This is a genomic window from Colwellia asteriadis (genome assembly GCF_039523295.1).
GTDB lineage: Bacteria > Pseudomonadota > Gammaproteobacteria > Enterobacterales > Alteromonadaceae > Colwellia > Colwellia asteriadis.
Window position 1 is genome coordinate 57,672 of record NZ_BAAAFA010000006.1, and the last position, 57,671, is coordinate 115,342.

Annotated in this window: 55 protein-coding genes, 1 pseudogene and 1 riboswitch (2 of these 57 cut by a window edge); of the genes and pseudogenes, 40 read left to right on the top strand and 16 right to left on the bottom strand. The window is 38.4% G+C overall.

What is annotated here, in order from left to right; genetic code table 11:
- Positions 1-99, bottom strand: partial view of an FAD-dependent oxidoreductase gene (locus ABD005_RS09635; protein ID WP_343817237.1) — the 5' portion only. 1,377 nt of this gene lie to the left of the window's left edge; 99 of the gene's 1,476 nt are visible here — the first part of the coding sequence; its start codon is at positions 97-99; its stop codon lies off the left edge, out of view.
- 208 nt (positions 100-307) lie between these two features.
- Positions 308-1,078 (bottom strand): PEP-CTERM sorting domain-containing protein, encoded by a 771-nt coding sequence (locus ABD005_RS09640; protein ID WP_215978937.1) that lies wholly within the window; start codon positions 1,076-1,078, stop codon positions 308-310.
- Positions 1,079-1,475: 397 nt separating this feature from the next.
- Here ABD005_RS09640 and prsT point away from each other — a divergent pair, with 397 nt between their 5' ends.
- The 10 genes from prsT to ABD005_RS09690 all read left to right on the top strand — a co-directional run bounded on the left by prsT (position 1,476) and on the right by ABD005_RS09690 (position 13,744).
- Positions 1,476-4,253 carry an XrtA/PEP-CTERM system TPR-repeat protein PrsT gene (gene prsT, locus ABD005_RS09645; protein WP_343817381.1) on the top strand — a complete coding sequence of 926 codons (2,778 nt, stop codon included), beginning with the start codon at positions 1,476-1,478 and terminating at the stop codon, positions 4,251-4,253.
- Between the two features lie 158 nt (positions 4,254-4,411).
- A complete protein-coding gene (locus ABD005_RS09650) occupies positions 4,412-4,990 on the top strand; it encodes a peroxiredoxin family protein (protein WP_343817238.1) in 579 nt (192 codons plus the stop codon).
- Positions 4,991-5,202: 212 nt separating this feature from the next.
- Positions 5,203-5,709 carry a metal-dependent hydrolase gene (locus ABD005_RS09655; RefSeq protein WP_343817239.1) on the top strand — a complete coding sequence of 169 codons (507 nt, stop codon included), beginning with the start codon at positions 5,203-5,205 and terminating at the stop codon, positions 5,707-5,709.
- Between the two features lie 28 nt (positions 5,710-5,737).
- On the top strand, positions 5,738-6,376 hold the full coding sequence (locus ABD005_RS09660; RefSeq protein ID WP_343817241.1) for a glutathione S-transferase family protein: 639 nt from the start codon (positions 5,738-5,740) through the stop codon (positions 6,374-6,376).
- A gap of 45 nt (positions 6,377-6,421) precedes the next feature.
- Positions 6,422-6,985, top strand: a complete 564-nt coding sequence (locus ABD005_RS09665; RefSeq protein WP_343817242.1) for a dihydrofolate reductase family protein — start codon at positions 6,422-6,424, stop codon at positions 6,983-6,985.
- A 1-nt stretch (position 6,986) separates the two neighbouring features.
- Positions 6,987-7,307: a hypothetical protein gene (locus ABD005_RS09670; RefSeq protein ID WP_343817243.1), complete on the top strand. Its 321-nt coding sequence runs from the start codon at positions 6,987-6,989 to the stop codon at positions 7,305-7,307.
- A 777-nt stretch (positions 7,308-8,084) separates the two neighbouring features.
- A complete protein-coding gene (locus ABD005_RS09675; RefSeq protein ID WP_215978617.1) occupies positions 8,085-8,867 on the top strand; it encodes an ABC transporter ATP-binding protein in 783 nt (260 codons plus the stop codon).
- Positions 8,868-8,883: 16 nt separating this feature from the next.
- Entirely contained in the window at positions 8,884-10,884 is a 2,001-nt protein-coding gene (locus ABD005_RS09680; RefSeq protein WP_343817244.1) for a TonB-dependent receptor, read from the top strand.
- Between the two features lie 12 nt (positions 10,885-10,896).
- Positions 10,897-12,339, top strand: a complete 1,443-nt coding sequence (locus tag ABD005_RS09685) for an ABC transporter permease (protein WP_343817245.1) — start codon at positions 10,897-10,899, stop codon at positions 12,337-12,339.
- Complete coding sequence (locus ABD005_RS09690; protein ID WP_343817246.1) at positions 12,332-13,744, top strand: DUF3526 domain-containing protein; 1,413 nt, start codon at positions 12,332-12,334, stop codon at positions 13,742-13,744. Before ABD005_RS09685 ends, ABD005_RS09690 begins: the two co-directional genes overlap by 8 nt.
- Before the next feature lie 34 nt (positions 13,745-13,778).
- Here the strand turns inward: ABD005_RS09690 and ABD005_RS09695 are convergent, their stop codons facing one another.
- The 6 genes from ABD005_RS09695 to ABD005_RS09720 form a co-directional block, all read right to left on the bottom strand.
- Complete coding sequence (locus ABD005_RS09695) at positions 13,779-14,492, bottom strand: lipoate--protein ligase family protein (RefSeq protein WP_343817247.1); 714 nt, start codon at positions 14,490-14,492, stop codon at positions 13,779-13,781.
- Positions 14,493-14,601: 109 nt separating this feature from the next.
- On the bottom strand, positions 14,602-16,203 hold the full coding sequence (locus tag ABD005_RS09700) for a PepSY-associated TM helix domain-containing protein (protein ID WP_343817248.1): 1,602 nt from the start codon (positions 16,201-16,203) through the stop codon (positions 14,602-14,604).
- 754 nt (positions 16,204-16,957) lie between these two features.
- Positions 16,958-19,411 (bottom strand): TonB-dependent siderophore receptor, encoded by a 2,454-nt coding sequence (locus tag ABD005_RS09705; protein ID WP_343817249.1) that lies wholly within the window; start codon positions 19,409-19,411, stop codon positions 16,958-16,960.
- A 170-nt stretch (positions 19,412-19,581) separates the two neighbouring features.
- Positions 19,582-20,577 carry a FecR domain-containing protein gene (locus tag ABD005_RS09710; protein ID WP_343817250.1) on the bottom strand — a complete coding sequence of 332 codons (996 nt, stop codon included), beginning with the start codon at positions 20,575-20,577 and terminating at the stop codon, positions 19,582-19,584.
- Between the two features lies 1 nt (position 20,578).
- Positions 20,579-21,157: a sigma-70 family RNA polymerase sigma factor gene (locus ABD005_RS09715; protein ID WP_343817251.1), complete on the bottom strand. Its 579-nt coding sequence runs from the start codon at positions 21,155-21,157 to the stop codon at positions 20,579-20,581.
- Between the two features lie 149 nt (positions 21,158-21,306).
- Positions 21,307-21,801, bottom strand: a complete 495-nt coding sequence (locus ABD005_RS09720) for an aldolase/citrate lyase/malate synthase family protein (RefSeq protein ID WP_343817252.1) — start codon at positions 21,799-21,801, stop codon at positions 21,307-21,309.
- A gap of 156 nt (positions 21,802-21,957) precedes the next feature.
- Here ABD005_RS09720 and ABD005_RS09725 point away from each other — a divergent pair, with 156 nt between their 5' ends.
- Positions 21,958-23,448 carry a DUF3612 domain-containing protein gene (locus tag ABD005_RS09725; RefSeq protein WP_215978624.1) on the top strand — a complete coding sequence of 497 codons (1,491 nt, stop codon included), beginning with the start codon at positions 21,958-21,960 and terminating at the stop codon, positions 23,446-23,448.
- Between the two features lie 275 nt (positions 23,449-23,723).
- On the top strand, positions 23,724-24,578 hold the full coding sequence (locus ABD005_RS09730) for a delta-class carbonic anhydrase (protein ID WP_215978625.1): 855 nt from the start codon (positions 23,724-23,726) through the stop codon (positions 24,576-24,578).
- A gap of 59 nt (positions 24,579-24,637) precedes the next feature.
- Here the strand turns inward: ABD005_RS09730 and ABD005_RS09735 are convergent, their stop codons facing one another.
- The 6 genes from ABD005_RS09735 to thiC form a co-directional block, all read right to left on the bottom strand.
- A complete protein-coding gene (locus tag ABD005_RS09735) occupies positions 24,638-24,844 on the bottom strand; it encodes a hypothetical protein (RefSeq protein ID WP_343817253.1) in 207 nt (68 codons plus the stop codon).
- 44 nt (positions 24,845-24,888) lie between these two features.
- Positions 24,889-26,502, bottom strand: a complete 1,614-nt coding sequence (thiE, locus tag ABD005_RS09740) for a thiamine phosphate synthase (RefSeq protein WP_343817254.1) — start codon at positions 26,500-26,502, stop codon at positions 24,889-24,891.
- 153 nt (positions 26,503-26,655) lie between these two features.
- The gene (locus tag ABD005_RS09745) at positions 26,656-27,453 is read right to left on the bottom strand and encodes a thiazole synthase (RefSeq protein ID WP_425544896.1); all 798 of its coding nucleotides are present in this window, start codon (positions 27,451-27,453) and stop codon (positions 26,656-26,658) included.
- Between the two features lie 5 nt (positions 27,454-27,458).
- Complete coding sequence (gene thiS / locus ABD005_RS09750) at positions 27,459-27,671, bottom strand: sulfur carrier protein ThiS (RefSeq protein ID WP_343817256.1); 213 nt, start codon at positions 27,669-27,671, stop codon at positions 27,459-27,461.
- Positions 27,655-28,857: an FAD-dependent oxidoreductase gene (locus tag ABD005_RS09755; protein ID WP_343817257.1), complete on the bottom strand. Its 1,203-nt coding sequence runs from the start codon at positions 28,855-28,857 to the stop codon at positions 27,655-27,657. The genes thiS and ABD005_RS09755 overlap by 17 nt, the downstream gene beginning before the upstream one ends.
- 97 nt (positions 28,858-28,954) lie before the next feature.
- On the bottom strand, positions 28,955-30,946 hold the full coding sequence (gene thiC, locus ABD005_RS09760; RefSeq protein WP_215978631.1) for a phosphomethylpyrimidine synthase ThiC: 1,992 nt from the start codon (positions 30,944-30,946) through the stop codon (positions 28,955-28,957).
- Between the two features lie 135 nt (positions 30,947-31,081).
- A riboswitch (TPP riboswitch) is annotated at positions 31,082-31,179 on the bottom strand.
- 249 nt (positions 31,180-31,428) lie between these two features.
- On the opposite strand from thiC, the gene ABD005_RS09765 reads away from it, so the two are divergent.
- The 27 genes and pseudogenes from ABD005_RS09765 (at position 31,429) to ABD005_RS09895 (ending at position 54,262) form a co-directional block, all read left to right on the top strand.
- Positions 31,429-32,673, top strand: coding sequence for a GGDEF domain-containing protein (locus tag ABD005_RS09765; RefSeq protein WP_343817258.1), 1,245 nt, complete (start codon positions 31,429-31,431; stop codon positions 32,671-32,673).
- A gap of 93 nt (positions 32,674-32,766) precedes the next feature.
- Entirely contained in the window at positions 32,767-33,348 is a 582-nt protein-coding gene (locus tag ABD005_RS09770; protein WP_215978633.1) for a HutD/Ves family protein, read from the top strand.
- Between the two features lie 134 nt (positions 33,349-33,482).
- A pseudogene (locus ABD005_RS09775) lies at positions 33,483-33,692 on the top strand (hypothetical protein).
- 88 nt (positions 33,693-33,780) lie between these two features.
- Positions 33,781-34,551: a beta-ketoacyl synthase chain length factor gene (locus ABD005_RS09780; RefSeq protein WP_343817259.1), complete on the top strand. Its 771-nt coding sequence runs from the start codon at positions 33,781-33,783 to the stop codon at positions 34,549-34,551.
- Between the two features lies 1 nt (position 34,552).
- The gene (locus ABD005_RS09785; protein WP_215978635.1) at positions 34,553-35,329 is read left to right on the top strand and encodes a lysophospholipid acyltransferase family protein; all 777 of its coding nucleotides are present in this window, start codon (positions 34,553-34,555) and stop codon (positions 35,327-35,329) included.
- A complete protein-coding gene (locus tag ABD005_RS09790; RefSeq protein WP_215978636.1) occupies positions 35,310-35,564 on the top strand; it encodes a phosphopantetheine-binding protein in 255 nt (84 codons plus the stop codon). The genes ABD005_RS09785 and ABD005_RS09790 overlap by 20 nt, the downstream gene beginning before the upstream one ends.
- A gap of 13 nt (positions 35,565-35,577) precedes the next feature.
- Positions 35,578-35,823: an acyl carrier protein gene (locus tag ABD005_RS09795; RefSeq protein WP_215978637.1), complete on the top strand. Its 246-nt coding sequence runs from the start codon at positions 35,578-35,580 to the stop codon at positions 35,821-35,823.
- Positions 35,824-35,831: 8 nt separating this feature from the next.
- On the top strand, positions 35,832-36,398 hold the full coding sequence (locus ABD005_RS09800; RefSeq protein ID WP_343817260.1) for a COG4648 family protein: 567 nt from the start codon (positions 35,832-35,834) through the stop codon (positions 36,396-36,398).
- A complete protein-coding gene (locus tag ABD005_RS09805; RefSeq protein WP_343817261.1) occupies positions 36,391-37,791 on the top strand; it encodes an AMP-binding protein in 1,401 nt (466 codons plus the stop codon). Before ABD005_RS09800 ends, ABD005_RS09805 begins: the two co-directional genes overlap by 8 nt.
- Positions 37,784-38,143 (top strand): ApeI family dehydratase, encoded by a 360-nt coding sequence (locus ABD005_RS09810; RefSeq protein WP_252738747.1) that lies wholly within the window; start codon positions 37,784-37,786, stop codon positions 38,141-38,143. The genes ABD005_RS09805 and ABD005_RS09810 overlap by 8 nt, the downstream gene beginning before the upstream one ends.
- Complete coding sequence (locus ABD005_RS09815; RefSeq protein ID WP_343817262.1) at positions 38,143-38,886, top strand: glycosyltransferase family 2 protein; 744 nt, start codon at positions 38,143-38,145, stop codon at positions 38,884-38,886. Before ABD005_RS09810 ends, ABD005_RS09815 begins: the two co-directional genes overlap by 1 nt.
- Positions 38,883-39,848 (top strand): lysophospholipid acyltransferase family protein, encoded by a 966-nt coding sequence (locus ABD005_RS09820; RefSeq protein WP_343817263.1) that lies wholly within the window; start codon positions 38,883-38,885, stop codon positions 39,846-39,848. The genes ABD005_RS09815 and ABD005_RS09820 overlap by 4 nt, the downstream gene beginning before the upstream one ends.
- Positions 39,845-41,386 (top strand): HAL/PAL/TAL family ammonia-lyase, encoded by a 1,542-nt coding sequence (locus ABD005_RS09825; RefSeq protein WP_343817264.1) that lies wholly within the window; start codon positions 39,845-39,847, stop codon positions 41,384-41,386. The genes ABD005_RS09820 and ABD005_RS09825 overlap by 4 nt, the downstream gene beginning before the upstream one ends.
- Before the next feature lie 5 nt (positions 41,387-41,391).
- The gene (locus ABD005_RS09830) at positions 41,392-41,817 is read left to right on the top strand and encodes an acyl-CoA thioesterase (protein WP_343817265.1); all 426 of its coding nucleotides are present in this window, start codon (positions 41,392-41,394) and stop codon (positions 41,815-41,817) included.
- Complete coding sequence (locus ABD005_RS09835) at positions 41,817-42,461, top strand: outer membrane lipoprotein carrier protein LolA (RefSeq protein ID WP_343817266.1); 645 nt, start codon at positions 41,817-41,819, stop codon at positions 42,459-42,461. The genes ABD005_RS09830 and ABD005_RS09835 overlap by 1 nt, the downstream gene beginning before the upstream one ends.
- Positions 42,462-42,490: 29 nt before the next feature.
- The gene (locus ABD005_RS09840) at positions 42,491-44,773 is read left to right on the top strand and encodes an MMPL family transporter (protein WP_343817267.1); all 2,283 of its coding nucleotides are present in this window, start codon (positions 42,491-42,493) and stop codon (positions 44,771-44,773) included.
- Entirely contained in the window at positions 44,766-46,001 is a 1,236-nt protein-coding gene (locus ABD005_RS09845; RefSeq protein WP_343817268.1) for an NAD(P)/FAD-dependent oxidoreductase, read from the top strand. Before ABD005_RS09840 ends, ABD005_RS09845 begins: the two co-directional genes overlap by 8 nt.
- Positions 45,992-46,570, top strand: a complete 579-nt coding sequence (locus tag ABD005_RS09850; RefSeq protein ID WP_343817269.1) for a DUF3261 domain-containing protein — start codon at positions 45,992-45,994, stop codon at positions 46,568-46,570. Before ABD005_RS09845 ends, ABD005_RS09850 begins: the two co-directional genes overlap by 10 nt.
- Before the next feature lie 2 nt (positions 46,571-46,572).
- Positions 46,573-47,763 (top strand): beta-ketoacyl-ACP synthase, encoded by a 1,191-nt coding sequence (locus ABD005_RS09855; protein WP_343817270.1) that lies wholly within the window; start codon positions 46,573-46,575, stop codon positions 47,761-47,763.
- Positions 47,756-48,211 (top strand): hotdog family protein, encoded by a 456-nt coding sequence (locus ABD005_RS09860; RefSeq protein WP_343817271.1) that lies wholly within the window; start codon positions 47,756-47,758, stop codon positions 48,209-48,211. The genes ABD005_RS09855 and ABD005_RS09860 overlap by 8 nt, the downstream gene beginning before the upstream one ends.
- Positions 48,208-48,933, top strand: coding sequence for a 3-oxoacyl-ACP reductase FabG (gene fabG / locus ABD005_RS09865; RefSeq protein ID WP_343817272.1), 726 nt, complete (start codon positions 48,208-48,210; stop codon positions 48,931-48,933). The genes ABD005_RS09860 and fabG overlap by 4 nt, the downstream gene beginning before the upstream one ends.
- Positions 48,933-50,162 carry a beta-ketoacyl-ACP synthase gene (locus ABD005_RS09870; protein ID WP_343817273.1) on the top strand — a complete coding sequence of 410 codons (1,230 nt, stop codon included), beginning with the start codon at positions 48,933-48,935 and terminating at the stop codon, positions 50,160-50,162. The genes fabG and ABD005_RS09870 overlap by 1 nt, the downstream gene beginning before the upstream one ends.
- The gene (locus ABD005_RS09875) at positions 50,155-50,970 is read left to right on the top strand and encodes a MipA/OmpV family protein (protein WP_343817274.1); all 816 of its coding nucleotides are present in this window, start codon (positions 50,155-50,157) and stop codon (positions 50,968-50,970) included. The genes ABD005_RS09870 and ABD005_RS09875 overlap by 8 nt, the downstream gene beginning before the upstream one ends.
- 84 nt (positions 50,971-51,054) lie before the next feature.
- A complete protein-coding gene (locus ABD005_RS09880; RefSeq protein ID WP_343817275.1) occupies positions 51,055-51,615 on the top strand; it encodes a diguanylate cyclase in 561 nt (186 codons plus the stop codon).
- On the top strand, positions 51,616-52,725 hold the full coding sequence (locus ABD005_RS09885) for a 3-oxoacyl-[acyl-carrier-protein] synthase III C-terminal domain-containing protein (protein WP_215978653.1): 1,110 nt from the start codon (positions 51,616-51,618) through the stop codon (positions 52,723-52,725).
- 6 nt (positions 52,726-52,731) lie between these two features.
- Positions 52,732-53,415: an iron-containing redox enzyme family protein gene (locus tag ABD005_RS09890; protein WP_343817276.1), complete on the top strand. Its 684-nt coding sequence runs from the start codon at positions 52,732-52,734 to the stop codon at positions 53,413-53,415.
- Entirely contained in the window at positions 53,408-54,262 is an 855-nt protein-coding gene (locus ABD005_RS09895) for a DUF6999 family protein (RefSeq protein ID WP_343817277.1), read from the top strand. The genes ABD005_RS09890 and ABD005_RS09895 overlap by 8 nt, the downstream gene beginning before the upstream one ends.
- 259 nt (positions 54,263-54,521) lie before the next feature.
- Here ABD005_RS09895 and ABD005_RS09900 read toward each other — a convergent pair whose 3' ends face one another.
- Both ABD005_RS09900 and prs read right to left on the bottom strand, forming a co-directional pair.
- Positions 54,522-56,132 carry a nicotinate phosphoribosyltransferase gene (locus tag ABD005_RS09900; RefSeq protein WP_343817278.1) on the bottom strand — a complete coding sequence of 537 codons (1,611 nt, stop codon included), beginning with the start codon at positions 56,130-56,132 and terminating at the stop codon, positions 54,522-54,524.
- Positions 56,133-56,142: 10 nt separating this feature from the next.
- Positions 56,143-56,997, bottom strand: coding sequence for a ribose-phosphate diphosphokinase (gene prs / locus ABD005_RS09905; RefSeq protein ID WP_343817279.1), 855 nt, complete (start codon positions 56,995-56,997; stop codon positions 56,143-56,145).
- Positions 56,998-57,329: 332 nt separating this feature from the next.
- On the opposite strand from prs, the gene ABD005_RS09910 reads away from it, so the two are divergent.
- Positions 57,330-57,671, top strand: the start of a protein-coding gene (locus ABD005_RS09910) for an NUDIX hydrolase (RefSeq protein WP_343817280.1). 366 nt of this gene lie beyond the right edge of the window; only the first 342 of its 708 coding nucleotides appear in the window; the start codon lies at positions 57,330-57,332; the stop codon falls past the right edge of the window.

Consider the following 57,671-nt stretch of genomic DNA (forward strand, 5'->3'; position numbering starts at 1 on the left):
ACGTAAAGCAATAGTTGAGCCTGCAACTCCAGCACCAATAATGGCAACTTTGGCATTATTTAAAGACGAACACTCAGTATGGTTAGTAACTTGATTCATGAAACTCGAGGTAAAATATAATTATGCTTGGCTATTCTACTTGGCATATGGAGAATTTTATAGCCTTACGGTATTAAAAATAATTCTCATTGTGTAAATAATTAAGTAAATACCACAAAATAAAAAACGACCCTCAGGTCGCTTTTTATAATGCCGTTAACAATTTATTGCTTAGTAATGGTGACAATTAAGTCGTAACTTTTAGGCTCTAGGCTGAGAATGCTTTCACTTTCTTTCGCTTAGTATTTGCGATAACACCTAAAGCAATCAACATTAATAAAAATGTAGTAGGCTCAGGAACACTGGTAACCTTAGCTACATCAACAACACCTTGCACAACATCATTGGCACATGACATAGTCCAACTAAATGCTACTTGCGATGCATTTTTAAAGGCATCAATACCACTTACGTTAAAGCTAAAACTAATAACATCAAAGTTGTTATATGAGCTACCCGCATTTTGTCTATCAACAGTCCAAGCAGCTTGTTCACCATAAGAAGAAACACTACCACCCATCACTTGCCCATTTTGTACTGAGCCAGAATTGTTGTGATATTGTTTAGATGAAATAGTCGAAGATATTTGATTTAATCTACCGGTATTATCCCAATGATTTTTTCTCCAATAATCATTACGGTTTCTATCTGCATCAGACAACATAAAAGCATAATTATAAGGCGTATTAGCACCATCAGTACTCATTAGAAGATCACCTAAAACAATCTTACCATTGCGGCGACCGGTGCCCTTTTCATTATTGTAATCAACAAAGTTAGTATAAATATCAACGGTAACTTGACCGTCTGTATCCCATTGGATATCCATTTTATCAACTTCATATATCCAACCACCATGTGCATCCCCTTGAGAGTCAGCAATAGTAGTATTAACAAGTAAATCAGAAGCTAATGCATTTGTAGTCACAAATAAACTTGCCACTAAAAAAAGACTCAATGCTTGTTTAATTAAAGCCATAATTATTCCTAAGTTTGTCCCAGCATGAAATTATAGCCGTTATATTACATAACGACATACAAAACATAGCAAATTTTAAGCCACATAAAAGAAAGCTTTAAATTACAATATATTACAAGGGTGCTATATTAACACATTTAACAACATTGAACATTTGTAAAAAATATTGACGCACCAAGGTGAATATTTACACATGAAACATGCATTAAATATTTACACCTAAAAGTCTTTACTAGCTTGATTTAAATATTATATTTGAGAAAACATTTAGTATTTTCGTAAAAATGATATGGTGTATTTAGCAAAGCATTATAAATTGCACACCTCCATAATTATGATTACAAGTATTGTTAAAAATAGGTCAAGCATGAGCTCAAAAAATCACATAATTACATCTATGTTCTGTTTATTATTTATGTCTTCTTCTGCATTAGCTAATAACAATATCGATAAAAATTATGAAAGCGCACTGATCGCCTTTCATAACGAAGAGCTGCCAACCACTATTATTTTATTAAAAAATATTTTACAAGAACAGCCTGAGCATATGCCATCTCGGGTTTTAATGGCGCAAGTACTTATCGAACAAGGCAATGGGGCAGCCGCAATAGTTGAATTGAACCGCGCAAGAGCAGGTAATGTTGATAGTGACCGTTTAATTACCTTGTACGGACAAGCTTATTTATTACAAGGGAAATACGACGACGCACTAGATGCCTCTCAATTAGGCACGCGTAGCGCTAAAATAGAAAGTGAGCTGCAACTAATTAGAGGACAAGCCTACATTGGAAAAAAACAGTATAGCTCAGCAGATAGAGCATTTAGTGAAGCTTTAAAGTTAACCCCTAAAAACCAATTTGCTTTATTAGGTAGAGCCCAAATAGCCTTACAAGAAGCAAATGTAGATCAAGCACTTGGTTATATTGACTTATCATTAGATAGCGCCAAGCCTTTCATTAATGGTTGGGTACTAAAATCAAAAATATTACATCGCTTAGGGGACTCATCAGCCGCATTGTCCGCAATAGAACAAGCCTTAAAAATTGATAATAACCACTTCTCCGCTCACTTAACTAAAGCAATGTTGCATATTGAACGTCAAGAGTACTCACAAGCCGAACCACACATTAATTTAATTTTAGAAAAGATACCTAATGAACCTAGGGCAGGTTACTTAAAGGCAATTTTAAATGCCAGCTTACCTAGTGATGAAAGTGCTACCAATGAATCTGCTGAGAAAAAACTTACCGAAGTTATTGCCACTTTAGCTGCCGTGCCACCAGAAGTGATGAAAAACACTCCTGATTATTACTTTTTAGCTGGGCTGACAAATTTTAATTTTGGCAATATGAAAGACGCTCATCGTTACTTAAGCGCCTACCTTAATTACGTTAAATACGATATTGACACAGTTCGTATGCTTGCCACTATTGAAATACAAGCAGGCGAGCTTAATTCAGCCCGCTACTTACTGAGCGAAACCAATACTGCTTACCCAAACAATCCTGATATTCTCACCTTGCTTGGTTTAACTTATTTGCAACTTGAAGATAGTAGTAAAGCGCTATTCTATTTTGAAAAGGTTGTTGATAGCTATCCCAACTCTCCTATAGGTGTCAGTAATTTAGCCCGTAGTAAAATGCAATCAGGTGATTATCAGTCAGCCATTGAAGTACTATCTGCTATTAAAGATAACAAAATTAATGGCGTACAAATCAAACTACTGTTGATTGACTCTTACCAAAATACACAAAAATATGACGCTGCCATAGCTATAGCGCAAGAGCTCATAAGTGAGTTCCCTAACGATAGCTTTTTTCAACAGCGCTTAGGGGTACTCTACGGTTTAAATGAGCAACTACCGCAAGCAAAGAGTGCTTTTGAGAAGTCATTAGCTTTAGATGAAAATAATATTATTAGCATTGTACACTTAGCGCGTATGGATAATATTGCAGGAAACTACGATATAGCTTTAGCGTTTTTACAAAACAAGCTCATACAATTTGAGCAAAACACTTTATTAATGACTGAAATAGCCGACAGCTATTTATTAAAAAAAGACTTAGAAACTGCACTTAACTGGATACAAAAGTCATACGCTCAAGACCCTAATGACTTTTATGTTGTGGCCAAGTTAAGCCGTATTTTAGCTAAACAGAATAAAACTAATGAAGCAATAGAGGTGTTAGGTGAATTTATTGATAATAACCCTAAAGAGCCACAAGCTTTGGTAACACTTGCCGCATTATTCCAACAACAAAACAAACATCAACAAGCAGTATTAGTGCTAAGAGATTATGTTGAAAAATCTCAATATAAAGCCAAAGCGCTCATTACACTTGCTAAAGCTCAACTGCAAAATAAAGATAATGTTGGCGCTATTCAATCCTACAAAAAGTCACTTGTTGAAGATAGTAATTACTTACCTGCTTATTTGGGGCTGGTCAATTTAACCATAAAAAATAAAGATGAACAGTTCACGCTAAACCTTATTAATTCCATTGAGCAACTCACTCAAAGCAAAAGTTTAGCCGCAGTGCTCAAAGGCGATTTATACCTTGCCTTAGCCGATAGTGACAAAGCCATTAATTTCTACAAGCAGGCATTGAAATATTCAGATCAAAGACAAGCTATGCTGGGCTTATATCGTAGCTACAAGCAAAAAAACCAACTAAATAAAGCCATTCCAGAGCTAAAAAAGTGGTTAAAAAAATACCCTAACGACATGTTAGCGGCAATTTCACTGGCTGATAGCTACAAAGGCAATAAGCAATTACAAAAATCGGCTGATTACTATCAAATATTGTTAACGCAATACGGGCCCTTACCTATTTTATTAAACAATGCTGCCAGCGTTGAATTTAACTTAGGTAATACTGACAAAGCGAAAAAATACGCTGAACAAGCTTACAGCTACTTACCTGACAACCTTGCAATTTTAGATACTTTAGCGTGGATTAAGAGTCGTATGGGTGAGCATGAGCAAGCAATTGCTTTATTTCGCTTAGGGCTAACCAAAGATTTTGACAATGCTGAAATAAAATACCATCTTGCGGTAACACTTTATGCACAATCACGAAAGACTGAAGCAAAAAATTACCTAATTGAAGCGGTAGAAAGCACTCAAACATTCCCTGAAAAAGCCGCAGCAATTGCTTTATTAAAAACATGGTAACTGTAATTTTTTACTCTTTTAAAATAATTTGAGATTAAAATATCGTTCATCAGGTCTTATTTGCTAAGCCAATTAGAATGGCTAGGTTGTTACGATAATACCGTAGCAACCGCCAATAAACACAACACCTAATACTATATAGAGCAAGAGCACACGATATGAAATTTTTTATACGTCAATTAAAAAACCTCGCATTAACTGGCTTATATTTAAGCCTAACTTTAGCTAGCGCTACTGTTTTTGCTAACCCAAATAGCCTTCCTGTTGGACCAGAGGTAGGTACACCAGCCCCAGAAATAACAGTAAAAAACAACCAAGGTAAAGAAAAAACTATCAGCCAGTTAAGTGGTGAAAAAGGGCTAATTATTTTATTCTTCCGCTCTGCTGATTGGTGTCCATTTTGTAAAAAGCATTTAATTGAATTAAACCAAGAAGCACAAAAATTTATCGATTTAGGTTATGGTTTGGCCGGTATTTCATATGACAGCAGTAGCATTCTAACAACCTTTGCTACCGCTCAAAATATTAGCTACCCGTTATTATCAGACCAACAAGCACAAACTATGCTGAGCTACGGCATTGTAAATACAAAATATAAAAAAGGTGATGATAACTACGGTATTCCTTACCCAGGAGTAGTGGTTATTGATGCCGACGGAAAGATTACTCATAAGCACTTTTTTGAAGGCTATAAAAAACGTGTTCAATTTACTCAGCTGTACCAAACGTTAAAGTAAATTAAAGTGGCTTAGCCTGATCGCTAGTAAGCAAAAAGCAGTCTTTTAAAGGCTGCTTTTTTCGTTATGCTTAGCAAAAAAATAAAACTCAATAAATACTTAATAAATACTTAATAAGACAAGCTAAACTAAGCTTATAATTTCATTAATAAAGCGTTGTACAAAACTAAAGTTTAGGCAGTTCAACCACAGTTATTTTACTAAGGAAAGTTATGCCATTTACCCCCTTTCATATGGGAACAGGAATACTGATTAAAGCATTGTTACAAGGAAGCTTTAGTTTAATGGTATTTGGCTGGTCGCAAATAGTGATGGATATACAACCGCTATGGGTGTTACTCCATGGTCACGGACATTTACATGGTTTTTCGCATACTTTTATTGGTGCAATATTACTCGCTATAGTCGCGGGCTTAACGGGTAAATACCTTTCTGAGTTTGGACTCAAATTACTCGGTATTTCCAAAGCAGCACAACCCATTAAAATATCTTGGCTCGTAGCATTGATTAGTGCCTTTTTAGGTTGTTTTAGTCATGTGATATTAGACTCCATAATGCATTCTGACGTTCAGCCTTTTTACCCCCTAACTTTATATAACCCTATGCTCAACTTTATATCAGTAAGCAGTTTGCACAAACTATGTTTGTATAGCGGTTTAATTGGCGCGGCAATATTTTATTTAGTACAGTGGCGTAACCGTAAAACAATCAATAAGTAAACTAGCAAACAACACAAACGGAGCCCTTGTGTACCAATTATATTATTACCCTTTAAATGCCAGCATGGCTCCTCATCTTATACTTGAGGAATTAAAAGCAGACTTTACGTTAGTCACTGTTGACAGGAAGAATAACGCTCAAAAATCTGCTGATTATTTGGCTTTGAATCCAGCAGGTAGAATTCCAACATTAGTTGCTGGTGATTTAACTATTTTTGAAAGCCCTGCTATTTGTATTCATTTAGCGGAATCTCACCCTACCGCCAACTTAATACCCGCAATTGGCGATAAAAATAGAGCATTGTTTTTTCAATGGATGATGTATTTAACAAATACCGTTCAAGCAGAGCTTATGGTGTACTTTTATCCTGAAAAACATACAACGAATATTGAAAATATTACACACATTATTGCTGCCCAAGAACGTAGAGTTACTGATATGTTTGCACTACTTGATAGCGAGCTTCAACATAAAGACTTTCTTGTGGGTGACTCTATTAGTGCCTGCGACTACTTTTTATTTATGCTGGCGGTTTGGGCTGACGAATTAAAAAAACCACCCTTAGCGTTTAAACATTTATCTCAATACCTACGTAAACTCGCTAAGCGTGATGCGGTGATTAAAGTTTGCAAAAAAGAATGCTTAAGCCTCACCGATTATCAGTGATATTTGTATCCGATTTAACATCAAAATAAAGAGAAATAATCAACAATGAAATGCTCCGTTTATATCGCAACCAGTGCCGATGGTTATATAGCAACACCCGATGGCGATGTAGATTGGCTACACAGCGCAGGTAATTCGGCGGCAGATATGAGTAACAACCCTGATATGGGATTCACGAAATTTATTACTTCAATTGACTGTATGATTATGGGGCGTAAATGTATGGAAGCCATTTCTGGCTTCAACTTAACGGCTGAGCAATGGCCTTACGGTAACATTAAAATTTATGTACTCAGTAACACCATAAAAGAGCCGCCAGCCAATTTACAAGACAAAGTTGAAATGTACTCGGGTGATATTACTCAGCTAATCAGCCAGCTTGAAGCTAGCGGCTATAAACACGCTTATATTGATGGCGGCGCAACTATTACTGCTTTTATTAATCTTGGATTAATTAATGAAATGACGATTACCAAAGCACCGATTATTTTAGGTAAAGGCATTCCGCTCTTTGGTGAAATTAATAATAGTATTAAGCTTACTAACGCCGAAGTTACTGGCTTTGCTAATGATTTCATTCAGGTAAAATACACTGTGGCTTACTTATAATATGATTGATGGATTTGGTAATCATCAAGATATGGTCAACTCAGTCTGTGACGGTTTCACCAACAGTATTAATGATATTATCGACAAAAATGCTGAGCTACTTTGTAACCAAGATGGCTATGAGATACTCACCAGCGTTTTTAATCAAAGATTTCGCAAACACGATATCGAAAATGCCAATATCAAACAAATAATTTCAATAGCTAATGAGCTCAGTGAATTATTAGAAAATAATATAAACATTGAGCAAGTATGCCATTTTATTAATTCGGCTCTTCAACAATCTTTTGGCGAATTTAAGGCTATAAAATTCACCCGTTAATTTTTTTAGTGACGTTTTTTAGCCAGTTAACAAGGAATAAAAATACGGCGCAATGCTAGTTAACCTGAGCTCGGCTTAGTAAATGTTTCTCTAGCAACTACGTTTCCTAGCTTCTTCGTTAAATTTACTTGCAATAGGTCAGCTATTGATGCGAAATTTTCATTGCTTATCATATGAAAAGAAGAAAAACTATCAAGCTAGCGATTCATAAAATAATTTTTGCTGATATTTCAATTTGTTAAAAATTTCTTTAACTAAGTTCAGATTAGTTAAGTAGGCTCGTGCTTCTCGTACATTATTCAGGGTATTTTTAGAGGTAAGTTCGCGTACAAAAGTATCTTGTGCAATATCTGCAGAGTTATGTTCACACAATGTTTTTTTACGTAGCCAAGTATAATTTTGGCGATACATGTTACTCAGTTTATGTTGCAACGTGCTGTTATCTATAAGCACAACATATCTCTATAAGACAAAAACTACGACATAATAATAGTTATCATTTGCATTATCAAGTATGACTATAGTTTACTATAGTAAAAATAATCTAGTAAGGCAGATAATCGATAAACAACCCTAACATCCCCTATGTACTATCCAATCAGCGCCCTTCAAAAGGGTTATATTAAAACGCACTAATAACAACTTAAAATTTAAAATCCCTTAAAATACAATAAACAGTTGTAACAAATGTTATTTTACAACAAAATATAAATAGTGATAATGTAACAATATTAGCTTATCCCTTAAAATAAAATAACCCACCTCTTCGGAGCTCGCATGATTGAAATAAAAAACCTTACTAAGCGTTTTGGTAGCCACCAAGCGCTTGACTCACTCAGCTTTAATGTGCCCGCCGGCCAAGTAATGTGTTTACTTGGCGCTAATGGCGCAGGTAAAAGTACGACACTTAATTTATTATTAAACTTTATAGAACCTGACAGTGGCGAAATGACTATTGACGGTGATAGCGTAGTGATTTCTCCAGAGAAAACTAAACAGAAGTTGGTGTACTTGCCTGAGCAAGTCAATTTATATGAAGAGTTTAACGCCTTAGAAAACCTAGTGTATTTGGCAAAGCTAAGTGGTCATGTAACAAGTAACGCAGAAATAGAGCAAGCACTTACCGACACTGGTCTACAAAAATCTGCATGGCTTCAGCCATTAAGCAGTTATTCAAAAGGTATGCGTCAAAAGGTAGGCATTGCTTTCGCTTTATTACGAGGCGCTAAAGTACTCTTGCTTGATGAGCCAACCTCAGGATTAGATCCCAGCGCAACGTTAGAGTTTATTCGTATTATTGAAAAATTAGCTCAACGTGGTGCTGCTATTTTAATGGTCACTCACGATTTATATTGTGCACATTGTTTAGCTCATCAAATCGGTATTATGAAACAAGGGCAATTAAAAGCCTTATTAAACAATAACAATCTTTCTCTAGAAGCGCTTGAAAAAGAATATCACCAGCACATTAGTGACAATAATGAGTTAACTAAAACCACTATTTCTGACACCACTTCTAACACTACTCCTTCATCTAAACCAGCTACACAAAACGCATAATTAGGACGTTATTATTATGTTTAAATTTCCCTTAAACCCAGTGCGATTAGCATTGGCGTGTACTTTTACTTTTTCTACGCACAGCTATGCCGAACCAGTGCAAGAGCAAGATTCAACCTTATATATAGGCGAAGTAATCGAAGTTGTTTCACAACACAATAAAACTAAAGAAGCTCAACTTGTAGGCTCGGTTGATATTATTACGCGTGATCAGCTGCAAAATGAGCACGTTAATGTAACGTTCGATTTATTAAAAAAAATTCCAGGGGTTTATTTCTCTCGCTTTAACCAAGGCATTATATCTACAGACATTGCCATGCGTGGTTTTAACGCCGAAGGTTCGATGCCACATACTAAACTGCTGATTGATGGCATTCCAAGTAACCTTCATGTCGGCTTAAATGAAATGGATGCACTCTTTCCAATGGAAGTTGAGTGGATGGAAGTTGTGAAAGGTAATCATGATGCACGTTATGGTTTACATAACTTAGCAGGTAACATTAACTTACACAGCCGTCGTGACGACGCAAAAGAAGTAGAGCTACTAGTGGGTAGCTTTAATACCCTAGAAGCTCAAGGTTATTTTGGCGATGTGCAAGACAACTTTTCTCAGCACTATTTTGTTGGTGCCCGAAAAACAGACGGTTATCGTGATCATGCGGATTTAGAGAAGCACACTTTTGCTGGTAAATGGTTTTACCAACCGTCAGACAATACCGACATTGATTTAGTCGCTCGTTATTTTGACTATGAAGCTGATGCACCCGGTTATTTAACTGAGCAAGCAGCGCAAGACGACCCTACTCAATCAGCGGATTATGCCCGTGATGATTCAGGGGATAAGCAAACACGCCATATAAGTGCTCATATTGATCACGACGTAAATAACCATTTATATCTCAATCTAAAAACCTACTGGCAACAATTTGATCGTCATCGTTATGTCCGCTACTCACAGCAATCTTTACAACAAGAACGATTAGAAAAAGATCAACAAATCGGCGCCATTGCTACGTTAGGATACAACATTAGCAAGCAATGGTTATTAACCGCCGGGTTAGATTATCAAGGACAGGACAACACCAACCAACGTTTCGTTACTGAAAAAAAACAACGCATTAAGCAAAGCCGTTACTGGGATTTTACCTACAACAATTATGGTGGTTTTACCCAGTTGCAATATAAAGGCGAACAATTGCTGATTAGTGGTGGTTTACGCGCCGATGGTTTTTCTGGCGAACTAACCAACCAGTTAAATGGTGAAAAAAAGGATATTAATGATAGCGGAATTACCGTACAACCTAAGCTTAACGTACTGTATGAAGTTATTCCTAACCTTAATTTATTTGCTAACTACGGCGTAAGTTTTCAGGCACCTACAGGCAGTAAAGCCTATGTCAGTGATACAAATAACGATTATAACCTATCAAAAAACTACGGTTACGAGGCTGGGGTAAAATGGCAACCTTTTGACTGGTTAGATACTCGCGTCTCGCTATGGCAACAAGATGCCAAAGACGAGTTAACCCAAAAAACAGACGGCTCAGGCGACTTTGAAAACTTAGGTGAAACTAAACGTGATGGTTGGGACCTCGGCTTTAGTGCTTACCTTGATGACACCTGGTCAGCTTTTGGCTCGTACACTCGTCAAGAAGCAAAGCTAGTAGAGCCTGGCGAAAACCAACAAGCAAGCCAAGGCAATTGGCTCAGAGGTGTACCTGAATATACCGCTACTTTGGGCGTAATTTACCAGCCTATTGAAGTTGCTAAAGTGTCGCTATTTGGTCACTTTCAAGGTGATTATTACGTCAGCAACGTTGTGCAAGATAAGCGCTACGGCCAATACACAATTATCGACTTAGCGTTTGATTATGACTTAGGCTGGGGTAATGCCGGAGTACGAATGAATAATGTTTTTGATACTTACCATGAATACGTTTATTTGGTGGGTAGTGAAACCATTCACTCTCCTAGTGATGGACGTGCCATTAACTTAAGTTTGTCCTACCGCTTTTAGAAGGAATTAACCATGTTTAATAACACCAGCTTCAGTGTCTGTAAGCACGAACTGAAGCTCAAATTAAAAAATCAAAGTATTTGGCTGCTGTTTGCCTTAATGCAAATACTGTTAGCTATTTCACTATGGACCAGTTGGCAGCAATACCAACATAGTCAAAATATACAGAGCACTTCACAAGCATTAGTTGAAGAACAGTGGAATGCGCAGCCCGATAGACACCCGCATCGTGTTGCCCATTTTGGTCATTTTGCTTTTAGACCACCAAGCGTTTTAAGCTATTTTGACGTGGGCGTAAATAACTGGGTTGGTCATAGTGTATTTTTAGAAGCGCATAAACAAAACAGCGCTAACTTTGCCAATGATAGCCACGGCAGTACTTTATTACGTTTTTCAGAACTGAGTATTGCCAATATTTTATTACTGATATGGCCATTACTGTTAATTGTTATGGCATTTGCCAGTATTAGTGGAGAGCGACAAAGTGGCACCTTAAAACAATTAATGTCGATGGGAGTTAAGTTTAGAGTATTACTCGTGGGCAAGGGTTTAGCTTATTGGCTATTGTCATTATCATTTTTACTGCCTATTTTTTTAATCACTATCATTGTCGCACTAAATACCGATTTAGCTTTTACTAGCGAAATAATGACTCGTCTTGGCTTGTTATTTATCAGTTATGCTTTGTATTGCTTTTTTTGGGTAGTCGTCATTTTATTGTGTTCAAGCCTAACGCAGTCACCTAAAGTTAGCTTAAGCGTTTTAATTACTTTATGGTTTACGCTAACAGTATTAACGCCACGTGCATTAGCTGAAATTGCACAGCACCTATATCCGCAAAAAAACAGTAACGATATGGCGCTAGCGGTAAAACTTGATGTGCGCAAGGTAGGCGATAGCCACAAGCCTGACGATCCACATTTTAATGCCTTTAAAGCCAAAATATTAGCTGAATACGGTGTTACAACGGTGGCTGAATTACCGGTTAATTATCGCGGCTTAGTCATGCAAGAAGGTGAGCGTATTACCGCTGAAATATACCAACGCCACAATGAAAAACAATTACAACAGTTTGCCGCACAACAACGCTTTATTAGTCACTTTTATTGGTTAAACCCCTATTTAGCGGTACGTGACTTATCCATGGCATTAAGCGCTTCAGACCAGAGACATTTTTCTGATTTTGAGCAGCAAGCCGAACAACATCGCTACAACCGAATACAAAAGCTTAATGATTTACATATTAATGAAATTGAGCTTCATAATGATCGCGGCCAACGTGTTAGTGCTAATTTTTGGCAACAATTCCCTGAGTTTCATTATCAGCAACCACCGCTAGCATGGTCATTACAGCACATGTTACTTGCTGCTATCGCACCGTTACTGTCATTGGTTATTTTATTGTTATTACTTACACGCAAAAAGCTACAAAGGAGAGCAATTGTTCATGCTTAACATTAATAAATTGAGTGCGAGTATTCTCGCCTTTGAGCTCAAACGTTTGTTTCACGGCGCTGCGACTAAAGTTAGTCTATTGGTATTTATTATCAGTGGCTTATTGGCTATTTACCTCGGTGCTAATAGTTACAAAGCTTTACGTATCGACCAAGTAAAGTCCGCCATTGTCTTTAAAAAAGAGCGTGAGCATATTCAACAACGTGAGCAATTGCCTGAAATGGGGTCACTTGCCTATTACGCACACTCACCAACAGCTTGGCAATTGTCACCTTGGACGGCATTATTTGTTGGACAAAGCCAAAATAACCTCGTTGCCATGAAAGTTAATGCGTTAGCACTACAAGGGCAAATTTATAATAAAGAATTAATTAACCCTAGTAAGCATCGTACTGGTGGCTTCGATTTAGGCTTTATTCTTGCGTATATGTTACCCATTTTAATTGGCGTACTTAGCGTAAATTTACTCAGCGAAGAGCGCCAATCTGGTCGTTGGCGATTACTTAGCGCCTTTGCTAACCACAGCGCTAAAAAGTTAATTTGGCGTGCATTATTACAGCGCTTTGTGCTGGTTAGCTTAATTATTTCATTGCTCTTTATTAGCAGTGCTGTATTACTAAGCCTGCCTTTTGATGGCATGTTCTTTACCTTCTTGGCGTTAAGTTTAACTTACACCGCTTTTTGGTTTTTTGTCGCTGCTTTAATCATGAGCCTTAATAAAAGTTCGCTTTATAACAGCCTAGCGTTTATTGCCAGTTGGTTAGTCATTGCGGTCTTAATCCCGGGCTTTATTCATTTAGGGCTAAGCAGTCAGTTCACTAATGCTGAACCGCTAAAAGCAAGTACTACCCAGCGATTAGTGTTGAACGATGGTTGGGATCAAGATAAGCAAGCCGCACTCGAGAAATTTGTGCAAGACTACCCGCAATATCGAGAAAAAATAGCTTATGAAGCCGATTTTCACTGGAAGTGGTATTACGCCATGCAACAATTGAGTGATTTATCGGTCGCTGAAAACTGGAATACCTATATTGCAGAGCAACAGCAAAAGCAAAGCTGGCTAACTCGGCTAAGTGTATTATCCCCTAGTTTATTATTTCAAATGCAATTGAATAAATTAGCCGGTAGCGATACTCAAGCACACAGCGCTTATATTGATTCAGTACGCCAATATCATCAGCAAATAAGGGAGTTTATTTATCCTTATTTGTTTAATGACACGCCAGTAACAAGCGAGGATATTGATACGTTTCCGTTATTTGCAGAACAAATATCAATAGAAAAACCACAAATATTACCAGCAAGCACACCACTAAGTGATTATGCATGGTTAGTATTACTGGGGTTAACTTGTGTGCTTGCGGGTGTTAGTCGTCAGCGCTTTAATAAACTACGCGTTAGCTAACTTATTCAGACTAACCTTATTAAACTAAATAAGGTTAGTCATAAAGCTTGCTATTGATAAAAGCAGAGGTTAATTGTTGATATAAACTATCAATACTTGGCCTCTCTTTACTTTGTGAGAACAGAGTAGTGTGTACATTGGCCTTTACGCGTTCTTCTTTACCACATAAGTGATAACACAAATTCACTGGTTTAATGATTTCATCAAGTAACACATCAATCAAAATAAAAGCTTGTGCGAGCACTATTTTACCGCCGCCTTTTTTCAAAATAACCCGCTGTGCTGTACCAACAATTTTTTTACCATTAAGATTAATATTGTAGTCACCATCACAGTACGAATCCTTAGTAGCACGTACTTGGCTTGATAAACCAAATTGCTGAAAGAATTGCTGTAACACTGTACATAAATTTTCGTACGCTTGGGTAATTGAATACGATGTTTGATCTGACCAAATATAAAGGTGCGAAAGATTAATAATACCAGGGCACTGTGGTACGGGAGCTCCGCCAGTTTTACGAGAATATAACTGCCAGCCTTCAGCTAATAAACCTTGGGTAAGCTGCGTTGATTCAGGCCATTTTTTACCTGCTGGCAATACTAAAGTTGGTTGTTTCGATTGCCATAAGAGTAAGCACTGATCAACCTCACCCGCTTGCATTTGTGCAATAAGCGCGGTCTCTTTCTCAAAAACAGTCGCAACGGTGGTGTTACTGTAACGCAGGAGTTTATTGCGATGTTTATTCATAATGCTTATTTTCAGTTACCCTAAGGCCCTGTTCAATAATAAAGATATTAAATGAGGCATTATAAGTAACAACTGGGCTGAGCTACAAGCAAGTAGCTCATTTAGTTAACTAGTAAGCTGTAGCCTTTATGGCACTCGTTTGTTCGTCTTGTGTTTGAATAGCAATTAACGGTGCTTTCGCTAAAAATAATTTAGCCGCAATTAACCAACAGCACAAAGCTAAACTTAATAACATTGCTTCAACCACAAGTACACTGTAGTAACCCAGCTCAATCATAGTCGTAATGCCTTGCGCGACAAACAACCAATCTAATATTGGGGTTGTAGCAAGCAATATCGCGGTGATTTTAAGAAAAATTGCTGCGAACCTTTTTTGTGTCGCTAACCCAGAAGATAATAAAAGCGAAAGGGCAATAGCGCTAAACAAACACAAAAAGAATATATAGCTGATGATATCGCTACGCCCTACATAATCAATAGCAATAACACGCGCACAAATAAAGCCAACAGCGGTCGCAAAAATAGTACCGATAAAGCCGCCCGTTGTCATTGCATACACTAAACGCAAGCCTAATGGGTTCTGCTTTTCTTTACGTAGACTGGTTTTCTTTTGCAGCCACATTAAGTTACCCGTTAATATAATATAACAAGTACCGATACCTAATATAAAGAACAACACTCTTAAAGCATAACCGGCAAAGTTACCAAAATGTAAGCTGGTTATAACCTCTAAACCACCGCGCAAGTCATTATCGTAATTATCTGTTGTTAAATATAATTCACGCCCTGAAGCAATATGATAAGTCACCTCTTTTTTCGTGGAGAATTGGCTTTCATCCATACCTCTAAAGGTTACTGAAGCACTTTCATCACCAAAATGATCAATAGAAACTCTTTCTAATGTTACTTCACCTAAGCTTTCTTTAGCTTTAACCAGTAAATTATCTAAACCGACAACAGGAACTTGCACGTTAGTTTCATCTAAGTGCACATCAACAATACCTGCCGCCTCAAATAACTTACCTTGATCGCCACCATAAAGTACTACCGCATAAGAAATCTGATAAATAATCAATAAGTTAAAGACCAAACCTGAAAATGCATACATAAGATGAAAAGGAAGCCCCATCACACCAATTAAATTGTGCGCATCAAGTAGTTTATCTTTCTTACCCTCGTGACGATATTGAAAGAACTTATTAATAATTTTACGCCAATGAATGACCACGCCACTTAGTAAAGCCACAAAGAAAAATAAGGTCACAATACCAACAAAATACAAACCCACCGTTGGAATATGAAGATCATAATGCAGAGTGTATAAAAAGTTAGCCCAATTGAACCCTGCGCCATCGCCCAGCACTTTGCCGTCAGAAGACAATAGCAAATGTTTATCTAGGTGTTTCTCTTCTGGCAACTCTTCTTCAAAGTAGAGATTAGCGATAGGCTGCTCTTTTGTCGGCATTGATAAAATAAAGTAGCCATGAGTATGAACCTTGTAGTTTTCACTCACCTTAGCAACGGTTTTATCTAGCGGAAATTCATTTTGATAAGAGCCTGTTGTGAAATGTGGGTTTTTCTCCCAAGCACCAATATCTTGCAAAAATAAACTTAATGACCCAGCAAAAAACACGATAAATAACACCGTTGAGATGATCAACCCAACCCAAGCGTGCGCATTGGTTAATGCTTTTAAAGATTCCTTATTCATTTCCATTACCTCAAAGCCAACAGCACAGCATTAACTAACACTGAAGGTATTAATACCAAGCTCAACTTGAACCAAGCTCTTTTAGCGCTAGTAAAGCAATAACTCCAAACTTGAGTACCCGCCCAAAGTGGAAACGCTAATAACAATCCAATAAGCAGCATAGTGTCTTCTTTAATTGGTAACAGTAAATTGAGGTTTAAAACGAGAGAAACAGACAGTAGCAGCCCAATAATTAAGCCTGCGAAGGTGCGTGACCACATTATGTATTTCCCCCAATCCAGAAAAAAACTAATGGCAGCAAACAAATAACGACACTACTTAATCCTAAATAAAATCGTTTATAGGCCGCAATTAAAGTCACAAGCGGTAAAAAGCAACAGATCAATGCTACACCGGTAATTATCGCAGCAACATTAGGCAAGTAGTGGTTCAAAATTAGCAACATACAAACCACTAATACCAAGCTTATTATGCTTGCAGGCGCTTTAGGTAATGAGCTTTTAAAAAAGCGTTGCTTGCTGCTGCTGCCATAAAGTAAGCAGCATGCGAACCAAGCAGGGATAAAACTTAAAAACATAATTCACCTAAAATTTAGCCATAAACACAACACCTCAATGTAACGATAATTGTTACTATTTGTGTTTATGGTAAGTTCCCGTGCTTAGATAAGCAATGAAAAAATTGATAAACGCAATAAAAAGCGACCATAACAGATCGCTTTTTATATTTATCCGTATGCTACATCATAGTGTTGTTAAAATTGGTAACCCATATTCAAGTTAATACTGCGGGGCTCACCATAAGCATATTGACTATAAAACCCTATTTGACTGGCGTAATTTTTATCTAATGCGTTATTTATGTTAAATTGCACTGTAAGCTGACTCGTGATTTCGTAACGAGCCATTATACTCACTAAAGCATACGATTCTTGCTTTAAGGTTTCAGGTGTTTTAGTAACTGGGTTACCTCTTTTAAGTTCAGTATAATTTTCACTTTGCCAATTAACGCCTCCACCTATGGTAAGTTTATCTAACGCGCCACTAAAATTATAACTACTATAAAGTTTAAATAATTGACGAGGTGAGTATGTTTGTATGTCATTTCCTTCCGCGCTTTCAGCGTCAAACTGGCTATAACTTGCTGTAACATTCCAGCCTGGTAATAATACGCCAACAGCCTCAACTTCAAAACCTTTACTGGTAGTTCCCTCTAGAGCAACATACGCTTGTTGCGCTGGCTCAGTGTTTGGCACAAAGTAGCCTTCATCAACTTCAGCAAGGTTATCTTGCTTTATTTGAAAAATAGCAACGCTAGTGTTTAATAAACCATCGAAGAATTCACTTTTAAAACCTAGTTCATAATTACTCCCTGTTATAGGGTCTAACTCTTTGCCAAAGCGGTTCCTTATTTTATCTTGCGGCTGAAATATTTCCGTAAAGCTGGCATAAACTGTGTGATTGTCTTCAATATCATACAAAATGCCCGCATAAGGCATATTACCATCATCTCCTTTAGTTACCTCTTTACCTCGACTAACCCCTACCTGCTCCCAATCCGTAAATCGCAACCCTATAATAAGTTTAATTCTTTCATCTAATGAAAAGCGCGCGGCACTATAATAACCTTGCTGAACTTCAGCAAGATCATGGATTAACTCTGCCTCACCAAAGCCAGGATTAGGGTATGAGCCATCCCAGTGATTAAAGTCACCCGGCTCGGGTCGCGCATTTCGTACATAGCTGTAGTCATGGTAATCATATTCACTATAAGTAGTACCAAACACTAATTCATGTGTCTGTGAAAACATTTCAAAAGCACCATTTATATGAATCCCCAAATCTGTTTGCTTTGTTTCAATCAACCCTTTACTTGGAGTGGCTTTAAGTCCTAAACCTGTTTCTTTATCGACTCTGCCAGACATATAAAGTAATTCACGATCTATTTTATTATCTGCTTGATTTAAGTTAACCTTAATTGTCCAATCATCGTTAAGGTTATGTGTGAGATTTAAAAAATAATTGGTGTTTTTGCTATTCCAGTAAGTCCACTTAGCCGCTGTAGTTTTAGATCTTTCCCAGTTGGTGCGACTGCCATCACTATACCATAAAGGTAAACCACCCCAGGTCGTCCCTTTCGGTTGGTTATTTTGATAGCTTACGCCTGTACTTAATAAGGTATTTTCAGTTAAATCTGCATCTATAACACCATAAAACACCGATTTTTTCTTGCTTGCATAATCAACAAATGAGTCACTTTCTTCATAGTCGCCAACAAGCCTTCCTCTGATAGAGCCGCCTTTGTTGAGCCCCGTACTGAGATCGACCATGGCACGATAATCGTTCCAATTACCAATACTTACTGTAGCCGTACCGTTAAACTCACTACTATTTGCACGCTTACGGATTAAATTAACTGCTGCTGACGGGTTACCAATACCGTTCATTAACCCAGTAGCTCCGCGTACCACTTCAATACGCTCATAAATCGCGGTAGATGTTGCACCTTCCCCTGAAATTGATAACGGCATTGGCATACCGTCAATTTGAAAGTTATTTACTGAAAAACCACGTGATGAAAAACGAAAACGAGTACTATCTAATTCTCTTGTAGAGAGTCCCGCGGTATTGTTCACAACATCCGTTAATGATAATAAATTTTGGTCTTGTATTACTTGTGAAGTAATAACGCTTACCGATTGAGGTGTTTCGCGTAATGAAATGGCTAACCCTGTTGCAGAATTCATTGCTCCCGTTGTATATGAACCTGTGCCTTCTGTGTTATCGCCTAAACGAGCATCTCTCACCTCGGTAGTTTCTAACGTTATTATTTTTTCATTTTTTGCTGTGAGCGTTACCGTATTGCCATTAATCGTAAAATCAATTCCTGAGCCTTTCAATAACACAGAAAGTGCTTGCTTTTGCCTGAATTTCCCGCTTAATCCAGTGCTTTTTTTATTTTTAGTTAAACTAGCATCTGCCGTTAAAAAAACACCGGTCTGCTTAGCAAATTCATTTAAGGCTGTACTTAAGTCTCCCGCTGGAAGTGTAAGGTTAAACAATTTACCCTGAGCATGTTTCGTACTCATTACATCTTGTGCATAAGCGCTTTCACTGTATAGCATTGGGCTAACCAACGCTGTTCCCATCGCTAGTTGAATTGCCATAGTGAGTACTGATCGTCGGTTTTTTTGTGAAATAAACTGCATGTAATTCCCTAATAGTTGCTAAAAAATAAATAAACAAATGTTCTTTAGCTTCTATACCGAATGAGAATTTAAAAGGGGAACCTTAGTAGCTATATTTATTGATAATAAGAAGCTTATTGATTAAAAACTCTTAAAATAACAGCAACCAACTGATTTTAAATACAAATATATTATGTTTTTTCAATATTAAGCCACCAAGGTGCTATTTGGTTAACTTTAATAGGAAGCGATTCTGTAATCATTGAAAATATCTGTGCTGGATTATTCAGGGGATATCTACCCATTACTCGTAAACGCGCCGCTTCAGGAGAAATATTTATATAAATATGATGATAACGTTTTAGTTCGCCAATAAGTTCCTCTAAACTAATATTATTGGCAACAAGCACTCCTCTTGACCAAGATTCACGTGCTTTATCAGCCTTTTGTAGCACAGCTATCGTTTTATCAGTAAATTGGCATTGCTGCCCAGCAGATACTATAAGCGTAGCGCCAGAGTGTGTCGTTATAGCTACAGCACCGTCAAAAACACTCAATAGGATACTTTCACTTTGTTGATAAACATTAAAATGCGTACCTAATGCTTCAAGTTGCCCATATTGTGTTTGTACTATAAAAGTACGTTTTTGTGTATCTTCGGCAGTAGTAATCAATATTTCACCATTATGTAAGGTGATAGTTCGCTGCTTAACTGTATAGTCAATATTAATTGCACTTGTCGTATTAATGTAAATATAACCTCCATCAGCTAAATCCACTCGTTTAACTTCACCTGTAACTGTGCCGTGGTCACTATGTAATAGTGCTATATAATTACGACTACTTTGTAATAATGGCGTATAACGACAAGCTAAATAACCCAAAAATCCAAAGACGGCAATTGACTGTAATGCTTGCCTACGGTTTAATCTGTCATTGCGGGCTGAAGTTAATGTATTGTGTACAGCATTATTTTCAGAATGATGCGTTAGGTTGCTGAAGCGCTCACTGATTTTTTCAACATATTGCCAAGCAGCTTTATGCTGATTATTTTTTGCCAGCCACGTGTTAAATTGGAGCTTTTTTTCTAAAGAAACATTCTCATCTTGGATAATAGCAAACCACTGTGCCGCCTGTTGTAATATCGTATAACTTGGTAGCTCTTTATTGTCATCTGAACTCGGCATATTACTGCTCAACAGCCGTTATATCACAACTATTTGATGTTACTTCTAACAACATACATTCCATCATGGCACGTGCCATGTATTTTTTTACCATACGTACAGAGACTTCAAGTTTTAATGCTATTTTTTGATAAGTTAACCCATCTACTTGCGACATAATAAAAGCACGGGCAACTTTTTCAGGCAACCGCTGTAACATTTGATCTATGTCGCATAATGTTTCAATAATTACGTAATGTTCCTCTGCTGATATTGCTAAAGATTGTGGCTGTAACGATACTGCTTCTAGCCAAGCTTTTTCAATCGCTGCTTTACGCCATGTATCAACACATAAACCATTACCTATCGTTCGCAAATAACGCTTAACCCCCAACAAACTATCAAACTCAATAACTTTATTTCGAGTAAGTAAACGTAAAAATGTATCTTGTGCAAGCTCGGAAGCTAAATAATGACAACTCACTTTATGTTGTATCCATGACTTTAGCCAAGTATGGTGGCTTTTATATAGCTGATCTACTTGTTGATGTGGAGTTAAGGAAGTTTGTAATACAGGCGAGGTAGCGACTTGAGATGACATGAATAATATTCTTTAATACAATTAATACAGATACGAATAGTTCTCATTATACTATCGTATAAGGTTAAATAAAAGCTTAGAATTATCACTCTTTCTGAACGCTACTTAAAGCTAGTGTGGGGCTAACGGTAAGTAGCAATATAAGTGTATTAAAGATTAAATTGATAATCATCACCATTTTTACCGGTAAAACTTTTATCGCTATTAGTATCACATAAGGTATGTTGAACACCGGTTAAAAAGCTCATCCATAATCTTTTTAATTGTGGTTCTGCTTTATTCTCTAGTGTACTTAATGCCGTTTCTACTTGAATATCATCAATATGCGCCGCATCATTTTTACCGGTTTCACCACAACGGTTAAACGCTATTTCAATGTGCAAGCCATCCGCTTTCTTTAAAAGCAGTGCACTAGGATCATCTCGATGACCACACAAAGCAACAAACTGTTTTGGTGCTTGTAAGCCACAATGACGACCGTCAGTGAAAAAAGCTAACAGGTGATTAAAATAAACAACGTAATGAGCAACTTCCGTATGTGAACCATTATCTAATGGACAATGTTCATCAAGATAGCGCTTCGCAATATCAAGCTTTTGAGTACCATTTTCTGGTGATAGGTTTGCACAATTTAGAGCTGCCATTGTTATTTCCTCTGTAAGTTATTAGGTCTTTATCAGCACAAATTCAGTATATGACTTATTTTTTCATAATTTCACAATAAGAATTACACAGTGTAAATTTTACAAAACATGCTATGGTGGTTATATAGACAACATTCATGAATAAGCAGAATTTCTATGAAAAAAGACGCAAGTTTGCTACGAAAATCACACTTTCTTGGTACTAAAATACGTAATTTAAGAAAGCGTAATAACTTAACATTAGAAGATTTATCGGCCCGATGTATTCGAATTGATGCTTATTCTGCGCCTTCAGTCTCTTATTTATCTATGATTGAGCGCGGCAAACGTACACCAAGCCAAGAAATGCTGGAAAACTTAGCGGAAGTATTTCAAAAGCCCGTAGAATGGTTTTTAGATAGTGAGCCTGAGCCATCAAATATCACGCCAACCAAAGGTAACCATGGCGGCATTGTTGGTATGGCGTTAGAGCCTAACTTTCTTTATTCAAACGACATTTTGCAAATAGCTATTCCTGAAATGTTATCGCAAACAGGCATTAGCGGTCGCCAATTTGCGCATTTGTTAATTCGTGCACATCAAGAACACCATCAAAATCATTTCCCTGATCTTGAACGGGCTGCTGAAGAAGTGGGTGGTAAAAACCTTTATCTAACTTCGAGTGACTTAATCAGTATTGCTAACGAGCAAGGGCTTAATATTCAATGGTTTGATGAAAAGTGCCAGCAACAGTTAGATGAAACTGGGGCGGTTAATCAACAATTAGTAACCTCTTACTTTCAAGCCCCTAACCACGTCTTTTTAAATACCTTATTAAAGCAACGTGAAAGCCGTTTGAAGTATGATTTAGCTGTGCATATTGGCCATGCGGTATTACATAACCTTGACGGGTTACAATGCACACTAACCATAGGCGGTAATACTGAGCAATCAACGGATTTTAGTACGCCTAATGCACAAGACATTCTAAAAGCATGGCATGACTTTGAATCGAGTTTTTTTGCTGGAGCACTGCTTTGCCCAAAAGCACCATTTAGACAATTATTAGACAGCCATGGCTATGAAGCGAGTATTCACCAACAACTTAACATTTCAGCCTCGGTCGCTATGCGCCGCATGACAGTTGTTTCTCCCTACCCCCATTGGCATTATTTTGATGCTTATCAACCTGGAAAGTTAAAAGCCGTTTACCGAGGTAACGGTATTCCCTTACCTTGGGGGAATATGCGTACGGTAGAAGATCCTTGTCAACATTGGGCGGTATTTAGAAAATTTACCGATATATCCTCTGACACCAGTGTGCAGCTATCTATTATGATTGTCGAAGGGTTACCGCGCCTTTATTGTTGCGAGTCGATTCAAGTGGATGATTTAGCAGGAAACTCTCACGTATTATGTGCTGGCATTGATTTAAATCCAGCTATCAGCGCTCAAGGGGGTGATGCTCACGCTATCGTCGCGCAATTACAAGATTTATGCATTCAGCACGGCGGGGAAAGCACTATCCCTCACCATATAAAGAAGCAATTACTAAGCGTTGCACGTATTTTAAATATTCATTGGCTTGAGCGAGGGCTAGAAAAAACAGTGCGGGTAATTTGCACACGTGGTAATTCATGCCCACGAAATCCAAGCTGCTACCCATAAAAACACTGCTTTTCTGATTACAATTTTTAACAGCTTGGCTACACCTATTGCATGTTTATTTTATATGATTAATGTAGCATACCGAACAAATTAACAACGAAAAATTAACATTTATTTAACCATAAATAAAGCCGAACACTTTGAATATCAACAAGCATGTACTTGTGGTTCCAACTTTAACAAATTATATAAATAACGGTTAAATATAATAAAAAATAATAAAACCAATCGATTCATTGTTAACAAACTGTTACTAAACAACTTAAGAGAAAAATATGAATAAAAACATTATTGCTATAGCTATCAGCTCTATACTACTGCCTTTAACAGCTTGTGCTGCAAGTACCCATGACCAAGCGTCAGATAATACTATTGCACAACAACGTGCAATGCTTGAGAAAAACACTCAAGGTAAAGGCTTTGGCCCTCAATCTCCACGTGATATTGATGCATTAGCTGGTACAAATAAACGTGCTTTTTCTGCGGCACCAGCACATACAGAAATGAACCTTTGTAACATTCATTTTCACAAAAATGCTGAGCATAAAGGTGGGGAGTTTACTAAATACGCAGGCAATGGTGACGGTAAAGGTTTTCAAACAGGTTATGTTTACTCTGGTTCACTAACCAAAGCTGAAACTACTCCAACAAAAACGGCTATTTGCCCTAGCAAGCACGGTGCATTAAATTCAGGTGATACCATTGAATTACACTATGTACATTCAACGGCACAAGTAAAACCAGGCCCAACATTAGGTTCTTGCTTAAGTGATTCCCTTAAAAATCCACAATTACGTGTAGAAACACAAGTGTATGTTTTAGTTAATGATAAAAACGCTTTAGATTTTGCAGAACTCACTCAACACGGTGTGAAAAATGGCTATGAACAAGCGCTAAATATTCCTAACAATACTGGATTTCCAGTACAATACGACGGTTCAACAACTGGACCTAGCTACAACGAGAATGGCTCACCATTCCAAGTAAGCTGGAGCGTTCGCCCTAAGGTTGCCAAAGTGAATATTGAAACGGTTGGTAAATGGTGTGAAGGCAACACATTCAACGAAGATCACGCTCATGGCGTTAGAAATTTAGTGGTTAACCCTGCATTGCTTTCTGAGATTAAATAACTTCTTCTAAAAGGAGTATTACTTGAAGTACTCCTTTTTATTGATTTTCTAGATGCTAACTAAGCATCTTCTTCATGCATTTGACCGTCTATTAGCGTAATACTTTGTAATAACTCTTCATCATGCTTTACCAACCGATAGCTACCATCAAACATATTTTCTAAGAAAATATTCTCGTCATTGTTGGCTTGAAGCTGACTTAATACTTCGGGCGGTAATTCAACACCTAGACCCGCACCTACTTTTTGTAGCTTTAATTTAATCATAATAATCCCACCATGCTTATCATTTTGCCTATTATTATAGGTTATTAATGTTGAAGTACCTCAATTGCTTCGGCACTAATAGCATTTTGCAATTGAACAACTGCATGCTCTGGCGTAATACCATGTGATGATTCAGCTTCAGTAATGGCGGTTACTACGGCAATACTTTCTACGCCTGTTGCGAGTACTTTGGGCGCACGTTCAAGGCTAATACCGCCTATAGCCACTACAGGTATTTGTTGTGACTTTTCCGTTGGGCGTAACGCTAATACTTGCTTTAAATTATCTATGCCTTGAATTTGTCCAGTCATGTCTTTGGTTTTTGTGGGAAAAATCGCACCAATGGCTAAATACGACGGTTGTAATTGTTGCGCTAATAAGAACTCATAACAACCATGAGTACTAATACCTAAACGTAAACCGGCTTGTTGAATTGCAGCTAAATCGGCATCTTGTAAGTCTTCTTGCCCGATATGAACACCATAAGCACCATGTTTTATTGCAAGCTGCCAGTAATCATTAATAAACAAACGCGTTTTATAATCTTTAGCAAATTCAATCGCCTCAACAATAATGCGCTCTAACTGCTCATTAGTAACATTTTTAATGCGTAACTGAATAATCTCTAACCCTAACGGTAATAAACGCTTTAACCAATATAGTGAATCGATCACCGGATAAAGCCCAAGCTGTTCGCCATTAAGCGCTAGTGGTTTAAAAGTGGGTAACTCTTGGTACTTATTAGCTAACTCGCTAATAACCTGCGGGAAGCACTTTGCTTTTTTTGGCCAACCTTGTTGCTCAAATGCTCCATAATATTGATGACCGTTTTCTTGACTGAGTGGCTCACTGGCCATTAACCCTTGAGTAATAAAGGCTTTAGCCAAAGTGAACGCATCGCGCATTAAATAGCCTTGCGCTAAAAAAGCTGATAGCGCCGTGGCAAAGCTACAGCCACCGCCATGGCTATAGTGTGTGTCAATACGAGACGAAGCTAATTGGTAGCTAATCGCCATCTGAGTTTTATCTTGATTGTCTTGCTTTGCTGCACTTAATTGATTGAGCTGATGATAGCAATAATCGTTGCTGAATTTTTCATCAGCGCTATGACCGCCTTTAACAATCACCGAGGTAATGCCAAAGTTCTGATAAATTTTTTGTGCGAGTAATGCCGCAGTATTTTCGTTCAACAACCCCGCTAAGCTTTTAGCTTCATTAAGGTTTGGTGTTATAACATCAAGCTGTTTTAACAATGGCGTTAAATCGGTCGAAGACAGCGCGTTAAAACTGCCACCAACACTTGCTTGGCCAACAGGATCATAAACACTGAGCAGATTAGGGTTTGATTGTTTCAATTGACCCAGTAACTCGGCTAACCACTGCACTTGCTCAGCATTGGCCACTAAGCCAATTTTGATGACCGATGGAGTTTTGTCATCAATTAGCACGTCAACTTGCTGCTGCAATAACTCAACCGAAACCGCATTTACTGACACCAATTGTTGCGAGTTTTGCACAGTATTCGCGGTAATCAAGTGACATACTTCAACACCTAAGCCATGCCCTGTTTTAATATCAGCAGCGATACCCGCGCCACCCGAACAATCACTGCCCGAAATCGTCCAGATTATTGGTTTTTTCTTAATCACATTTGTCATTATTATCAATACTTCTATTTTTAGCTCTAATAATCAATCGGATAGAATAGATTTAAGGCAAAGTTAGTTGACGCTAATGCAAGGCGAACACGCGGAGCCTAGTTTACTAGGTGAGCATTTTCAACGACGCAGTAGTGTTAAATAACAACGCATTTAACTATTCTGGTGCCAGAAAGGCGTATCTAACGTTGGCGTTGATGGGTGAGCGGTTTGCCTTTGCTCCATCACTCCACCAACATAACCTTGCTCACCCGCTTGCAATGCCAACGCAAACGCCTTTGCCATCATCACCGGGTTATCAGCCAGCGCCACCGCACTATTTAGTAATACGCCGTCATACCCCATTTCCATCGCCAAACAAGCATCTGAAGGTTTACCAATGCCTGCATCGAGTATTAAGGTTGCCTCAGGTAAACGCATGCGAATGGTTTCTAAGTTATAAGGGTTCATCAAGCCTTTACCTGTACCAATAGGTGATGCCCACGGCATGATCACTTGGCAACCTAAATCATAGAGGCGTTGACACAATACTAAGTCATCAGTGCAATACGGGAGTACCTTAAAGCCATCTTTAATTAATGTTTCTGTTGCTGATAACAATTCAATAGGATCTGGCTGTAAATTGTAATCATCGCCAATCACTTCCAATTTAACCCAGTTGGTATTAAAAATTTCACGACTCATTTTTGCTAAAGTTACCGCTTCTTTAGCCGTTTTACAGCCAGCGGTATTAGGTAATAAGTGACCTTTTGTTTGCGCGACAATTTCTTGTAAATATTGCCAGATTTTCTGCCCTGCTTGCTCTGCAGGGTTTTGTCTTTTTAACGATAAAGTTACCACCTGTGAGCCACTAGCCAGAATAGCTTGCTTCATTACTTGCGGCGACGGGTAAAGCGCACTACCAATCAATAAACGGCTATCAAGATTTTGACCATAAATATTTAATGACATAACCATTAACCCCCTTGAATTGGCAATAAAACATCAAGACTGTCGCCATTTTTGAGCCGAGTGGTATCGTAATCGCCTTTAGCAACAAAATCGCCATTAAGCGCGACCGCAAAAGTGCTTTGTTGTGGCTCAATAAAATGGAGCGCTAATGCTGCTGTAACCGTGATTTGTGCTTCATGGTTTAAAGAGTAAGCTTTACCGTTAATATGAATGTTCATCTAATAATTCTTCTGTATAAATGCTAACAGGTGAAATGCTAACCGGAAGTAAATCAGCATAAGGGAGTGGGCTATTGCTGTGATTGATTCGATTAGCGATCACCGCGAGAGTTTGCTCAAGCACTACTGGCGCAATTAAAAAGCCGTGACGAAACAAACCATTCACTTGAATAAGTGAGCCCTGAACAGTAATTTTCGGCTGGTTATCACTAAACGCAGGGCGACATTGGCTGATGTGCTGGCGAATATTCGCTTCAGCAAAACCTGGGTGCACACTGTATGCTGCGCTGAGTAACTCCATGGCCGAACGTACGGTCATCGGTGCGTCATCATCACTTTCTATTTCTGTTGCGCCAACCACATAATAGCCCTTTTGTTTGGGCGCAATATAAAGTTGATACCTTGGGTGCATTAGGCGAACCGGCCTAGAAATATGAACATCTGGGGCAAATAACTGAAATAACTCGCCACGTACCGAGCGTAAATCAGCTAACGGTGCACAGTTCGCATTGCTATGTTTAGTACTTGCTCCGGTGCCACGACAATCTATCACTAAGTCAAAACGAGCACTGCATTGTTGTCCTTGATATTGATAACTAACGCTGCTTTCATCTTTGCCATTGTTAATAGCATTGACTTGGCACTCACTTAACCAATTCAAGGTATTACCATTTAACTCAGCGTCTTGCTCAAGTTGTTTTCGTAGTGCCACTAATAAGCGGCGATTGCCTACTTGCCCTTCTTGCGGTAAATACAGACCTTGATTAAAGCTACGACCAATTTCAGGCTCTAGCGCGAGTAAATCTTGGCGATCTAATGCTTGTAGTGGCTGCTCAGGATAGTTATTTTTTAAGTGCCTAACAAAACGCTGATAATCACCTTTGTCTTGCTCATGGCTAACCATAATAGCGCCAGTTTGCTGAAAAATAGTGTGCTCATCTAAGCTATCAAGTAATGTTGGCCATAAACGTAAAGCCTTAAAGCCCATTTCAACAATATTAGGCTCACAGTGAAGTGACTCACCCAATGGCGTTAACAATCCTGCTGCCGCATACGCAGCACTGTTATGAGCTAGCTTACTGTCTTTGTCAAACAGTGTAATATGATAGCCTGAGCCTTTTTGCCGCAACAATGACAATGCGAGCAATCGCCCCATCAACCCTGCGCCAACAATAGCAATGTTCATGTAAAATCCGCCTTAATAGCCAATGCACCGCTGAAAAATCTATTCACTCTCACTGCTTAATAAACAAAATGAGAGCAAATATTATGATTTACTATGCTTACTCAGCAAGTTGGTAAATTTCACTACCTGTGGCTTTAAATTCCGCCGACTTTTCTTGCATCGCTTTTTCAATAGCTTCATCAGAGGTTATGGTGACCGTTTCATCAAGCAATTGAATTTTAATAGCATTTTTATCAAGATCAGCCGCATAATCGCGTACTTCTTGTGAAATTTTCATTGAACAGAATTTAGGGCCACACATTGAACAAAAATGTGCAACTTTACCTGACTCTTGCGGCAAGGTTTCATCGTGATAAGCCTTAGCCGTTTCAGGGTCTAAACCTATGTTAAATTGATCGTACCAGCGGAATTCAAAACGCGCTTTACTCATGGCATTATCGCGAATTTGAGCACCCGGGTGACCTTTCGCTAAATCGCCAGCATGAGCAGCAATTTTATAAGTAATTAAGCCTTCTTTTACATCTTCTTTGTTCGGTAAGCCCAAATGTTCTTTCGGGGTTACATAACAAAGCATGGCACAGCCGTACCAACCAATATTAGCAGCACCAATACCCGAAGTTATATGATCATAACCTGGTGCAATATCAGTGGTTAATGGCCCTAACGTGTAAAATGGCGCTTCACCACAATGCTCAAGTTGCTCTTCCATATTTTCTTTAATCATATGAAGCGGTACGTGACCCGGGCCTTCAATAATTGTTTGTACTTCATGTTTCCAAGCAATTTTAGTTAACTCACCTAAAGTGTGAAGCTCAGCAAATTGCGCTTCATCGTTAGCATCAGCTACTGAACCTGGACGTAAACCATCACCTAATGAAAATGAAACATCGTACTGTTTTAAAATTTCACAAATGTCTTCAAAGTGAGTGTAAAGAAAGTTTTCTTTATGATGCGCTAAACACCATTTCGCCATAATTGAACCGCCGCGCGAAACAATACCGGTAACACGTTTTGCCGTCATAGGTACGTAGCGTAGTAATACGCCTGCGTGAATAGTAAAGTAATCTACGCCTTGCTCGGCTTGTTCAATCAGGGTATCGCGGAAAATTTCCCACGTTAGGTCTTCGGCAACACCGTTCACTTTTTCAAGCGCTTGATAAATAGGTACCGTGCCAATAGGTACTGGTGAGTTACGCATGATCCATTCACGGGTTTCGTGAATATTACGACCCGTCGATAAATCCATTACCGTATCTGCGCCCCATTTAGTAGACCAAACTAACTTTTCAACTTCTTCTTCAATACTTGAGGTAACTGCTGAGTTACCAATATTTGCGTTTACTTTAATTAAAAAGTTACGACCGATAATCATTGGCTCACATTCTGGGTGATTAATGTTTACCGGGATAATAGCGCGACCGCGAGCAACTTCGTCACGAACAAATTCAGGGGTTATTTGTTCAGGAATACTCGCACCAAAAGACTGCCCTTTATGTTGCTGTAGAAGAATTTCATCTTTAACTTGTTCACGCTTTAGGTTTTCACGAATGGCAATGTATTCCATTTCTGGGGTGATAATACCCTGCTTTGCATAATGCATTTGCGTAACGTTTTTACCTTTTTTGGCAATGCGCTTAGTCGGTAAGTGTTCAAAGCGGATCTCGTCAACACCTTCATCATCAAGACGCTCTTGGGCAAACTTTGAGTGTGTTACCGTAAACTTTTCAACATCGTCACGCGCATCAATCCACGCTTCACGTAAACGTGGAATACCCTTGTGAACATCTATTTCAACATTTTCATCGGTATAGAAACCTGAAGTATCATAAACACATAGTGGTTCATTTTTTTCATACACCGGATTTTCTTTACTGCCGCTAACTAACGTATCAGTTAAGGTGATTTCACGCATACCTACTTTAATATCGTGAATTTTACCTTCAACATAGATTTTTTTAGAATTTGGAAATGATTGGTCTGAAACATTTTTTAAAAATGCTGCGGCCGCTTCACGTTTTTCACGGCGTGTTTGTGGTTTTTTTACTGTATTTTCTGCTGTTTTATCATCAGCATTTATTGAGTTAGTCATGATCGCACCTTGTTTTTGTTTTTCTTGTGTTATTGCATAAAACATAAGAAAAAAATAAAAATAGGCGGAGTTTCTTTAACGGTTTTTTCGCTAAAGAAGAGGCAAAAAGAGTGTGGCGTAAATTTACATTAGGACGTTTAACTCTCTCTTGTTTCCTACGCAGATATTAATCTGATCAGGTTTTACGGATCCCGCTTTCGCGATCTCAGCCTTTGGCACTCCGACAAGTGTTACGTTTGAATAATATTGCTCTCTCAAACGCATGATAATTCTAACTTGAGCAACGGTAGCTTAGCAAGCGCTAATCGCTTAACTAATAAATGAGTTCTATGACAGAAAATAGCTTAAACTAGATCTAATAATCAAACACATATCGCTAATTAATTATTCATATTTAATCCATAATTGAACACTATAGCCATATTTAAATAACTTTTTTAATGTTCAAATAGACTCAGATTAGCTGTATATAGAGAGACCCCATGCGTAAAAACAAGTTAGAAGTGACAGTTGTACTTTGTTTATTAATGATCACGGGGTTCATTTACTTCATGCAGCAGCATTATTGGCACAAATCATTCACTATAGATGCGCACACAGCTTTTGAAATTAATGCAATTTCAGACATAGGTACCGCAACAGGAAAATCAAAGAGCTCTTATGCTATTGAAAATGAAAAAATTATTTTATCTTGTGAAATTATCGCTTCTGATTACCTATGGCCTTTTTGTGAGTTAGCCATTCAGTTTTACGATTTTTCTTCAAAGGGTGCCCCCTTCGGTATTGACCTATCAAGCTTTGATACCGTGAGTATTTATGCTAAATATATCAATCTTGCGCCACATGGGGTGCGTTTTCAATTACGAAATTTTAATCCTGTTTATTCTAATCTGAAAGATGATGGCACCTTGAAATTTAACGGTACTGAATACTTTTTATATGGTAAAAACTCAAGAATAGACATCCCTTTGACTTCATTACAAGTAGCATCTTGGTGGGTTTTTGAGCAAAAATTACCGATGAAATATGCTGCCCCAGAGCTCGATAATATTATGGTATTAGAGCTCGCAACAGGTAACGGTATTAAACCTGGAAAATATCAAATCGAGCTCGATAAAATTGTTTTTACGGGTAAGTATTTTACTAATGAAAATGTTTATATTGCCTTAATGAGTATATGGATTAATGCATCGCTATTTTTGTTGCTTTATCATTCACATCAAAAAAGAGAAAAGCTTAATAAGTTACACACTCAGCAATTAAGAGACAAAGTAAATCAAGACCCACTTACTGGCGCACTCAATAGAACCGGCGTTAATAGCTTATTACTTGATGATATTCAAACACTTTCCGTGGCCTTTATTGATTTAGACTTTTTCAAAAAAATTAATGATAGCTTAGGGCATGCCGCAGGAGATGACATTCTGTGTGAATTTACTGATTTACTTAGTCAAAACTCACGCGATACCGATTTTGTTGCACGTTGGGGCGGTGAAGAGTTCTTATTGCTTTGCCCTAATACGACACTCTCGCAAATGGCAGCTTGTACTGAAGTTATTCGAAGAATGATTACTGAACATCAGTGGCCCCATAATATAGAACTTACCGCAAGCTTTGGTTTAGCTGAACGAGGCAACGAGTCTCTCTCTGACTTTATCGCCAGAGCGGATAAAGCATTATATAACGCTAAAGTTCAAGGCCGTAACAGAGTTGTTATTTCAACTTAGTCACTCTATCATCGCGACTTATACTCACAAATACTAAAGTAGTCTGCTCATTCAGGTTACTTCTACGTTAAAATATTTTATTTTGAGACCAATATGATCACTCTTATTTCCCCTGATAACTTTAAAACTATTCCTTGGAAAAACGGCTTAGGTTTTACCACTGAACTTGCGATTAATGATGGGGCTACTTTAGATGATTTTGATTGGCGCTTAAGTATTGCCAGTGTAGCTAACGACGGTGAGTTTTCTAATTTTAGTGGCTACGAGCGTAACTTAGTATTAATTGAAGGTAATGGCATAACCTTAGAACACTACGAACACCATACTGATAAATTAACTCAATTACTTGATATTGCTAAATTTGATGGTGCATATAAAACCACTGGCTTATTACATAACGGCGCTATTAAAGACTTTAATGTTATTACTAAACAAAACAGCACTTCAGTAGAAGTTAATAGTTACACTACAATGCAACAAGTTGCAGTGCCATTACAAAAATCTTGTGTCATTTTTGCTTATAGCTTAACCGATACTACTACAATTGAAAGCTTAGCAAGCCAAGTAATACTTGAGCAAGGCAGTTTAGCTAAAGTCACCGCAACAGAACAAGAAGGTATGGTGACAATTTCAGGGAAAAACCTAATCATAACCACGATTACGCTCAAACAATAACTCTACACTAGGGGCTAATAACTTAGAGGAGAGATGAGCTTAAATCCTTATAAACTAAATCGAAATACTAGGGGCTGTTGATCTTTCGCGGTTAAATTTTGTTCGAGATAAAAGCGTTTTAATCGCGGCGGACAGTGTGTTGCCTAGTCATTCTAAGCAAATACTGTTCAACAAAGAGTAAAACGCTTTTAGCCGAATCCTTCGGACAGCGTTTGTTGGTTATTTTTACTGCGTTATCGCCTTTTTAGGTAGAATAACTACATTACAAAGGCTCTGCCTTGTATAAATACCCAACAAAAAGCTGCAAAAATAATCTCGAAAGATCAACAGCCCCTAACGATTAAGTAAAAAGTAATGCTTATCTTTGTACAAGCTCTTACTCAATAAGGTAGAATTGCGTTAAGTGTCTTTGAATAACGACAGTACTAATACATGGACTTTTCACTAAAAATTTCTCATCTCACTAGCTTATCTGCCGCCAGCAATGGGCAGCAATTAGGTGAAAAATTTATACAATACTCATTTGGTAAAGCGGAGTTACCTGCTTTACCACAGTTAAAGCCTATGCAAAGACGTCGTTTAAGTCCATTTGCAAAAATAGCATTACACTGCGCTTATGAGTCAAGCCAACAAACCAATGCTGCTTTTGACATTATATTTTCAAGTCGCCATGGGGATTTAGACAAAACTTCCGCGTTATTAAATGATTTAGCCGAAAAAGAGCCATTATCACCAACCGCTTTTAGCTTGTCAGTACATAATGCGGTGCCGGGGTTATTTTCTATTTTTACCCAAAATACTGCCCCAAGCTCTGCCATTTCAGCAGGAAAAGAATCTTTTTTAATGGCCTTGGTTGACGCTTACGCTCGATTAAATTCCTATAACTGTGATCAAGTATTATTAATTCATGCCGATCAAGCACTACCTGAGTTTTATGTTGAGTATGCCGATGAAAGTCAAGTTGATCACGCATTTGCCTGTATAGTTACTCGTGTTGAAAAAGCCCCAAAGGCTATAGAGAAACAAACGCCTAATACAGAAATCATTCGGTTTTCAACAACCGCTCATAGCGCAACACAAGATAACGTTGCTAACAGCACGCCTTTGGCGCTTAATTTTGTCACCTGGTTTAATAGCTCGCAAAGCCACTGCAATTTGTCATCTTCTGATAAGTTATGGCGTTTAAGCAGAGTTGAGCAATAACATGTTAAATAAATTATGGCGTATTCTCGCCACGGGCATTGCATTTAGCTTATTCGGTTTTGGCGGTTTATTTATTGCGCTATTTGTTTTACCTATTCAACGTTTATTTATTCGTGACACAGCTAAACAACAAAAACTAGCAAGAACTACCGTACATCATACATTTAAACATTTTATTTCTTTTATGAGCATCACAGGTATTTCGACATTTAACGTGAATGAACGGCAACATTTACAACAAATATCCGGACAATTAATACTTGCCAATCACCCTTCATTAATAGATGTGGTATTATTGATTTCACTCGTACCTAATGCTAATTGTGTTGTAAAAGCTCACCTTTTTAGAAACCCTTTTATGCGAGGCGTGATCAACAACACTGGTTATATTAGCAATGATGATCCCGAAGAATTAATACAAGATTGTAATGCTGCGTTACAAGCAGGTCATAACTTAATTATTTTTCCTGAAGGCACACGTACTACGCCAGGTAAGCCAATAAAGTTTCAACGTGGTGCGGCTAATATAGCTTTACGTTGTCAGGCAACACTTTGTTGTATAACGCTAAAAGTAGAGCCTGCAACATTAACAAAAACAGAAAAATGGTATCAGGTACCAGAAAAAAAATTTGAAGTGTGTTTAAAAGTGATAGCTACTACGCCAAAATTTACACATTTAACATCAACCCCTATAAGTAAAGGTTCACGTATTTTCACCCGTGAATTAGAGCAGTTTTTTAGAGAGGAGATACACAATAATGACGGACTTAAAAGCTAATTTAAAAGCACTCATTATAGAAACATTAGATTTAGAAGATGTCAGTGTTGACGATATACAAGATGACGAACCACTGTTCATTGACGGTTTAGGTTTAGACAGCATTGATGCATTAGAGTTAGGTTTAGCGATCAAAAAAACCTTTAATGTAAAAATTGATGCCAATTCAGACGACACTAAGCAACACTTTAGCTCGGTTAATAGCCTGAGCCAATTTATTACCGAAAACAAGTAAACGTAGGCTAGCAATGAAATCGAGACAAGAGTTATTTGACACCCTAAGCACCATATTAGTAGAAGAGTTTGAAATTGACGCCAGTGAAATTACTGCCGAAGCTAATCTTTATGAAGATTTAGATTTAGACAGCATTGATGCCGTAGATTTAGTGGTAAGACTACGCACCATTACTGGCAAAAAAATTGAGCCTGACGCTTTTAAACAAGTAAGAACGATTAATGATGTGGTTAACGAAATGGAAAAGCTGATTGCTTAAGTATTTCTGTGACTAAAATCCTCGTAGCGCTTTCTTTTACGTTAATCATTTTATACCCAGTAGCTGTTTATACTGGGTTGCAATACCTTGAGAATCGTACTCTAGCTTTTGCCCTTATTGGCTTATTTTTAGTGCGACTAGTACTCAGCAAACGTATTAAGCAATCTATTCCTTGGATGAATCACATTTTTATTGCGGTTATTGCTGTACTGGCCTTGACCGCAATTTTTGATATTAGCATTGGCGTTTTGCTATACCCTTTGGTGATCAACTTATCAATGTTAGCAATATTTGCTTATTCCTTAATTAAAAAGCCGAGCATTATTGAAACTCTCGCTCGCCTTCAAGAACCCAATTTACCGACATCAGCCATTCCTTATACTGAAAATGTTACCCGTGTTTGGTGTGTATTTTTTATTATTAATGGCACTATTTCGTTGTACACCGCACTATTTACCAGTATCGAAACATGGACCTTATACAACGGCTTAATTGCTTATTTATTAATGGGGACTTTGATGACCGTTGAATGGCTTGTTCGACAACGTGTTAAAGCGAAACACTCTCATGACTAACTTATCGTACTTAGCCAAAAAAGCGCCTTTATTTTCTTTAGCTGAAGGGGATTTTTCCGGGAAAAATTTTTTACAAGACGTTGCCTTTTTTCAAAAAAAAATACAACAGATCAATAAAACACAAATTAACGCGGTGGTGTTAAGTGAAAGCAATACATACCGCTTTTCCGTACGGTTATTTGCCTTAGCACAGCACGGTATTACCATTTATATTCCGAATAATAGTCAACCTGAAACGCTCAAAGAGTTGCAACAGTTTAGTCAATTTTCAGCTGGCTCAGCTAACTTCCCCGCAGGTTTTTACTCGTTAGAGCGCTCAGTTATTGATGATGAAAATGATATAGCTGACAAATCACAACTAAGTAATACATTGATGTGGCCAACCACAGGTAAGTTAATCTTTTCTACCTCAGGCTCTACGGGTAAAGCAAAATTAATTGAAAAGCACTGGTGGCAACTCAACAAAGAGCTTAGCTGTTTAATCACCACTTTTGCAGAGCACAGCCAAAGTATTAATGCTGAGAGTACATTTATTACCACAGTGCCACATCATCATATTTACGGTATGTTGTTTAGGTTATTGTGGCCGTTAAAAATTTCAGCCACTCTTGAACGACAAATAGATTACCCTGAAAGCGCGCTGAATCTGCTCAAGGCCAATAATAATATTGTCCTTATTTCCAGCCCTGCTTTTTTGAAACGCTTATCAAAAGATAATGTTTTCTCACCTTATACGAGTAATTTTAATCGCATTTTTTCATCGGGTGGTAAGTTAGATGATAATGACGCACTCACACTGGCTCAACAATTAAGTTTAGGTATCACTCAGGTTTACGGCAGTACAGAGTCTGGCGGTATTGCACATCGACAAGTAACAACATTACCAGCAGAGCCTTGGACTGTGTTCCATGACATTACTATTAAATGCCATGACACAACACAACAATTACTGCTCAATTCACCTTATTTAACCGACAGTTCAACAATTACAGCACATAACTGGTTTGTCATGGACGACATTATTGAATTGATTTCACCTCAACAATTTAACTTACTAGGCCGCACTGACCGTACGGTGAAAATTGAAGATAAACGGGTTAATTTATCAGATATTGAAGCAAGCTTAATGGTGCACCCGTGGGTTGATGAGGCGCGTATTATTGTAAAGCAAGGGCAGCGAGATGTACTCGCAGCCGTGATAGTTTTAACACCAACGGGGAAAATGGCGCAAAGTGAGCTCAGCAAGTTTCAAATGAATCTGCAGTTAAAACAAACCTTAAGTGAAAAGTTTAATGCTCTTTGTCTTCCAAAAAAATGGCGCTACCTAAACGAATTACCTTATAATCCGCAGGGAAAATTAACCCAGGCAGCTTTGGAGAAGGTATTTGACTAGTTTGCAAAATACCCAAGTAGAAATAACTCACCATCAAAAAACAACACACGGAGCGCTACTGACTTTTATGGTTGAGCCTAGTCTCGATTATTTTAAAGGGCACTTTCCTACGGCTCCAATACTTGCTGGTGTGGTACAACTCGACTGGGCTGTTAATTTTGGTCAACAATACTTGTCATTAAAACCCCATGCCGTAAAGCAAGTAGAAGTATTAAAATACCAATTAGTGATCACGCCAAATACCCAAGTCTTTTTAGAGTTAGAACAAAAAAGTGAAGTTAAATTTACCTTCAAGTTTTATTCTGAACACGGTACACACTCTTCTGGTCGCATTGTTTTAGAGGAAAACTAATGTCATATTGCTTTATTATTCCTAATTACAATCATATCCATAATTTTTCATCGTTTATCAATAAGTTAATTCAGTATAAGCTGCCTATTATTGTGATTAACGATGGCAGTGATACCAATACCGAACTGGCGCTACGCACACTAGCAACCGAGCAACCGAGCATAACATTACTACACCACCAGCGTAATTTAGGCAAAGGTGCGGCCGTACAAACAGGGTTAAGTTACGCTTATCAGCAAGGTTTTAGCCATGCATTACAAGTCGATGCTGATGGCCAGCATGACTTGAATGATATTGATACGTTTATCAACTTATCTAAAGCATCGCCACTGACACTGATTTCAGGTACACCAATGTATGATGAGTCTATTCCAAAGCATCGGTATTTTGCGCGTTACATTACCCATGTCTGGGTTTATATTGAAACCTTATCGCTACAAGTAAAAGATAGTATGTGCGGCTTTCGCGTTTATCCGTTAGCGGCATACAATATCCTTAGTGATAAAGTTGCCTTAGGTAATCGTATGGACTTTGATACCGAAGTACTGGTGCGTCTTTATTGGCAAAACTGCCCTATTACTTTTGTGCCTACTAAAGTTATTTATCCTGAAGATGGTAGTTCGCACTTTCGCCCTTTAGAAGACAACATTAGAATTTCTTGGATGCATACACGTTTATTTTTCGGCATGTTAATCCGCAGCCCAGCTTTGCTCTACAAAAACATTAAGCGCTGGTTGTCATGACAAAAAACAAACATTGGGCCAATATTGAAGAGCGTGGCTCTTTGCTTGGCATGAAGTTACTCTTTGCCATTTATCGACTGCTAGGCCGCAGAATATTATTGATTTTTTTATTCCCTGTAGTGCTATATATTTACGCCACAGGTAAAGCAGCACGCACAGCGTCACGTAACTTTTTAACGCAAGTTAACTATTACAACGGCAATAAAAAAAGCGCCTCATGGCTAGCTGGCTTAAAGCACTTTTTAGCGTTTGCAGATTCTGCCTTTGATAAAATAGATGCTTGGCTTGGTAATATTACTACCGCCGACATTCTTTATAATCAAGACGGTGTAATGCAAAGCATTATTGAGAACAAAAAGGGAGCTATTTTTATTGGCTCTCATTTAGGTAATATTGAAGTTTGCCGCGCACTAAGTCAGGGACGGTACCATATACCTATTAATGTCTTGGTTTTCACTGAAAATGCGATCAAGTTCAATGAAATATTAAAGAAGGTAGCTGATAATGTCAGCGTTAACTTAATTCAGTTAAGTAATATTGGTCCTGAACTGGCAATTAGTTTGCAAGAAAAAGTTAATCAAGGTGAAATCATTGTCATTGTCGGAGACCGAACCAGTGTTTCAGTGGCTGGTAGAGTAGTGTATAGCCCATTTATTGGTAAAGAGGCTCCTTTTTCACAAGGTCCTTTTATTTTAGCGGCATTATTAAAGTGCCCTATTTATTGGTTATTTTGTCTCAAAGAAGGTAAGAAGTTTCGAGTAATCTTTGAACATGTCAGCGACGAATTAGCTTTACCTAGAAAACAACGTACTCAAGTGCTTGAATCATTCATTAACCAATATGCTGATAGACTGAGTTTTTATGCCGCGAAATACCCGCAGCAATGGTTTAATTTTTATGATTTTTGGCAGCAAGACCAAGCCGTGAGTCGAAAAGAGAGCAACGGAGAAAGTAAACAGTGAACAAGCAGGCAATAACTTTTGGCGCAACACGATTAACCATTGAAGATATCGTTGCAATTGCCAAGCAAGAAAATAGCGTTGAAATTACTAACGATGAATTATTCAAAGAAAAAATAGACTCTGCTGTGCGCTTTTTAGATAAGTTGCTCGAAGAAGAAGGGGTTATTTACGGTGTAACCACTGGCTATGGCGATTCAGTTACCGTGAACATTCCTCTTGATTTAGTGAAAGAACTACCACTGCATTTGACGCGTTTTCATGGTTGTGGTTTAGGCGATTCATTTAGCCCAGAACAAGGCCGAGCCATTTTAGCAACGCGTCTTGCTTCGTTAAGCCAAGGTTATTCAGGCGTTAGCTGGCCACTATTAAACTTGCTAGTTAGCTTTATTAACAAAAATATTGTTCCTGTTATTCCACAAGAAGGCTCTGTTGGCGCAAGTGGTGACTTAACACCATTATCTTATGTTGCAGGCGCCTTAATTGGCGAACGTGAGGTTTATTATAACGACGAAATAAGACCGAGTAGTGAAGTACTTAATGAAGTAAATTTACAACCAATAACTTTGCGCCCGAAAGAAGGCTTAGCCATTATGAATGGCACAGCGGTAATGACGGCTTTATCATGTTTAGCTTTTAATCGCTCAGAATATCTTGCCAAATTAGCCAGTAGAATTACCGCCCTTTCCAGCTTGGCATTACAAGGGAATAGCCATCATTTTGATGAAATTTTATTCTCGGTAAAACCACACCCTGGTCAACAGCAAATTGCTACTTGGATCAGACAAGACTTAAATCATTATGAGCACCCTCGTAATTCTGATCGTTTGCAAGACCGATATTCTATTCGCTGTGCGCCACACGTGATTGGTGTTTTACAAGACAGCTTAGGCTTTTTCAGAAGCTTAATTGAGAACGAGTTAAACTCAGCCAACGACAACCCTATTATTGATGGTCAAGGTGAACATGTCTTACACGGCGGACATTTTTACGGTGGCCATATCGCGATGGCAATGGACAGTTTAAAAACCGCAGTTGCTAACCTAGCTGACTTAGCCGATCGCCAAATTGCTTCATTAGTTGATACCCGTTACAACAATGGTTTACCTTCTAATTTATCAGCAAGTTGTGATCAACGTCGGTTTATCAATCATGGCTTTAAAGCGGTACAAATCGGCGCATCGGCTTATACGGCAGAAGCATTAAAACACACTATGCCTGCCAGTGTTTTTTCACGCTCAACCGAATGTCATAATCAAGACAAAGTTAGCATGGGCACCATAGCCGCACGCGATGCTTTACGTGTATTGCAACTTACCGAGCAAGTATTAGCGAGTACTTTGTTAGCGGCAGTACAAGGCGTACGTTTAAGAATTATCAATAATGAGCTTGATCACGATAGCTTATCGCCATGCATTAAAGCAATGTATGACGATATTGATAGTTTTTTTGAAACCCTCAGTGAAGATCGTCCACTAGAGCCAGTCTTACGTTTTACAGTTGATGCTATTCAAAATCAACGCTGGTCGCTATACGAGTAATAACAATGAACAATAACAACGCCTTATTATCAGCAAGTGAGTTTTATGAAGTTCCCTTTCATGACTGTGACCCTATGCAAGTAGTGTGGCACGGTAATTATGCACGCTATCTAGAATTAGCGCGTTGTAAATTATTACGCCTATTTAACTACGATTACAATGATATGTACGACTCAGGTTATATGTGGCCGATTATTGATATGCGTATTAAATATGTTGGAGCAACGGTCTTTACTCAACAAATAAAAATTGAAGCCTTTTTAAAAGAGTACGAGCAGCGCTTAAAAATAGATTACATTATTTCTGATGCCCAAACAGGTAAAAAGCTTACCAAAGCAACCACCACACAAGTCGCGGTATGCATGCAAAGTAAAGAAATGCAATTTGAGAGCCCTGCGGTACTGCTAACTAAAATAGCCAAGGTACTATAATGCCAATAACACTCCCTTTAATATCGCTGTTATTGTCGCTATTAATGACGATATTTATCAATACCGCACTGGCGCAAGATAGCAAACAAGATATCGCAGCCAAAAAAAATATTAAAATCGAGCTAAGCACGCAGCAAGCTAGTAACATTTTATTATTAACTAAAAATATGCAGCGCCAAGGTCAATTTACGCAGCATAAGTATTTTAAAGTGTTGAAAAAACCTTTTGTTTCTAAAGGCACGTTTAGCATTAATCAGCAGGATTTTATATGGCAAACGCTTAAACCCGCCAAAAGTGCCATTATTTTTGAGCAAGGTATGCTCTATATTGAAGAAGCTGGGGTAAAAAAACCAATGCCACACGCGTTAGGGTTTTCCAGCATTATTCGCCTACTCATTGCTGGTGACTTTAACGAACTTACCGATGAGTTCTCGTTTTTCACCGCGAATGTTGCCCAGTGTATAACGCTTTTGCCAAAAGATAGCGACGTAAGTAAAGTGATCAATTCACTCACCTTATGCGGTGCTGGTCAGGTTGACAAAATCACCTTGCTTGATGCTCAACACAACAAAACCGACATTATGCTAAGCTACACCCGACAAAGTTCAAAAAATAGCGCTGAAGATGTCGCACATAGCGAATAATATCTCCGCAGTTGCCAAAGGAATACACCATGACAAGGACTAAGCATCACAACAATAGCAGTCGAAGGGTCGTGCTATTAGGTGCATTACAGCTAGCCTTTAGTCTCATTGTTGTTGTGGCAATGTTAGTCACTAACAAAGTCCACTTTCAAGCTGATATGTTAGCTTTGTTACCAACAGAAGACTCTGCAAGTGGCGCTCAGTGGCAGCAAAGCGAAGCGGCTTTTTTTAACCAACACCAAAGTAAAGTTGTACTGTCTTTTACCGGCGAACAACACCTAAAAGCGCACGATCAAGCCCACCAAGATTTTACAAAAAAAGGCTGGTTAAGTAGTGAAAAAGTCAACCCTGACATTAACGAAATTGCACGTTTTTATAGTCAATATCAAGGCAGCTTACTTTCTGTTGCCAATAAACAAAGTTTAGAGCGGGGTGACAATTTTGACGAGCAAATATTAAGCAAACTGAGTGAGTCGGCTAACCCTTTTGTTCAAGCCTCATTTGAGCTTGATCCTAGCTTAATGATTGGTAACTTTATTGAACAATCACTGGTGAATACTAACGGAATCTCGCAACAAGATGGCCGTTTAGTAAAACAAACACCGCAAGATGAAGTAGCAATACTTATTGTTGATTTACCTGAACAAGCTAAAGATATTGTTAATGCTCAGCTATTCGCGACCGAATTATTAAATACACTAAATACTATACAAAGTACTTATCAAAACAGCGTAATAAAATATTCAGGTATTGTTTTTCATACGAGTGAAAATGCGCAACAAGCAGCTTTTGAAATGTCACTTTTTGGTAGTTTAAGCTTAATAGCGATGATAATTTTAGTGTGGTATTTCTTCCAAGGTATACAAGCATTATCTGCGGTATTATTAACCTTAACCAATGCGATAACCTATGGATTACTAGCATTATTTATTGTTTTTAAAGAGGTGCACCTGATCAGTTTTGTTTTTGGTATCACCTTAATTGGTATTGCCATTGACTACTGCTTTCACTATTTAACCGACAAAATAGAGCAAGGCGATACGAGCCTACACAATAACGCAGTGCGCAATGCCATATTGTTAGGTTTTGCTTCTACAGCGATTGGTTATGCTATGTTTTTATTCACACCGATTGGCTTTTTTGCGCAAATTGCCACTTTTATAATTTTCGGCTTAACAGGCGCAATTGTCGCTGTATTTACTTTAGTACCGCAGCTCGCGAATAAAGCCATCAACGATAGCCGCCTTAAAACTACAGGGCAAAAGCTTGCCAGTATCATGGCATCAAACCGCAAGAATATGCTAATGGTTGTTTTACTAAGTCTTGGCTTATTGCTGGCAAAGCAAGTTTTTACACCGTTAACATTCGACGATAATATTGCTCTGCTAAGTGCCAGCAGTGACAAGCTATTAGCTAACGAGCAAAGCCATCAACAGTTACTCTTTGGTACGAATCACCATAGATTACTCATTCGTGCTAATAACAACCAAGCGGCGCTTGAATTAGAAGAGCAGCTTAACCAAGCAATAATGTCTACCGAAAGCAAAGCGCAAGTGAGCGCCATCAGTAATTGGGTGCCTTCAGCAAAAAGTCAGCAAGAAAACTATCAGTTGCTTAGTAATGCAGAAAATAACCAAACCTTTACGCAAATTAATACCTTATTAACGCAAAAAATCACCTTCCCTCAATTCACCTTGTTAACTGTTGAAGACGCATTAAAGTCGCCAATAAAGTCATTAGTGTCTCCGTTTTATTATCGCGATAGTCAGGCGGTAACCACACTCATGCAAGTGAGTAATATTGATAAGGCGAAACTAGCAAAGCTGATTTCGCCTTACGCCAATAAAGTAATGCTTGTTGATAAAGCAGCACAATTATCTGATTTAATGACTTTAGCTCGTGAAAACTTATTATTGTGGCTAGTTATTGCCATCGCTATTTTTACTGTCGTCTTGTGGAAAAAATTTACGAGGCGCGCAGCGATTAATGCCGGTGCAGCGCTACTCGCTACTATTATTATTTCGTTGCTATTAAGCAATGTTATACAAGGGCCGTTAAATATATTTAACGCGTTAGCTTTGGTATTAATTTTAGCCTTAGCAATTGATTATCTTATTTTTTATCAAAGTCGTGCTTTACATCCTATGAATGTGATCGCGATAACATTATCAGCACTGTCATCAGCCTTTGTCTTTGGTTTGTTGGTAGTGAGTAAAACACCGGCCATTTTTAGTTTTGGTTTAACGGTAGTTATTGGGTTAATTTGCATCTACTTTATTGCACCATTAACCATTAGAGGAAAATATGAATAAAGAATTTTTTGATGTGGTTGTTATTGGTGCTGGGCCTTCAGGTGCCGTAGCATCAACATTATTAGCAAAACGTGGCTATAAAGTATTGGTGATTGAAAAACAGTATTTTCCGCGTTTCTCAATTGGTGAAAGCTTACTGCCACAATGCATGACCTTTTTAGCGCAAGCTGGCTTAGTCGACTCACTTCACCAACACGCTGATAGCTTAGCTTTTCAATATAAAGATGGCGCAGCGTTTCATAAAAATGGGCAAGATACTTTTTTTGATTTCACCGAAAAGTTTAGCGACGGACCCGGTACAACCTACCAAGTAAAGCGTGCCGCCTTTGACGAACTACTTGCTGATGGTGCCAGTAAAGCAGGTGTTGAAGTTCGCTTTGGTCACCAAGTAGTAGAGGTTAATGTTGAGCCTGAGCAACCTGAATTAACCATTACTGATGAAGCGGGCAATAATTACCACGTTAAGGCTAAATTTTTACTCGATGCTAGTGGCTTTGCTCGTGTGCTGCCAAAATTTTTATCATTGGAAAAACCGTCGGTTTTCCCCGTGAGGCATTCTTATTTCACTCATGTTGAAGATAAGATCAGCGCTGCTGACTTTGACCGCAATAAAATACTTATTACCGTACACCCTAAACATGCTGATATATGGTATTGGTTAATTCCTTTTTCAGATGGTACCGCCAGTATTGGTGTTGTTGGTCGACCTGAGCAATTTGATGCACAGGCGACTCCTGAGGTGATATTAAAAGATTTTATCTACCAAGCTCCTAATCTAGCACGATTACTCGGTGAGGCTAACTGGGCTAACCCTGTAAATACCTTGCAAGGTTACTCGGCTGATGTAACGGGCTTAACGGGTAAAAACTATGCTTTACTCGGCAATGCGGGTGAGTTTTTAGATCCCGTATTTTCCTCAGGTATTACCATCGCCTTATGTTCATCGGCACTTATTGCGCCACAGGTAGATAAATATTTACAAGGTGAGCATGTTGATTTTTTTGAGCATTTTGAAAAACCACTACGTGCTGGCGTTGATTGCTTTAAAACCTTTGTGAGTGCTTGGTATGAGGGCGGTTTTCAAGATGTTATTTTTTATCAAAAACAAGAAAAAAACGTCAAAAGCATGATCAGTTCAATCTTAGCTGGGTATGCATGGGACACCGCTAATCCTTATGTTGCGCAAAGCGAACGTCGCTTTAAGGTGCTTGTCGATTTATGCCAGTAAAAATATTTAGCTTAATACTGCTATTGCTGCTTAGTGGTTGTGCCCGTAATCAACAGACAACTAATGCTGAGCAACAAATTGCGCCACAAATAACAATTGCTGAGCAGGTAACACTGTTGCTATCAAAAGCGCCAGCACAATTAGTGGGTCAGGATTTTCAGCATTTACTCGCTATTAATCATCAAAACAAACGTTACAGTGTATTAATGCAAGTACAAATCAGCGAGCCAAAAGTTGATGTAGTCGCAGTAAGTTTACAAGGAATACCGTTATTTGAAATGGCTTCTTTGGCTGATGGCACCATAACATCAAAAAGTTATGTTAACTTAACAGCGATAGAGCCTGCTTTTATTATGGCTGACTTTCAATTAGTGTATTGGCCAATAACCACGCTCAATACTATGTTAAATGGCGCAATAATCACCGAAGAAAAGCATGGCGATGCGCTATTACGTAAAGTAATCGCCAACGATAAAAACGTTATTGAAATTACCATCACAAACACACAAGTAAGCTTTGATCACCTTACTAGAAATTATCAATTAATAATTAGCCCAATTGAGTCGTAACTATGGCAACTTTTCTACATGACTTAGGTATAAACTGTGCGTTAGGTAACAATAAAGCACAGGTGCTTACAGCAATACAACGCCAAGATCACTCAACTGAATTCCTCAGCCAAAGAGACGACTTACACTTAGATGGTACTCCTATTTTTGTCGGTGAAGTTAATGCAGAGTTGCCATGTTTGTCAGCTTACCCAAGCCACTTTAACAGTCGAAATAATCAATTGGCATTGCAGGCTTTTCAGCAAATAGCGCACACTTTCACACAGCTCACCGGTAATATAGATAAGCAACGTATTGCTGTAGTTATTGGTACTAGCACGTCAGGTATTTTATCAGGTGAACGTGCCCGATCGCAGTTATTAGCAAACGGTAACATACCTAAAGACTACCATTATGCGACGCAAGAAATGGCAGCACCCGCACAATTTATTGCCCATGTTTGTGGCGCACAAGGCCCTGTTTATAGTATTTCTACCGCATGTAGCTCCAGTGCAAAATCACTAGCAACCGCTAAAATGCTACTCGAAAGCAATATTGCTGATGTGGTACTTTGCGGCGGCGTTGACGCGTTAAGCCAACTCACCATTAATGGCTTTAGTGCACTTGAGTCAGTATCAGCAGGGCTTTGTAACCCTTTTGGTGCTGAGCGAGATGGCATTAATATTGGCGAAGCCGCAGCGCTCTTTTTAATGAGCCGCAATAACGATAGCATCAACTTATGCTCTGCTGGCGAAAGCTCTGACGCTTACCATATTTCAGCGCCTCACCCTGAGGGTGACGGTGCTTACCAGTCAATGGCATTGGCACTTAAAGGTGCCAATTTATCAGCCAGCGACATCGACTATATTAATTTACATGGCACTGGCACACCAAAAAATGATGACATGGAGGCCAAGGCAGTACATCGTTTGTTTGGTAGTAGCGTGTTAGCTAGTTCAACAAAACGTTATACTGGCCACACATTAGGCGCAGCGGGCGCACTTGAGGCGGGTTTGTGTTGGTTACTTTTACAAAATCAAAGTGAAAACCATACACTACCAAGCAACGTGAATAATGGTAAAATCGATCCTTCTTTAGCAGCAATCAATTTAGTCGGCGATAATACCACCAAAAAAGTCCGTTATTGTTTGTCTAATTCATATGCCTTTGGCGGTAATAACATCAGCTTAATATTAGGAAAAAACAGTGCATAGCTACGATATTGAACAATTAATTGTTCATCGAGATCCCATGATTTTAATCTCAGGCTTAGCGGATTATGATCAAACCACGGCACATTGTTGGGTAAACATTAGTGAGACTTCCCCCTTTTACCAAAAAGATATTGCTGGAGTACCAAGCTATATTGGTATTGAATATATGGCACAAGCTATTGCCGCTTATGCTGGCGCAAAAGCATTAGATAACAATAGCACTATTCAGGTTGGTTTTTTGTTGGGTAGTCGAAAATACTTAACACACCAAGCCAGTTTTTCGTGTGATAGCAAGCTCGATATTTTCATTGAAGAACTTTACATTGAGCCTTCAGGCTTAAGTGTGTTCAACTGCACGATTAAACACGGCGATAATCTACTTGCTGAAGCCAAAGTAAACACCTTTCAACCTGAAGACGCGAGTCAATTTATCAAGGAAAACTCATGAGTAAACGTGTATTAGTAACGGGCTCTAGCCGTGGTATTGGTAAAGCCATTGCAATCAAATTAGCACAACAAGGATTTGATATTACAGTACATTGTCGTACAGGTATTGAACAAGCACAACAAACACAACAAGCTATTGAAGCACTTGAACAACAAGCTAATATTATTCAGTTTGATGTTTGTGATAGAGCCCTTGCTAAACAAATAATTGAAGCCGACATCGCAGAACATGGCGCATATTACGGTGTAGTCTGTAATGCCGGGTTAACGCGAGATATGGCTTTTCCGGCAATGTCTGGCGATGATTGGGATGTGGTATTAAAAACCGGTTTAGAAGGTTTTTACAATGTTATTCATCCAACAGTAATGCCCATGATTCAAACACGAAAAGGTGGACGTATTATCGCAATGACCTCTGTCTCAGGTATTACCGGTAATCGTGGGCAAGTAAATTACAGCGCCGCTAAAGCAGGGATTATTGGTGCGGCAAAAGCATTATCATTAGAGCTAGCTAAACGAAAAATTACTGTGAATAGTGTCGCACCAGGTTTAATTGCTACAGAAATGACAGACGATTTAGCCACCGACGACATTCTTAAAATGGTACCTATGCGCCGTATGGGACAACCTGAAGAAGTTGCCGCCACCGTCGCTTTTTTAATGTCAGACGACGCTGCATACATTACCCGCCAAACCATTTCAATTAACGGTGGATTAGCGTAATGAAACGAGTTGTAGTTACTGGAATGTCAACAATTACCGCGCTAGGCCAAGACTGGCCAAGTTTTAGCGCCGCATTACAAAAAGGCGAAAATGCCGTAGAAATTATGCCGCAATGGCAAACGGTTAATGGCTTAAATACCTGCTTAGGTGCTCCAGTAAAAGATTTTATCAAACCAGCGCACTATAAACGTAAACAAATACGCGCTATGGGAAGAGTGTCATTAATGGCGACAGCCGCAACCGAACAAGCTTTAATTGCAGCCGACTTATTGAACCACCCAAGTTTAATTAATGGCGATACTGGTATTTCATACGGATCATCCTCTGGCTCAACACCCCCTATTATCGCTTTTGGTGAGTTATTAAATAACAACTCTATGGATGGTATTACCGCCACTAGTTACATTCAAATGATGAGTCACACCGCACCAGTGAACATTGGGGTTTTCTTTGGTGTTAAAGGTCGTACTATTACTACTAGCTCTGCGTGTACATCTGGCTCTCAAGGTATTGGTTATGCCTACGAGGCGATAAAATTTGGTCGCCAAAAAATAATGATTGCAGGTGGCGCAGAAGAACTTTGTTTATCTGGTGCGGCTGTTTTTGACACCTTATTTGCAACCAGTATTGCGAATGAAAAGCCTAAAGCAACACCGCGCCCTTTTGATCAAAACCGAGACGGTTTAGTAATTGGTGAAGGTGCTGGCACGTTAATACTTGAAGAACTTTCCTCAGCACAAGCACGAGGTGCAACTATTTTGGCTGAAATTGTCGGTTTTGGCTCCAATGCAGACGGCAACCATGTAACACAACCTACAGCAGAAACCATGCAACGCGCAATGGAGCTTGCTCTTGAAGATGCACATATTAGCGCTGAAAAAATTGGTTATGTTAATGCTCACGGCACTTCAACTGAAAAAGGTGATATTGCTGAGTCACAAGCCACTTATAATGCTCTGGGAAAAGTACCAATTAGTTCGCTTAAAAGTTATTTAGGTCACACCTTAGGTGCTTGTGGTGCAATTGAAGCTTGGGCATGTATTAACATGATGAATGACAACAGTTTTGCACCAACCATTAATTTAGCTAATATCGATCCACAATGTGCACCACTTGATTATATTCAAGACAGTAATAGAGCGATTAATACTGACTATGTTATGTCGAATAACTTTGCCTTTGGTGGTATTAATACCTCTTTAATATTTAAGCGTTGGACCAATGAATAATCGTTTACTAACACTCTGTTTTATTATGCTAAGCAACATTATCAGCCCTGCTGTTTACGCGAATAGTAAAGTTGAATTAGGCATTGGTGCTTTTTCATTGCATACTGCCGATTATCCTGGCTCTAATGAATATCAAACCTATGTAGTGCCACTACCTTATTTTCATTATGAAAGTGAAAAGCTCTCTATCGACCGAGAAGGTTTAACGGGCTGGTTATGGCAAGATAACGGTTGGTATTTAGATATTTCAATGTCGGCAGGCATTCCTGTGAATAGTGACGATAATAAAGCCCGTCGAAATATGCCAGATATTGACTGGTCATTTGAATTAGGACCATCCATTAAACATTACTGGCAAGGAAAACCTAACAGTGATGATTATTTATTAGCGGAGCTATACACCCGTAAAGTTATCGCAACCGACTTCAGAGGTTTTGATGATATTGGTTGGCGTACTGGTTTACGCTTGGCACATCAAAAAACCTTTTCCTTAAGTAATAACAGCACACTTGAATGGGCTAACGCCCTTGATATTAATGCCGCAAATGATGAGTTAGCGCATTACTTTTATGGTATAGACAGTCAGTATCAAACAGCTACTCGCAGTGCATATAATGCCAATGGCGGTTATGCCGGCACTAATGTATCAACTGGCTTAGTATGGAAACACAAAAAGCTATGGCTAGCTGCTTATGTAAGTGCATACTCGTTGCACGGTAGTCAGCAAGAAAATAGTCCTTTAGTCAATGACGTTATTGGCTACTCTGCGGGGGTAGGTATTGTTTGGATACTTTACCAAAAGGGATAAAATACAAAAGAAATAGCGCAGCTACTCACTTGTTATTAAAAGCGTAACTGAATAATTTAAAAGAATAATAAAGGACAAATAGAAATGGACACTTCTGCACTACTCATCAATGTAATGCTTTACCTATTTTTACCCTTATGGGGTATTGCAGGCTTTGCTGACTGGTGTTGCCACAGAGCCACCAAAATTGAAATAACCTCAGGCATTAAAGAGTCGTTAATGCATTCGTTAATGGGCATACAAATGGGTATTCCCATCATTCTCTGCTTATTGTATGACGTAAATGTGTTAATTTTACTTATTTGTATTATTACTTGGATTTCACACGAAATCGTCGCTCATTGCGATGTGCGCTACGCCGCCCCTCAACGTGAAATATCTATCTGGGAAATGCACGCCCACACCTACCTTGGTTCATTACCACTGTACATGTTAATTTCAATTATTGTTATTAATTGGGCTGAATTTCAACAGCTTATTACTTTTAATTGGGCTGGCAATATGTCACTAACCTTAGTTAGTGAGCCGCACGGTACTTCATCTTACTTACCCGCCTACTTAACATTTATGGCGTTACTTTGTGTTTTTCCCTACGTTGAAGAAAATTTGCGCTGTTTAAAGGCGCACTTTAAAAAAGGAATTTAAGTGCAGGTTTATATAAATAGTACTGGCCGTTACTTACCCGGCAAAGCCGTTAATAATGAAGAGATTGAATCGGTATTAGGTTTAATTCACGGTAAGAAAAGTCGCTTAAAGCGAAAAATTTTAAACTCTAATGGCATTTTACAGCGTCATTACGCCATTAATGATCAACAGCAAACCACAATTTCAAATAGTGATATGGCCGCCAATGCAGGTATGAATTGTATTGACGAAAGCTACTTGGCTCCAGCCAAAATACAAATGTTAAGTTGTGCAACCAGTCAAGGAGATATGGTTTTACCTGGCTTTGGTAGCATGGTACAAGCCGCATTAAACCTTTCTGAAGTAGAGTTACACACAAGCCACGGCATATGTTCTAGCAGCATGATGGCACTTAAAACCGCCTTTAATAATATAAGGTGTCAAGATAGCGATAACGCCTTAGTCATTGCTAGTGAGCTTACCTCACGATTATTCAAACACAGCCGTTATGAACAAGTTACCGATCAAGCTGTAGATTTTAATGCTGAATTTCTACGGTGGATGCTATCAGACGGCGCAGGGGCATTATTACTAGAAAATCAGCCTCGACCAACTGGCCGTAGCCTTCGTATTGATTGGATTAAAAGTTTTTCACACGCCAATGTTTTTCCTGTTTGTATGTCGGTGGGACAATCTAAAGATGAAGAGCAAAAAACATGGCAAGACTACTCAAGCTATGGCGAAGCAGAACAAGCTGGCGCACTGTTATTACGCCAAGATGTTAGGTTACTCGACAATATTGTTGCTGTTGGCGTACAAGGTTTTTTAAAATTGATTGCACAAGGTCACGTTGACCCTCATAAAATTGACCATGTGTTATGTCACTTTTCATCAAAATATTTCAAAAACAAAATTTTTGAAATGCTAGAAGTTTCAGGGGCGAGTATTGCTGAAGAAAAATGGTATACCAACCTTTATCAACGTGGAAATACCGGCTGTGCATCAATTTTTATTATGTTAGATGAGTTCATTAAAACTCATGAGCTAAAAGCTGGCGAAACACTTTTTTGCATGGTTCCCGAAAGTGGTCGTTTTAACTGTGCGTACATGCACTTAACTGTTGTAGGGTAATAAATAATGGATAATATAGTCTTAACCAAGCTAGGACAAAGTTGCTTACAATCACTGCTAAAAGTCTGGTTCGATTTTGATCTAGCCATCACGCAAGTACCTATTATAAAACGCTTAGAGCAAGGGCGATTAAGTATTGAAGATTATCAAAGCTTATTACTTAATTTACGCCAACAAGTCATTGAAGGCTCACGCTGGATCAGCCGTTGTGCCTCAAGCTTTGATCGCGAATATGCCGATGTCAGGTCAACCGTCATTAGCCACGCCACAGAAGAGCATCGTGATTACCTAATACTGGAAAACGATTATGTAGCAACAGGTGGAGCCTTAGCTGACATTCAAGCAGCGAGTAAAAATATAGGCTCGGAGGCACTACATGGCTTTTTAATGTACCGAGCAAGCCAACCTAACCCCGTTGATTTAATTGGTGCAATGTGGATTATTGAAGGTCTAGGTAACAAAATGGCCAGCAAATGGTCACAACGTATTAATGAGCAATTTTCATTTGAAAATACTATTACTGCCTTTATGGATTACCACGGTGAAAACGATGAAAATCACTTACAAGCGCTTTACCGTCTGATTGATCGCGTAGCAACATCGCCTGAGCGGATTAACGACATAATACGCACCGCAAAAGTCGTCGCTAAATTGTATCAACTGCAATTAGAGGAGGTTGATAATGGCTAAAAAAGTCAGTCCTTATTTACAGGCCATTAGCAATGATGACTCTCTGCCGATAGAAAAGGTTGCCACGCAATTATGGATGACAGATCTCAATAACAGCTTTCGCTGGGTATTAAGACCATTATTACAGCTTTTTTTTGCAATACTGCTGCATATTGTTTGGTTTATTAAACGGTTACCTTTCCCTCAATTTAGCGCCCATCACTTTTTACAAAAAACTATTTGCTGGTTTTGTCGTTATTTTGTTTCACCTGAAGCCAACCTTTTAATTCTTAGGCACTTTGCTACTGAATCGAATATTTTAAACTTTTTATCGGAAAATACAGGGCACGAACATCGCGTTAACCTTTACCCAAAAACCATTAACGATATGCTCAATAGTACTTTTGTTGATCACGACCAAGAGCTCTTTGACTGTTTTATCAAACTAGGCAAAAGCCAAGCACCGATTTCAGCCAACCAAACGCCAACAGAATGTACTTGGGACAGCTGGCAGCCAATTAATATGGACGACTTTCATATCAAAAGAAGATCAACGCAAATACTCGACTTTGAAACGTCGCATGCTTTATTTATGTGCTTATTTTGTTTTTTACTGAAAAAAGATGAGTATCGCGATGCAATTAATGGCTTTAATTTAGACCAGTCTATCGCCATTAGAATAGGTCGAATTATTGATGACCCAACCTTAACTGAATTAGCCTACAACAAATATCCGCAATACTTAGTGGGCCCATGGAATTTAGGACAGCGCTTTTTAATGCATGGCTTTTTTACCGAACACTTATACGCAAGGCTAGAAACAATAAGACTGATACAACTTGAAAAGAGTAGCGCCGATTCGGCTTAAATAATCTGATCTCGGTTTAATAGATATTTAACAAATTGAAATATCAGCAAAAATTATTTTTTTGCATCGCTCGCTTGATAGTTTTTCTTTTTTCATATGATAAGCAAGGTAAATTTCGCGTCAATAGCTGGCCTATTGCAAGTAAATTTAACGAAGAAGTTAGGAAAAATAGCTGCTAGAGAAACATTTGTTAAGCCTAGCTCAGGTTAAATAATAAAAAAAGCGAGCAACCTAAAACTAGATTGCTCGAGCTACCAACTTAAATCTGTTCGTTTATGGTTGCACGCACTTCAGCTAAAGTCGTTTCTTTAATTAGTTGCCCATCTTCAAAGACCACGGTTAATAATCCTTGATTTTCTTCTTCAGCAGAAACATCATCAAACAAGGTTAACTCGCCATTAACTCGTTCTATTTTTAATAAACCTTTTGCAGATTTTTTCTTAGTATCTGTTTTAGGATCTTTGAATATAGCAACACGTTCGCCGTTTTTAACAACACTTGTTGCTTTTACAGCTGAGCCGTGAGTATCACGAGTTACATACTGATAACTATAAGAACCAATACCCAATACAACTTTTGAAGCAAAGCCTTTATCCATTAAACGCTGTAATATCAAACGCTGGCGCTTAAGGGTAATAGCATCGCCATAAATAGCACCTATATGATCATCAAGTAACTTGAAGCCTTTGCTGGTTGTAGTACCACCAAAAGTGTCCCATAAGCATTCAATTAAACCTTTCACTTCACAAGGCATTAATGGGCTAGCTTGTTGCTCACCTGTAGACTCATTCTCAAAACCATAAAACTCACCATTCCAACGGTATGCTTCATAACCTTTAGCGAGTACATCTTGTTCAGCTTCTGCTTGGCTATTAAATAATTCACTGTATTCTGAAACAGGAGAAACTTTATAGCCGGTTAAGATTTTGACTGGATCTCCAGAGTCTGGGCGAATAACTAAGGTACCATCGCGAGCCATTATCTCAGCCTTTAACTGAGGTAAATAATCAGTCACCAATGTCCAAAAATCCCAGGTATCTGACACTACACTTAATATGCCTGTTGGAGATTGCTCTTTCATTAAGTATTTGAAGAACTCTATTTCACCTTCCATGATCCATGAACACGTAACAGAATGCTCAGTTGCATCCACAGAGCAACCCACAAGCTCATTATCTACATTAGCACCGTAGTACTTTTCAGCAAATAATACGGCAGGGATAGTGTCAGTGCCCACTAAGCCTGATGCTAAATGCCCAAAACCACTCATTGCTGCAGCATGTTTACCAAACATCCCTCTAAAGCTAAAGTCGTGGCCCTGAAAAGGAACAAAATCTAGCGGAAGCCCCGTTTTATTAGCAAACTCTTTAAATACTTTTAAGTAAGCAACTGAGGTAGTGGCGCTAGTTTGAATTGGCCAGTTTTCACAGCTCAACACTGTTTCAATCATATTAGTTAACCACTGAAAGCCTTCTTTCGTGTTAACAATAGTCATTGGTGGTACTAAATAAGGAACCAGTGTCCCTTCAGGTAATGCTTTTATTCTTAATGGTAAGTAACCTAAGTCGTGTAAGTCTTCTAAGTATTTAACATCAACAGAATAGCCTAACATTGCACTCATAATACGTTTATGGTTAGCAACGGCAGTGACTTTGTCGGCCTTAAAAAACTCAGCCCATTCTTCTTGTAAATAGCTTTTAATAAAGTATTGCAAACCCACAAATGCAACTTTTTTATTGTCTTCAACGTTGCTTAATTTACCACTTCTTGAAGTGAAGTTAGCATAAACTTCAGTCACATCAGGGTGGTAAGCACGACTATGAAATTCTTTATAAACATCTTTTTGCATACTAGCAGCGGTAATAGTCATTATAGTTTCCTTACATTTCAATAATTTGTAATTTTATTTTGTTACTTGTCGTAAATTCTTCAATAGGTCGAAAAGAGTCAGTGGTATAAATAGTGTCAATTAACCCCTCAAACACCGATAACCCTTTTGAAAAAATACCGTGAGTGATAAACAGCGATACTTCCACAGCACCTTTGTCTTTTAACACCTTGGCTAATTCGATAAACGTTCTGCCACCATCACATATATCATCAGCGATGAGTACTTTTTTACCTTCAACATCACCCAAAATTTCAGTTTTAATGATTTCGCCTGTTTTAAAATTTCGCATTTTTTGTGCTTGAATCACCTCGGGCTCACCATTAAATGTCTCCGCTATTTTAATAGTTTTTTTACTCGCGCCAGCATCAGGTGAAATTAACGTAAGCTCACCTATAGATAAACGTTGACTTAATTCATCACAGCGCTCAAGTAAGTTAATTTGCGGTATGTTGACCACTCTATTTAATAACGCTGGTGATACTTCACTATGCGCATCCCAAATAGTAACTTTGGCAAAACCTAAACTATTTATGAAGTTTGCCATAACCGCGGCACCTAAGGCTTCACCTTCTACACAAACTCTATCTTGGCGGGCATAAGGAAAATAAGGAATAACGAGCTCAATAGGAAGCGCTTCATTTGAAAGTCGTTTAAGTGCATCAACAGCAATCATTAATTGAACAAGCTTTGATGAGTCAGTAAGACGTGCAAAGATCTCTATTTTACTGGTTGTGGCAAAGTCACTTGGATTAAAGCGAATATGCTCTTCTCCCCCAGAAAAAGTGAAGCTGTCAAAAGTAATAGCCGTTTTATTTCCGACGAGTTCATGGCTAAATATTTTCATGTTACTTCCTTTTATTTAAATTGTGTCCTAAAGACACAAATAATTTAGCAAAGAGTTTACTATAGATCAAGTTAATTATGTCATAGAGACACAATCAACATTTAAAAGCGCAAATTAGTGTAGCAGCTAAAATAATCAACTCATATAACTTACTAAGATAACTTATTAATATAAATAAGAAATGCAATGAACTACGCTAAGCATTTAAGTAAGATATTAATAGATAGATAAATAGCCAAACAGCTTTAGCTAAAGAGTAATTAATGACCGTTGTTATTGATATAACAAGTAAATTAGCTTAATGTGTCATAAAGACATAAAGAGTCGTTCACATGAACCCAAAAATGACCCCCTACAATATAAATGAATTCAAAAATCCACTGTTTACGGTAGATAGTGTGTTATTCACTGTTGAGCATAATTGTTTAAAAGTACTGCTGGTTAAACGTGCAAATGAGCCTTTTCTTGGTAGCTGGGGGCTTCCAGGTGGATTTGTTAATGTTGACGCAGATGCCACAACCGATATTACAGCCTTAAGAAACCTCAAAGAAAAAACTAACGTTGCGCCGCAATATTTAGAGCAATTACAAACATTTTCAAACACTAGCCGTGACCCTAGAGGCTTTAGCGTTACCTTAGTTTACTTTGCCTTAATCGCTGCACAACAAGTTTCA

Excerpts from the sequence above, each read along its gene's own strand:
- ABD005_RS09640 (WP_215978937.1), bottom strand. The coding sequence starts at position 1,078 with ATGGCTTTAATTAAACAAGCATTGAGTCTTTTTTTAGTGGCAAGTTTA.
- prsT (WP_343817381.1), top strand. The coding sequence starts at position 1,476 with ATGTTCTGTTTATTATTTATGTCTTCTTCTGCATTAGCTAATAACAAT.
- ABD005_RS09650 (WP_343817238.1), top strand. The coding sequence starts at position 4,412 with ATGAAATTTTTTATACGTCAATTAAAAAACCTCGCATTAACTGGCTTA.
- ABD005_RS09655 (WP_343817239.1), top strand. The coding sequence starts at position 5,203 with ATGCCATTTACCCCCTTTCATATGGGAACAGGAATACTGATTAAAGCA.
- ABD005_RS09665 (WP_343817242.1), top strand. The coding sequence starts at position 6,422 with ATGAAATGCTCCGTTTATATCGCAACCAGTGCCGATGGTTATATAGCA.
- ABD005_RS09670 (WP_343817243.1), top strand. The coding sequence starts at position 6,987 with ATGATTGATGGATTTGGTAATCATCAAGATATGGTCAACTCAGTCTGT.
- ABD005_RS09675 (WP_215978617.1), top strand. The coding sequence starts at position 8,085 with ATGATTGAAATAAAAAACCTTACTAAGCGTTTTGGTAGCCACCAAGCG.
- ABD005_RS09680 (WP_343817244.1), top strand. The coding sequence starts at position 8,884 with ATGTTTAAATTTCCCTTAAACCCAGTGCGATTAGCATTGGCGTGTACT.
- ABD005_RS09685 (WP_343817245.1), top strand. The coding sequence starts at position 10,897 with ATGTTTAATAACACCAGCTTCAGTGTCTGTAAGCACGAACTGAAGCTC.
- ABD005_RS09690 (WP_343817246.1), top strand. The coding sequence starts at position 12,332 with ATGCTTAACATTAATAAATTGAGTGCGAGTATTCTCGCCTTTGAGCTC.
- ABD005_RS09695 (WP_343817247.1), bottom strand. The coding sequence starts at position 14,492 with ATGAATAAACATCGCAATAAACTCCTGCGTTACAGTAACACCACCGTT.
- ABD005_RS09700 (WP_343817248.1), bottom strand. The coding sequence starts at position 16,203 with ATGAATAAGGAATCTTTAAAAGCATTAACCAATGCGCACGCTTGGGTT.
- ABD005_RS09705 (WP_343817249.1), bottom strand. The coding sequence starts at position 19,411 with ATGCAGTTTATTTCACAAAAAAACCGACGATCAGTACTCACTATGGCA.
- ABD005_RS09710 (WP_343817250.1), bottom strand. The coding sequence starts at position 20,577 with ATGCCGAGTTCAGATGACAATAAAGAGCTACCAAGTTATACGATATTA.
- ABD005_RS09715 (WP_343817251.1), bottom strand. The coding sequence starts at position 21,157 with ATGTCATCTCAAGTCGCTACCTCGCCTGTATTACAAACTTCCTTAACT.
- ABD005_RS09720 (WP_343817252.1), bottom strand. The coding sequence starts at position 21,801 with ATGGCAGCTCTAAATTGTGCAAACCTATCACCAGAAAATGGTACTCAA.
- ABD005_RS09725 (WP_215978624.1), top strand. The coding sequence starts at position 21,958 with ATGAAAAAAGACGCAAGTTTGCTACGAAAATCACACTTTCTTGGTACT.
- ABD005_RS09730 (WP_215978625.1), top strand. The coding sequence starts at position 23,724 with ATGAATAAAAACATTATTGCTATAGCTATCAGCTCTATACTACTGCCT.
- ABD005_RS09735 (WP_343817253.1), bottom strand. The coding sequence starts at position 24,844 with ATGATTAAATTAAAGCTACAAAAAGTAGGTGCGGGTCTAGGTGTTGAA.
- thiE (WP_343817254.1), bottom strand. The coding sequence starts at position 26,502 with ATGACAAATGTGATTAAGAAAAAACCAATAATCTGGACGATTTCGGGC.
- ABD005_RS09745 (WP_425544896.1), bottom strand. The coding sequence starts at position 27,453 with ATGTCATTAAATATTTATGGTCAAAATCTTGATAGCCGTTTATTGATT.
- thiS (WP_343817256.1), bottom strand. The coding sequence starts at position 27,671 with ATGAACATTCATATTAACGGTAAAGCTTACTCTTTAAACCATGAAGCA.
- ABD005_RS09755 (WP_343817257.1), bottom strand. The coding sequence starts at position 28,857 with ATGAACATTGCTATTGTTGGCGCAGGGTTGATGGGGCGATTGCTCGCA.
- thiC (WP_215978631.1), bottom strand. The coding sequence starts at position 30,946 with ATGACTAACTCAATAAATGCTGATGATAAAACAGCAGAAAATACAGTA.
- ABD005_RS09765 (WP_343817258.1), top strand. The coding sequence starts at position 31,429 with ATGCGTAAAAACAAGTTAGAAGTGACAGTTGTACTTTGTTTATTAATG.
- ABD005_RS09770 (WP_215978633.1), top strand. The coding sequence starts at position 32,767 with ATGATCACTCTTATTTCCCCTGATAACTTTAAAACTATTCCTTGGAAA.
- ABD005_RS09780 (WP_343817259.1), top strand. The coding sequence starts at position 33,781 with ATGGACTTTTCACTAAAAATTTCTCATCTCACTAGCTTATCTGCCGCC.
- ABD005_RS09785 (WP_215978635.1), top strand. The coding sequence starts at position 34,553 with ATGTTAAATAAATTATGGCGTATTCTCGCCACGGGCATTGCATTTAGC.
- ABD005_RS09790 (WP_215978636.1), top strand. The coding sequence starts at position 35,310 with ATGACGGACTTAAAAGCTAATTTAAAAGCACTCATTATAGAAACATTA.
- ABD005_RS09795 (WP_215978637.1), top strand. The coding sequence starts at position 35,578 with ATGAAATCGAGACAAGAGTTATTTGACACCCTAAGCACCATATTAGTA.
- ABD005_RS09805 (WP_343817261.1), top strand. The coding sequence starts at position 36,391 with ATGACTAACTTATCGTACTTAGCCAAAAAAGCGCCTTTATTTTCTTTA.
- ABD005_RS09815 (WP_343817262.1), top strand. The coding sequence starts at position 38,143 with ATGTCATATTGCTTTATTATTCCTAATTACAATCATATCCATAATTTT.
- ABD005_RS09820 (WP_343817263.1), top strand. The coding sequence starts at position 38,883 with ATGACAAAAAACAAACATTGGGCCAATATTGAAGAGCGTGGCTCTTTG.
- ABD005_RS09830 (WP_343817265.1), top strand. The coding sequence starts at position 41,392 with ATGAACAATAACAACGCCTTATTATCAGCAAGTGAGTTTTATGAAGTT.
- ABD005_RS09835 (WP_343817266.1), top strand. The coding sequence starts at position 41,817 with ATGCCAATAACACTCCCTTTAATATCGCTGTTATTGTCGCTATTAATG.
- ABD005_RS09840 (WP_343817267.1), top strand. The coding sequence starts at position 42,491 with ATGACAAGGACTAAGCATCACAACAATAGCAGTCGAAGGGTCGTGCTA.
- ABD005_RS09845 (WP_343817268.1), top strand. The coding sequence starts at position 44,766 with ATGAATAAAGAATTTTTTGATGTGGTTGTTATTGGTGCTGGGCCTTCA.
- ABD005_RS09850 (WP_343817269.1), top strand. The coding sequence starts at position 45,992 with ATGCCAGTAAAAATATTTAGCTTAATACTGCTATTGCTGCTTAGTGGT.
- ABD005_RS09855 (WP_343817270.1), top strand. The coding sequence starts at position 46,573 with ATGGCAACTTTTCTACATGACTTAGGTATAAACTGTGCGTTAGGTAAC.
- fabG (WP_343817272.1), top strand. The coding sequence starts at position 48,208 with ATGAGTAAACGTGTATTAGTAACGGGCTCTAGCCGTGGTATTGGTAAA.
- ABD005_RS09870 (WP_343817273.1), top strand. The coding sequence starts at position 48,933 with ATGAAACGAGTTGTAGTTACTGGAATGTCAACAATTACCGCGCTAGGC.
- ABD005_RS09875 (WP_343817274.1), top strand. The coding sequence starts at position 50,155 with ATGAATAATCGTTTACTAACACTCTGTTTTATTATGCTAAGCAACATT.
- ABD005_RS09880 (WP_343817275.1), top strand. The coding sequence starts at position 51,055 with ATGGACACTTCTGCACTACTCATCAATGTAATGCTTTACCTATTTTTA.
- ABD005_RS09890 (WP_343817276.1), top strand. The coding sequence starts at position 52,732 with ATGGATAATATAGTCTTAACCAAGCTAGGACAAAGTTGCTTACAATCA.
- ABD005_RS09895 (WP_343817277.1), top strand. The coding sequence starts at position 53,408 with ATGGCTAAAAAAGTCAGTCCTTATTTACAGGCCATTAGCAATGATGAC.
- ABD005_RS09900 (WP_343817278.1), bottom strand. The coding sequence starts at position 56,132 with ATGACTATTACCGCTGCTAGTATGCAAAAAGATGTTTATAAAGAATTT.
- prs (WP_343817279.1), bottom strand. The coding sequence starts at position 56,997 with ATGAAAATATTTAGCCATGAACTCGTCGGAAATAAAACGGCTATTACT.